The organism is Frigoribacterium sp. Leaf263 (assembly GCF_001422285.1).
GTDB lineage: Bacteria > Actinomycetota > Actinomycetes > Actinomycetales > Microbacteriaceae > Frigoribacterium.
In genome coordinates, this window is record NZ_LMMO01000003.1 from 802878 (window position 1) to 860548 (window position 57671).

The following is a 57671-nucleotide window of genomic DNA, read 5'->3' on the forward strand; positions in this document are numbered from 1 at the left end:
CCGAGCACGCCCGCCAGGTGATCCTCGACTTCCCGGTCATCGACAACGACGAGCTCGCGAAGATCCAGCACATCGATCCCAGCCCGGGTTCGCGCGTCACCTCGACGATCCGGGGGCTCTACCGGTCGGACAAGGGTCCGCGCGCCCTCGAGAAGCGCATCGCCGCGATGTGCAACGAGGTCGACGACGCCATCGAGGCGGGTGCGGAGTTCATCGTGCTCTCCGACCGCGACTCCAACCAGGACTTCGCCCCCGTGCCGTCGCTGCTGATGGTCGCAGCCGTCCACCATCACCTGATCCGCACCGAGAACCGCATGAAGGTCGGTCTGATCATCGAGGCAGGCGACGTCCGCGAGGTGCACCACGTCGCGACGCTGATCGGCTACGGCGCCTCGGCGGTGAACCCGTACCTCGCGATGGAGACCAGCGAGAACCTCGTCCGTTCGGGCATGATCACCGGCCTCTCGCCCGAAGACGCCGTGCACAACCTCATCAAGGCCCTCGGCAAGGGCGTGCTGAAGATCATGTCCAAGATGGGCATCTCCACGGTCTCCAGCTACGCCGCCGCCCAGGCCTTCGAGGCCGTCGGTCTCAGTCGCGAGTTCGTCGACACGTACTTCACCGGGACGTCGACGATGCTCGGCGGCATCGGCATCGACGTGATCGCGGCCGAGAACAAGGAGCGCCACCTCAGCGCCTACCCGGCCGACGGTTCGGTCGTCGCGCACGAACGGCTGGCGACCGGCGGCGAGTACCAGTGGCGCCGCGAGGGACCGAAGCACCTCTTCAACCCCGACACCGTCTTCCGGCTCCAGCACGCCACCCGCACGCGGCGCTACGACATCTTCCGCGAGTACACCAAGCTCGTCGACGACCAGTCGGAGGACCTGATGACGCTGCGCGGCATGTTCGCGTTCAAGCATGGCGTCCGGCCCTCGATCCCTCTCGACGAGGTCGAGCCGATCGAGGCCATCGTCAAGCGCTTCTCGACGGGCGCGATGAGCTACGGATCCATCTCGAAGGAGGCGCACGAGACCCTCGCGATCGCCATGAACCGTCTGGGCGGCAAGTCCAACACGGGTGAGGGCGGCGAGGACGTCGAGCGTCTCCTCGACCCGGAGCGCCGCAGCGCCGTGAAGCAGGTCGCGTCGGGACGCTTCGGGGTCACGAGCATGTACCTCACCCACGCCACGGACATCCAGCTCAAGATGGCTCAGGGCGCCAAGCCCGGCGAAGGCGGTCAGCTGCCTCCGACCAAGGTCTACCCGTGGGTGGCACGGACGCGTCACGCGACTCCCGGCGTCGGGCTCATCTCGCCCCCGCCTCACCACGACATCTACTCCATCGAGGACCTCAAGCAGCTCATCTTCGACGTCAAGCGTGCGAACCCCACGGCTCGTGTGCACGTCAAGCTGGTCAGCCAGTCCGGGATCGGCGCGGTGGCGGCCGGTGTGACCAAGGCGCTGGCCGATGTCGTGCTCGTGTCCGGTCACGACGGCGGCACCGGCGCCAGCCCCCTCAACTCGCTCAAGCACGCGGGGACCCCCTGGGAGATCGGGCTCGCCGAGACGCAGCAGACGTTGATGCTGAACGGCATGCGCGACCGCGTCGTCGTGCAGGTCGACGGCCAGATGAAGACCGGTCGGGACGTCATGATCGCCGCTCTCCTGGGCGGCGAGGAGTTCGGCTTCGCGACCGCGCCGCTGATCGTCGAGGGCTGCATCATGATGCGCGTCTGCCACCTCGACACCTGCCCTGTGGGCGTCGCGACGCAGAACCCCGAGCTGCGGGCCCGCTTCTCGGGCAAGCCGGAGTTCGTCGTCAACTTCTTCGAGTTCCTGGCCCAGGAGGTGCGGGAGTACCTCGCCGAGCTCGGTTTCCGCAGCCTCGACGAGGCGATCGGCCGCACCGACGTGCTCGATGTCGACCGCGCGGTGGACCACTGGAAGGCGTCGGGTCTCGACCTCGAGCCGGTCCTGGTCGGACCGGTCTTCGCCGACGACGAGCCGCGGCGCAACCGCCGTCCGCAGGAGCACGAGCTCGAGAAGCACTTCGACGTCGGTCTCATCGCCCGCAGCATGGACGTGCTCGAGAACGGCGGACGCATCGACATCAGCCTGCCGATCCGCAACACGGAGCGCGCGGTGGGCACGATGCTCGGTCACGAGGTGACCGTGCGCCACGGCGAGAACGGACTGCCCGAGGGCAGCATCGACGTGACGCTCAGTGGTTCCGCCGGTCAGTCCCTCGGGGCCTTCCTCCCCGCGGGCATCACCCTGCGACTCGAGGGCGACAGCAACGACTACGTCGGCAAGGGGCTCTCAGGCGGCAGCATCGTCGTCCGCCCCGACCGGGCGAGCACGTTCCCCGCGGAGGACAACGTCATCGCGGGCAACGTCATCGGTTACGGAGCGACACGCGGCAGCATGTTCATCCGAGGCATCGTCGGCGAGCGGTTCCTGGTCCGCAACTCCGGCGCCAGCGCCGTCGTCGAGGGCGTGGGCGACCACGCGCTCGAGTACATGACGGGCGGCCTGGCCGTCATCCTCGGCGACACCGGCCGCAACCTCGGTGCCGGCATGTCCGGGGGGACCGCGTACGTCCACGGTCTCCGGACGGAGCGGGTCAACTCCGACGCCCTGGCCTCGGGGGAGCTGCAGCTCCATCCCCTCGGCAGCGCCGACGTCGAGATCCTCACGGACCTCCTCTCCCGGCACCTCGCCGAGACCGGGTCCCCGGTGGCGGAGCGCATGCTCGACGACCTCGAGACCACCGTGTCCGAGTTCGTCAAGGTGCTGCCCCGCGATTACGCCGCCGTCCTCGCCACCCGGCAGACGGCCGTCGACGAGGGTCTCGACCCCGATGGCGACGAAGCATGGAAGCGAATCCTGGAGGTGACCGGTGGCTGATCCCAAGGGATTCCTGAAGACGCAGAAGCGCGAGCTCCCGAAGCGTCGACCCGTATCGGTGCGACTCATGGACTGGAAAGAGGTCTACGAGCAGCAGGAGTCCGGCGAGCTCCGGCGTCAGGCCGGGCGCTGCATGGACTGCGGCGTGCCGTTCTGCCACCAGGGGTGCCCGCTCGGGAACCTCATCCCGGAGTGGAACGACCTCATGTGGCGCGGCGAGGGGCGTCAGGCCATCGAGCGGCTGCACGCGACCAACAACTTCCCCGAGTTCACGGGTCGTCTCTGCCCCGCTCCCTGCGAGTCGTCCTGCGTGCTGGGCATCAACCAGCCGCCGGTGACGATCAAGCAGGTCGAGGTGTCGATCATCGATCAGGCGTTCCAGAACGGCTGGGTGACCCCCCACCCGCCCGAGCGACTGACGGGGAAGACCGTGGCCGTCGTGGGCTCCGGTCCCGCCGGTCTCGCGGCCGCCCAGCAGCTGACGCGGGCCGGTCACACGGTGGCCGTCTACGAGCGCGACGACCGCATCGGCGGTCTCCTCCGGTACGGGATCCCCGACTTCAAGATGGAGAAGAAGCAGATCGAGCTGCGTCTGGCGCAGATGCAGGCTGAGGGCACGCGCTTCCGCGCAGGTGTCGAGATCGGGCGCGACATCACGTGGGATGACCTCCGTGCGCGGTACGACGCCGTGGTCGTCGCGACGGGTGCCACGGTTCCCCGCGATCTCCCCATCCCCGGTCGCGACCTGTCCGGCATCCACTTCGCCATGGAGTACCTCGTCCAGCAGAACCGGGTCGGTGCCGGCGACACGGTGATCGACCAGATCACGGCCGAGGGAAAGCACGTCGTCGTCCTCGGCGGCGGCGACACCGGTGCCGACTGCATCGGGACGGCGCACCGTCAGGGTGCTCTCTCCGTGACCAATCTGGCCATCGGGCAGCAGCCTCCCGAGGAGCGCCCCGAGTCGCAGCCCTGGCCGATGTTCCCGACGGTCTTCGAGGTCTCGAGCGCTCACGAGGAGGGCGGAGAGCGCATGTTCCTCGCGTCGACGGTCGAGTTCCTCCGCAACGACGTCGGCGAGGTGCGCGCCATCCGCGTCGCGGAGACCGAGTACCTCGACGGTCGTCGCGTCCCCAAGGCCGGTACCGAGCGCGAGATCCCCGCCGACCTCGTCCTCCTCGCCCTCGGGTTCACGGGACCCGAGCGCGACGACCTCGAGGCTCAGCTGCGCCTCCCCGTCGACGAGCGCGGATCGCTGGTCCGTGACAAGACGTACGAGACCAGCGAGGCCGGCGTCTTCGTCACCGGCGACGCCGGTCGCGGGCAGTCGCTCATCGTCTGGGCCATCGCCGAGGGTCGCGCCGCGGCCTCCTCCGTCGACGCCTATCTGGAGGGGCAGACCACTCTGCCGTTCCCCGTCCGGCCCACGGATCGCTCCATCTCGGTCTGACGGTCCGCCTCGGCGGGAATAAGCTGGGAGGGCGGGACCGAGCCGTCCACACAACCCTTAGACGTTAGGAACACATGAGACGCGCAAAGATCGTCGCCACCCTCGGGCCGGCGACATCGAGCTACGACGACATCCGAGCGATCATCGACGCAGGAGTCGACGTGGCGCGGATGAACCTCAGCCACGGCAGCTACGACGTCCACGAGACCGTCTACGCGAACGTGCGGCGGGCTGCGGACGACGCCGGGCGACCCGTCGCAGTCCTCGTCGACCTGCAGGGGCCCAAGATCCGGCTCGGCAAGTTCTCGGACGGCCCCCACGACCTCGCCGTGGGCGACGTCTTCAAGATCACGACCGAGGACATCCTCGGCACCCGCGACATCTGCGGCACGACCTTCAAGGGTCTCCCCGCCGACGTGAGCGCCGGCGACCCGCTGCTCATCGACGACGGGCGCGTCAAGCTCCGGGTCCTCGAGACCGACGGCACCACGGTGACGACCGAGGTCGTCGTGGCGGGCACGGTCTCGAACAACAAGGGCATCAACCTCCCGGGCGTGGCGGTCAACGTCCCCGCGCTGTCCGAGAAGGACGAGGCCGATCTGCGCTGGGGACTCGCCTTGGGAGCCGACCTCATCGCGCTCTCGTTCGTCCGCGACGCGGACGACGTCGATCGCGTCCACGAGATCATGGCGGAGGAGGGCAAGAGGGTCCCGGTAATCGCGAAGATCGAGAAGCCCCAGGCCGTCGACAACCTCGAGGCGATCATCGACGCGTTCGACGGGATCATGGTCGCCCGAGGCGACCTCGGCGTCGAGCTGCCCCTCGAAGCGGTGCCGATCGTCCAGAAGCACGCCGTCGAGCTCTCCCGGCGCATGGCCAAGCCCGTCATCGTCGCCACGCAGATGCTCGAATCGATGATCTCCAGCCCCATCCCGACCCGCGCCGAGACGTCCGACGTCGCGAACGCCGTCCTCGACGGAACGGACGCCGTGATGCTGAGCGGTGAGACCAGCGTGGGGGAGTACCCCGTCATCACCGTGCAGACCATGGCCCGCATCGTGCAGTCCACCGAAGAGCACGGGCTCGAGCGGATCCCCCCTCTCGGCACGAAGCCGCGCACGCAGGGTGGTGCGATCACCCTCGCCGCCGCCGACGTCGCCGACTTCGTCCAGGCCAAGTTCCTCTGCGTCTTCACCGAGTCCGGTGACTCCGTCCGGAGGATGTCGCGTCTGCGTCACTCGATCCCGATCCTCGCCTTCACGCCGAACGAGGCGACGCGGCGACGCATGGCCTTGAGCTGGGGCGTCCAGTCGCACCTGGTCGAGAATGTGACGCACACCGACGCGATGTTCGCTCAGGTCGATGACATCCTCATCGGCAAGAACCTCGCCGACATCGGTGACAAGGTCATCGTCATCGCGGGGACCCCTCCGGGGATCGCGGGATCGACGAACGATCTGCGCGTGCACCGTGTGGGCGATGCGCATGGGGAAGCAGCACCGGCCTACGCGACCCTGGCCTGACCCTTTCCGCTAGCACACGCCGTGCACGACGCCGGGCTCCGCGAGGGGCCCGGCGTCGTCGCGTGGACCGGGCGTACCCTGTCCGCATGTCGGTCGACGCCTCCCACCCTTCGTGCTTCGTCCTGGATCGACGACTGTTCGCGATGCCCAGCGGGGCATCACGGAGCCTGAGCCAGACGAAGAGCGACCTGCGCGATCTCGACGCCCGATCCGAGACGGGGCGGACGCACCTCGACGTCTGGTCGATCGTCGGGGCGATCACCGGCGGGTTCTTCCTGGCGGTCGTCGCCGGGGGAGTCTGGGGAGTCACCTCGCTCCTGTCCCTGCTGCTCTGCTTCGGGATGGGCGCCACCGTCGGCGCTCTCCTCGCAGTCGGCACCCGAGCCCTCTTCATCGCACCGACGACGGCGAGGCGGGCGGACCCTCAGACATGCGAGGCGGTGGAGATCCCCTGGGACGTCGCCGACGCGGCGCCGGATGACGCCACCGGCGATGAGCTCATCCTCTGGGCGACGCTCGTCGTGCGATACCGACTGGCCGAGGAGGCGCGGGCCGGGCGAACGGGGCCCGAGGTCGCCTCAGCCACGGATCACGACTACGAGGCGGCCTTGAGAGACTACGAATCCGTGGCCAGCCTGCTGGGTCTGAGCGGGGATCCCCGCTGACGACGCGGGGCGCCGGGCGCCGGGTACGAGAAAGCCCCGACCCGCCGGAGCGGATCGGGGCTTTCCCGTAGATGTCAGATCGTGCCTGGCATCATCGGCGTCTCGAGGACGCCGCCGAGTCAGATGACGCGGATGTTCTCGGCCTGGAGGCCCTTGTTGCCCTGAGCGGTGTCGAATTCGACCTTCTGGTTCTCCTCCAGGTTGCGGTAGCCGTCGCCGGCGATCGCGGAGAAGTGCGCGAAGACGTCAGTGGATCCGTCGTCGGGGGTGATGAAGCCGAAGCCCTTTTCGGAGTTGAACCACTTAACGGTGCCTGTTGCCATTTTTCTTGTTCCTTATTTTTCAGAGTTGTCGTTCCCGATTTCGAGAACGCTCGTCGCGGTGCCTTTTTGTCCGCTCCCTCTGAGAACGACGCCACCGGGCGGATCCTCCGAGGAGGGCCACCTGGAACGTCGCGAGATACAAATGCGTAACACAACAACCAGTGATGCCAGCGTAGTGCACAAGATCGGCCCGCATGCGACTTTGTCGACCTGCATGTCGAAAAAAGTCGCTGGCCGCGACCGTGCCGGATGTGGGACTCGAACCCACACGCCCTCTCGGACAGAGCATTTTGAGTGCTCCGCGTCTGCCATTCCGCCAATCCGGCTCACGACGACCGGGGCAAGAATACCGTAGGCTCTGCATCGTGAGTGACCAGGAAGCAACATCAGCAGCACCCCGTCGTGTCGTCGTGGCCGAGGATGAGTCCCTCATCCGGCTCGACATCGTCGAGATCCTCCGCGACAACGGCTTCGAGGTCGTCGGCGAAGCAGGCGACGGCGAGACCGCCGTCGCCCTGGCGACCGAACTCCGCCCCGATCTCGTCATCATGGACGTCAAGATGCCGAAGCTGGACGGCATCAGCGCCGCGGAGACGCTGAGCAAGAACCACATCGCCCCGGTCGTCCTCCTGACCGCCTTCAGCCAGAAGGAGCTCGTCGAGCGGGCGAGCGAGGCCGGCGCCCTCGCCTACGTCGTCAAGCCCTTCACGCCCAACGACCTCCTCCCGGCCATCGAGATCGCCCTCTCGAGGTACACGCAGATCATCACCCTCGAGGCGGAGGTCGCCGACCTCGTCGAGCGCTTCGAGACGCGCAAGCTCGTCGATCGGGCCAAGGGTCTGCTGAACGAGAAGATGGGCCTCACCGAGCCCGAGGCCTTCCGCTGGATCCAGAAGGCGTCCATGGATCGACGCCTGACGATGCACGATGTGGCCCAGGCCATCATCGAGCAGCTCAGCGCCAAGAAGTAGCGCCGACGGCACCATGGAGCCCCGCATCCTCCCGGAGGATGCGGGGCTCCATCGTGCGGCGAGGTCGACGCGTCAGGCGCGCGCCTCCGTGATGATGTTCGTGATCCGGACGGTCGAGAGCAGCCGCCCCTGGTCGTCGGTCATGACGATCTGATGGGTCGCCAACGTCCGACCGAGGTGGACGGCCGTGCAGGTGCCGGTGACCCACCCCGTGGCGACCGACCTGCTGTGGCTGGCGTTCAGCTCGATGCCCATGGCGATGCGCCCCGGACCGGCATGGACCGACGACGCGATGGAGCCGAGCGTCTCGGCGAGGACGACGTGCGCGCCTCCGTGGAGTATGCCGACGGGCTGCGTGTTGCCCTCGACGGGCATCCTGGCCACGGCGCGTTCGGCGCTCATCTCGACGATCACGATCCCCATCCTCTCGGCGAGATCGCCGACGCCTCGGCGACCGAGGAGCCGCTCGGCGTCGTCGCTGAGGATCGCCGAGGGATCGAGGGGCGTCTCGGGCGTTGACATGTCGCTCCTGGGGGGGTTCCGCATGAGCGTGCGCGCCGACGGCGCTGTCGGGGGCGCCCGCTAGGCTGACGGGGTGTCGGAAGAAGCAAAGCCTACCCTCCTCGTCGTCGACGGTCACTCGCTGGCCTTCCGTGCGTTCTACGCTCTGCCGGTCGACAGTTTCGTCAACCGCGAGGGCCAGCACACGAACGCCATCCACGGCTTCATCTCGATGCTGCTCAGTCTGCTGAAAGCCGAGAAGCCCACCCATCTGGCGGTCGCCTTCGACATCTCGCGCTTCTCGTTCCGCACGCGCGAGTACCCCGAGTACAAGGGCACCCGGAACGAGACGCCGCCCGAGTTCGTCGGTCAGATCCCCCTCCTGCAGGAGGCTCTCCACGCCATGGGCATCACGACCATCACGAAAGAGGACTACGAGGCCGACGACATCCTGGCGACGCTCGCGGTCCGCGGTCGTGCCGACGGTTTCCGCGTCCTCGTCGTCTCCGGAGACCGAGACGCCATCCAGATGGTGAACGACGACGTCACCCTCCTCTACCCGTCCGCACGCGGTGTGAGCGAGCTCACCCGCTACGACCGCGACAAGGTCTTCGAGCGCTACGGCATCGAACCGCATCAGTACCCCGAGGTCGCCGCCCTCGTCGGTGAGACGAGCGACAATCTCATCGGGATCGACAAGGTCGGCGAGAAGACCGCGGTCAAATGGATCAACCTCTACGGCGGGCTCGATCAGATCATCGAGCGAGCCGACGAGATCAAAGGCGTCGTCGGTCAGAAGCTCCGCGAGCAGAAGGACAACGCGATCCGCAACCGGAGGCTCAACCGGCTCGTCACCGATGTCGAACTCCCCGTCGGACCCTCCGACCTCGAACGGCGCGCCATCGACGAGACAGCCGTGCGCGAGCTCTTCGACAAGCTCCAGTTCCGCACCCTGCTCGAACGGGTGCTCGTGCTGAGCGAATCGGCGAATCCCGCCGACGGTGGCGAGCCCGCGATCACCGCGACGCCGGTCGGCATGCCCGTGGTGCGCACGCTCATCGACGAGGAGCTCGCTTTCTGGCTCTCGAAGCACGCCTCCGACCCGTCGTCGCCCGTGGGGCTCGTCGTCGAGTACGGCACGGACGGGGTCGTCGGACTGGGTCTCTCGACTTCAACGGAGTCGGCCTACGTGCCCTGGGCGGCGGGACGCGGCGACTACGTCGCGCTCGAAGCGTGGCTCGATGGCCAGACCCCGAAGGTGGTCCACGACGCCAAGCGCGCCTACAAGGCCCTCTCCCGCGCGGGACTCGAGCTCACGGGGATCGTCGGCGACCCCCGGATCGCCGCATGGCTGCTCCGGCCCGGTCGCACCTCCTTCGCACTCTCCGACCTGGTCTACGAGCAGCTCGGCGAGACGCTCCCCGTCGGCGACCCGAATCAGCTCGTCTCCTCCGACGACGACTTCAGCGTCGCGTCCGAGGCCTGGTTCGTCCTCCGCCTGTCCGAATCCTTCGTCGAGGCCCTCGACGAAGGGTCCCGACGTGTCCTGACCGAGATCGAGCTTCCGCTCGTCCCGGTGCTCGGCGATATGGAGCTCACCGGCGTGGCCGCCGATCGCGAGACGCTCCAGGCCCTCTCCGTCCGCCTGGGCGAGTCCGCTGCGGAGCTCGCCGGGAAGGCCTTCGCGGAGATCGGGCGCGAGGTCAATCTCGGGTCCCCGAAGCAGCTTCAGGAGGTGCTCTTCGAGCAGCTGGAGATGCCGAAGACCCGCGCCACGAAGACCGGGTACTCGACTGACGCCGCGTCCCTGGCGGATCTCCAGGAGAAGCACCCTCACCCCTTCCTCGATCTGCTTCTGAAGCACCGCGATGCGACGAAGCTCCGACAGATCATCGAGACGCTCGAGAAGTCGATAGCCGACGACGCCCGCATCCACACGACCTACGACCAGACGGGCACGACCACCGGTCGGATCTCGTCCGTCGACCCGAATCTCCAGAACATCCCGGTCAAGGCGGCGGTCGGCCGCGAGATCCGTGCGGCGTTCGTCCACGGACCGGACTACGAGACGCTGCTCACGGCCGACTACTCCCAGATCGAGATGCGGATCATGGCGCACCTCTCCGGCGATGCGGGCCTCATCCAGGCTTTCAACGACGGCGAGGACCTCCACCGGTTCGTCGGAGCGCGCATCTTCGGCGTCGATCCCGCAGACGTCTCGCCCGCGATGCGCACGAAGGTCAAGGCCATGTCCTACGGGCTCGCCTACGGCCTGAGCGCCTTCGGGCTCTCGAAGCAGTTGCGCATCGAGAACTCCGAGGCCAAGCAGCTCATGACCGACTACTTCGCCCGGTTCGGTGCCGTGCGGGAGTACCTGCGGAACGTCGTCGAGAAAGCCCGGGAAGACGGCTACACGGAGACCATCTTCGGCCGCCGACGACCCTTCGCCGACCTGAAGTCGCCCAACCGCGTGCTCCGCGAGAACGCGGAGCGCGCCGCCCTCAACGCTCCGATCCAGGGCTCGGCGGCCGACATCATGAAGATCGCCATGCTCGGCGTCCGCTCCGAGATCGATTCGCGCGAACTCGGCTCTCGCGTCCTGCTCCAGGTCCACGACGAGATGATCGTCGAGGTCGCACCTGGTGAGGTCGAGACGGTCCGAGACATCGTCCAGCGCCGGATGAGCGGTGCCGCGGACCTCCGCGTTCCTCTCGACGTCAGCGTCGGTCTCGGCGAGAGCTGGGATGCCGCCGCCCACTGAGACCCGTTCGGGCACAGTCGGACCTCAGGGGACATCCCCGCATCAGAGGCCATCGCGGGCGTCCTCACGCGTGCAGACAGGCTGACACGGAGGCGCGACTTGACGAACAGGCACAAACGGGCTTATATAAACCCTGCTCGGTGAACATCGGGCATCAGTCCGATCTGAATTCCCTGAACGCCGAGTGACGCTTCCGCGTTCACCCCCGCACGACGACGAGGTCCCGCATGTACGCACCGGAGCGTCATCAGCAGATCCTCGACACGGCCCTGACACGCGGGCGCGTCGAGGTCGCCGGTCTGGCCCGAGAGCTGTCCGTCGCTCCGGAGACCGTCCGCCGTGATCTCACGGAGCTCGAGCGACGAGGCGTCCTCCGCCGGGTGCACGGCGGCGCCATCGCGGTGGAGCGCCTCGGCATCGAGCCCCCGGTCGTCGACCGAGAGGGGACCGCGGCGGCCGAGAAGGACCGGATCGCGCGCGCGGCCCTCGACGAGCTCCCCGACGAGGGTTCCATCATCATCGACGCGGGAACGACCGCCATCCGCTTCGCGGAGCTCCTCCCCGTCGACCGCGTGCTCACGGTCGTCACGCATTCGCTGGCCGTCGCGACCATCCTCATCAGCCGACCCAACGTGACGCTCCACCTCCTGGGCGGACTCATCCGCACCAGGACGTACTCGTCCGTGGGCGACTGGACGCGGAGCCAGCTCGCTGACGTCTTCGCCGACGTCTCCTTCATCGGGACGAACGGCGTCTCCGTCGAGCGTGGTCTCAGCACCCCCGATCTCGCCGAGGCGCGGGTCAAGCGCGCGCTCCTGGCCTCCTCCCGCCGGACCGTGGTCCTCGCGGATCACAGCAAGTTCGGACGAGAGGACTTCGCCAAGGTGTCGCCCCTCTCCGACGTCGACACCATCGTCACCGACTCCGGCGTCGATCTCGAGCTGGCCGACGACGTCGAACGCGCCGGCCCGAGGGTCGTGATCGTCTGATGCCGCCTCTCCCGCACAGCCGCACCCGAAGCACCACCATCTCACCGCACCTCCACCACCAGACTCGTCACTGAGTACGAAGGAGTACCTCTCCCATGTCCGAATTCACCCCCACGGTCACCGGAACGGGTGCGCGCGCTCGCGTGCAGCGTTTCGGCGGCTTCCTCGCCGGCATGATCATGCCGAACATCGGCGCGTTCATCGCCTGGGGTCTCATCACGGCCCTGTTCATCCAGACCGGATGGACCCCCGTCCCGCAGCTGGGCGGATTCGGCGAGATGAGCGACGGCACCCCGTGGCCCGGCCTCGTCGGACCGATCATCAAGTACCTCCTGCCGATCCTGATCGCCTACACGGGTGGTCGCATGATCCACGGCCAGCGCGGTGCGGTCATCGGCGCGGTCGGCGTCATGGGCGTCATCGTCGCCACGGACGCTCCGCAGTTCCTCGGCGCCATGATCGTCGGGCCCCTCGCCGCCTGGCTGCTCAAGAAGTTCGACGACGTCGTCGACGGGCGCATCAAGTCCGGCTTCGAGATGCTCGTCAACAACTTCTCGCTCGGGATCATCGGCGCGGCCGTGGCCGTGGGCGCCTTCTTCGGCCTCGCGCCCGTCACGAACTGGCTGACCAGCGTCTTCGGCAGCGGCGTGGACTTCCTCGTCGAGCGCGGTCTCCTCCCGCTGGCCTCGATCATCATCGAGCCCGCGAAGATCCTGTTCCTCAACAACGCCATCAACCAGGGCGTGCTGACCCCGCTGGGCGGCATCGAGTCGCAGGAGACCGGCAAGTCGATCCTCTTCATGCTCGAGTCGAACCCCGGCCCCGGCCTCGGCATCCTCCTCGCGTTCCTCTTCTTCGGTCCGCGTGCGATCCGCCCGTCGGCTCCCGCCGCCATCGTCGTGCACTTCTTCGGCGGCATCCACGAGATCTACTTCCCCTACGTGCTGATGAAGCCCGTCCTCCTGGTCGCCGCCATCCTCGGTGGCGCCACCGGCATCACGGTCTTCTCGCTCTTCGGCGTCGGCCTCGTCGGCCCCGCCTCGCCGGGCAGCATCATCGCGTACACGCTCGTAGCAGCCCGCGGAGACATCCTGCCGATCTACCTGGGCATCCTGCTCTCCGCCGCGGTGTCGTTCGTCGTCTCCGCGTTCCTGATGGGCTTCGGCCGCAAGGAGAACCGCGAGGCGGCCGCCGAGGACGCTGCCGCACAGCAGCAGGCACTCGCCGACGCCCAGGCCGCGACCGCGGCCAACAAGGCCACCAGCAAGGGCACCGCCGCTCCCACAGCGACCCAGTGATTGAATCGGGTGACGGCTCCGGCCGTCCCCCGTCCCCCCTCTACACAAGGAGACCACCATGGCAACACTCGACGGATCGTCCATCAAGAAGCTCATCGTCGCCTGCGACGCCGGCATGGGGAGCAGCGTCATGCTCGCCTCGACGCTGAAGAAGCAGCTCAAGAAGAGCGGCGTCACCGTCGAGCACTCGCCCGTCGCGGAGATCCCCGCCGACGCCGACGTCGTGGTGACGCAGAACAACCTCGCCGAGCGCGCGCGCGGTGTCGTCCCGAACGTCCCCGTGGTGCCCTTCCAGCTGTTCATGGGCGACCCCAACGTCGCCAAGATCGTCAAGGCGATCCAGGACGGCACGACGGTCGAGGTCTGACGATGTCGGAACAGGCCCCCGAGCTCACGGCCCTCCTCGCCGAGTCGTCGATCCGACTCGACCAGTCCGCAGCGTCACGAGACGAGGCCATCCGGGCCACCGGTCAGGCGCTCGTCGAGGCGGGCGCCATCGACGAGGGCTACATCGACGCGATGTTCGAGCGCGAGAACTCCGTCTCGACCTACGTCGGAGAAGGCGTCGCCATCCCGCACGGCACCCTCGCGGGGAAGGACTCCGTGAAGAGCGACGCGCTCGTCGTCCTCCGGTTCCCCACCCCGGTCGACTGGGATGGCAACGAGGTCTCGGTCACCGTCGGCATCGCCGCCAAGGGCAATGGTCACATCGCGATCCTCAGCCAGCTGGCGAGCATCCTGATGGACCCCGACAAGGCCGCGGCTCTCCGCGGGGCCACGACGAGCGCGGAGGTCTACGAGCTCCTCCAGTCCGACGAAGACGACGACTGACCGCCCCACCCCTCTCGTCGGCCCCGACCGATCAGATCCACCGCCGTCCGCAGTACGCGGCACCCGACCGCCCCGGTCACGACCAAGGAGTAGAAATGCCCGAACGCACCGTCACCATCGCCTCGAGCGTCGGTCTGCACGCCCGCCCCGCCTCGCTCTTCAGCCAGGCGGCCGGCAAGACCGGCGCGAAGGTCACCCTCACGACCTCCGCCGGCAAGAGCGTGAACGCGGCGAGCATCCTCGGGGTGCTCTCCCTCGGCATCAATCACGGCGACGAGGTCGTCATCGCGACGGACGGCGACAACGCCGACGCGGCCCTCGACGAGCTGGCCGCCCTTCTCGAGACGGACCTCGACAAGGACTGAGCGCCTCCTGCGCCTCGAAGGGCATCGGGCCGACCTGACGGTCGGCTCGGTGCCCTTCTCGGTACCGGGGCGTCCGCCTCGAGAGCACCCTCGCCGCGTCTAGGCTCGCTGCATGTCCGAGCAGACGTCCCCCTCGCCGCGTGTCCCCACCCCCATCGACGACATCGCCGAGCGGTGGGTCGACACGACGATCGACCTCGACCCGACGGTCGCGACCTGGATCGGGCGCCCGGGTCGCACCGGCGGATACGGCGACCTCTCGCCGGAGGGACACGAGCGGCGTGTCGAGGCGGTGCGATCGGTCGCGGCCGAGCTCGCGGCGGCTCCCGTGCTCGATGACGTCGACCGGGTGACCCAGCGCGATCTCGGTGGTGAGCTCGCACTCGATCTGGAGTCCCACGAAGCGGGGTTCCACCTCCGGGACCTGAACGTCATCGCCTCGCCGGTTCAGCAGGTGCGCGAGGTCTTCGATCTGATGCCGACCGTCTCCGTGACGGACTGGTCCGACATCGCCTCCCGCCTCTCGGCCGTGCCCTCCGCCCTGGAGGGCTACGTCGCCACCCTCCGAGCGGGAGTCGCAGCCGACGTCGTCCCGGCGAGGCGTCAGGTAGGGAGGGTCGCCGAACAGTGCCTTCGGATCGGCGCACGGGGCGGCTTCTTCGCCGAACTCGTCGACGGGGGTCGTCCGACCGACGGCACCGCGCCTCCCGCGGCTCTCGAGCGCGATCTCGCCCGCGGGGCCGTTCGAGCCGCCGAGGCCTATCTCGCGCTCGGGGCTCTCCTCACCGAGGAGATCCTCCCCGCGGCCGGTTCCGGCGACGCCGTCGGACGCGATTCGTACTCCCTCCATTCACGACGCTTCCTGGGTGCGACCGTCGATGCGGACGAGACGTACGAGTGGGGTCTCGAGGAGCTGGCGCGGATGACGGCCGAGCAGGAGGCCGTCGCGCAGCGGATCGAACCCGGTGCCAGCGTGCGCCGAGCCGTCGAGGTGCTCGACGCCGATCCCGCCCGGCGGCTGGAAGGGACGGAGGCGCTCCGACGGTGGATGCAGCGCCTCAGCGACCGGGCGGTCGACGAGCTCGGCCGGAGTCACTTCGACATCCCCGACGAGCTGCGGACGCTCGAATGCCGGATCGCGCCCACGAAGGACGGCGGCATCTACTACACGGGTCCCAGCGACGACTTCTCCCGGCCCGGCCGGATGTGGTGGTCGGTTCCGGAGGGCGTCACCAGGTTCGACACCTGGCGCGAGACCACGACGGTCTATCACGAGGGGGTCCCCGGGCACCACCTGCAGCTCGGGCAGGCGGTCCGCAATCGGTCGCAGCTGAACACGTGGCGTCGCCAGCTCGCGGGCACCTCCGGCCACGCCGAGGGGTGGGCGCTGTACGCGGAACGGCTGATGGACGAGCTGGGCTACCTCGACGACCCGGGGGACCGGCTGGGCATGCTCGACGGCCAGCGGATGCGCGCCGCACGCGTCGTCGTGGACATCGGCGTGCACCTCGAGAAGCCGTTCCCCGGCGGGGGGACCTGGAACGCGGAGAACGCCCTGGCGTTCATGCGCGAGAACGTCAACATGGACGACGCCTTCGTCGTGTTCGAGGTGGACCGGTACCTCGGCTGGCCGGGCCAGGCGCCGTCGTACAAGATCGGCCAGCGCATCTGGGAGGAGATCCGCGAGCGGCGTCGTGCGCTCGAGGGGGAGTCCTTCGACGTCCGGCGGTTCCATCGTGAGGCGCTCCGTCTCGGCGGCGTCGGTCTCGACACCCTCCGAAGCGAGATGCTCGGCTGACAGGGGACGCTCCGGACCGACACGAGCCCGGATCCGTTGCCGCCACCACGACAGGTGGCTATGATGTCTTTGCGCTATCTGCGTCACTCTGCCCGTACGCCGCGGTCGATCACCCCGAGACACCTCTCGGACGACAGCGGCCCGATTCATGCTTTCACTGGAGCACTAACTACATGACAACCGTAACGACCAAGGCACCCAAGCAGGTCGCCATCAACGACATCGGATCCGCTGATGACTTCCTGGCCGCGGTCGAAAAGACTCTGAAGTTCTTCAACGACGGCGACCTCATCGAAGGCACGGTCGTGAAGATCGACCGCGACGAGGTCCTCCTCGACGTCGGCTACAAGACGGAGGGTGTGATCCCCTCTCGCGAGCTCTCGATCAAGCACGACGTCGACCCCACCGAGGTCGTCGAGGTCGGCGACACGGTCGAGGCCCTCGTCCTCCAGAAGGAGGACAAGGAAGGCCGTCTGATCCTGTCCAAGAAGCGCGCTCAGTACGAGCGTGCCTGGGGCGATGTCGAGAAGATCAAGGACGCCGACGGCGTCGTCACCGGAACGGTCATCGAGGTCGTCAAGGGCGGTCTCATCGTCGACATCGGACTCCGTGGGTTCCTGCCGGCCTCGCTCATCGAGCTGCGCCGCGTCCGCGACCTCACGCCGTACCTCGGCCAGGAGATCGAGGCCAAGATCCTCGAACTCGACAAGAACCGCAACAACGTGGTCCTGTCGCGTCGTGCGCTCCTCGAGCAGACGCAGTCCGAGAGCCGCACCACCTTCCTCAACAACCTCCACAAGGGCCAGGTCCGCAAGGGCATCGTGTCGTCGATCGTCAACTTCGGTGCGTTCGTCGACCTGGGCGGCGTCGACGGTCTGGTCCACGTCTCCGAACTGAGCTGGAAGCACATCGAGCACGCCAGCGAGGTCGTCGAGGTGGGCCAGGAGGTCACCGTCGAGATCCTCGAGGTCGACCTCGACCGTGAGCGCGTCTCGCTCTCGCTCAAGGCCACGCAGGAGGACCCCTGGCAGGTCTTCGCTCGTACGCACGCCATCGGACAGGTCGCTCCCGGCAAGGTCACCAAGCTGGTGCCGTTCGGTGCGTTCGTCCGCGTCGCGGACGGCATCGAGGGCCTCGTGCACATCTCGGAGCTGTCGGCGAAGCACGTCGAGCTCGCCGAGCAGGTCGTCGCGGTCGGCGACGAGGTGTTCGTCAAGGTCATCGACATCGACCTCGACCGTCGTCGCATCTCGCTGAGCCTCAAGCAGGCCAACGAGGGAGTCGACCCCGAGGGGACCGAGTTCGACCCGGCCCTCTACGGCATGCTCACCGAGTACGACGACCAGGGGAACTACAAGTACCCCGAGGGCTTCGACCCGGAGACCAACGAATGGCGCGAGGGCTTCGACTCGCAGCGCGAGAAGTGGGAGCAGGACTACGCTGCCGCCCAGTCGCGCTGGGAGGCGCACAAGAAGCAGGTCGCCGCTTCGCTGGCCGAGGAGACCACCTTCGACGTTCCCACGGGATCCTCGTTCTCGAACGAGACCCCTTCGGGCGCCGGCACCCTCGCCGACGACGAGTCGCTCGCGGCTCTGCGCGAGAAGCTCTCCAGCAGCAACTGATCACGGCGCTCCGGCGCCCGATCGACCGACAGGCGGTTCCCTTCGGGGAGCCGCCTGTCGGCGTCTCAGACGCCGTCAGCGCGCAGACCCGCGTCAGGGGCAGGAGTAGCATCTGGGGATGTTCGTGTGTGGGCTCACCGGAGGCATCGCCGCGGGGAAGAGCACTGTGGCGGGACGACTCGCCGAGCGGGGTGCCGCTGTGATCGACGCCGATCGACTGGCGCGCGAGGTGGTCGAACCCGGCACGCCCGGCTTGCGGGCGGTGGCCGAACGATTCGGCAGGAGCGTCCTGACCGCTGCCGGTGATCTCGACCGCGCGGCCCTCGGGGGCATCGTCTTCGCCGATGCCTCCGCGCGAGCCGATCTGGAGGCCATCATCCATCCGGCGGTCCGCGCGCTGTCGACGCGTCGGATGAACGAGGCCGTGACCGATGATCCGGAACGCGTCATCGTCTACGACGTGCCCCTCCTCGTCGAGTCCCGTGGTGCCGGAGACTTCGACGTCGTCGCGGTGGTCGACACGCCACGGGAGACGAGGCTCCGGCGCCTCGTCGAACTCCGAGGCATGTCCGAGGCCGAGGCTGTGAGGCGGTTGGACGCGCAGGCGCCCGACGACGTCCGTCTGGCCGCCGCCGACCTCGTGGTCGACGCGAGCGGCACTCTCGACGACACCCGCCGTGGGAGCGACGAGCTCTACGACCGTCTCCGTTCGCTGTCAGCACGCAAGGCGTCCGGCTCATCGGCGAGCACTGTCGGTGGTCGCTCGTAAACTCGAGGGTATGCAACCGACCCGCAGTGTTCGTCCCTTCGAAGTCGTCAGCGAGTACGAACCGAGCGGCGATCAGCCCGCGGCGATCGCCGAGCTGGCTGGTCGGATCAACGCCGGCGAGACGGATGTAGTGCTGCTGGGCGCCACCGGCACGGGCAAGTCGGCCACGACGGCCTGGCTCGTCGAGCAGGTCCAACGCCCCACTCTGGTCCTCGCCCACAACAAGACCCTGGCGGCGCAGCTCGCGAACGAGTTCCGCGAGATGTTCCCCCACAATGCGGTCGAGTACTTCGTGTCGTACTACGACTACTACCAGCCCGAGGCCTACGTCCCCCAGACGGACACGTTCATCGAGAAGGACTCCTCGATCAACGCCGAGGTCGAGCGTCTGCGGCACTCCACGACGAACTCCCTTCTGAGCCGGCGCGACGTCATCGTCGTATCGACGGTCTCGTGCATCTACGGCCTCGGCACACCCGAGGGGTACCTGGAGGCCATGATCGCCCTGCAGGTGGGCCAGAAGATCGAACGCGAGACGCTCATCCGTCGATTCGTGTCGATGCAGTACCAGCGGAACGACATCGACTTCTCTCGGGGCAACTTCCGCGTTCGCGGCGACACCATCGAGATCATCCCGATGTACGAAGAGCTGGCCATCCGCATCGAGATGTTCGGTGACGAGGTCGAGGCCCTCTACGCGCTCCACCCCCTGACCGGTGACGTCGTGAAAACCCTCGATGCCGTCTCCGTCTTCCCGGGTTCCCACTACGTCGCGGGCACCGATGTCATGCACAGGGCCATCGGCACGATCAAAGACGAGCTCGCCGATCGGCTGGCCGAACTCGACAAGCAGGGCAAGCTCCTCGAGTCGCAGCGGCTTCGGATGCGGACGACCTTCGACCTCGAGATGATGGAGCAGATCGGCTTCTGCAACGGCATCGAGAACTACTCGTCCCACATCGACGGCCGGTCGCCAGGCGAAGCGCCGCATTGTCTGCTCGACTACTTCCCCGACGATCTGCTCGTCGTCATCGACGAGTCCCATGTCACGGTGCCGCAGATCGGCGCGATGTACGAGGGCGACGCATCCCGCAAGCGCACCCTGGTCGACCACGGCTTCCGGCTCCCGAGCGCCCTCGACAACAGGCCGCTGAAGTTCGAGGAGTTCCTCGATCGCGTCGGCCAGAAGGTCTACCTCTCGGCGACCCCCGGCAAGTACGAGCTCGGGATCACCGACAGCGTCGTCGAGCAGATCATCCGCCCGACGGGTCTCATCGACCCGGAGATCGTCATCAAACCCTCCGAGGGGCAGATCGACGATCTGCTCGAAGAGATCAAGCTCCGGAGCGAGCGCGACGAACGGGTGCTGGTCACGACCCTGACGAAGAAGATGGCGGAGGAGCTCACCGACTTCCTCACGGAGGCGGGCGTCCGGGTCCGATACCTGCATTCGGACGTCGACACCCTGCGACGCGTCGAGCTGCTGACGGAGCTCCGTCAGGGCGTCTACGACGTGCTCGTCGGAATCAACCTCCTCCGTGAAGGGCTCGACCTCCCGGAGGTGTCGCTCGTCGCGATCCTGGACGCCGACAAGGAGGGATTCCTGAGGTCGTCCACGTCTCTCATCCAGACCATCGGCCGCGCCGCTCGCAACGTGTCCGGGCAGGTCCACATGTACGCCGACAAGATGACCGATTCGATGAAGCAGGCTCTCGAAGAGACTGATCGTCGTCGCGACAAGCAGATCGCCTACAACCTCGAGCGGGGGATCGACCCCCAGCCTCTCCGGAAGAAGATCGCGGACATCACCGAGGCCCTGGCGAGGGAGGGCGTCGACACGGCCGCGCTCCTCGCCGGCCGAGACGGGAAGAAACGAGCCCCGACGCCGAACCTCAGACGCGAGGGTCTGGCGGCGGGTGCGGCCAACGGACTCGAATCGATCATCGCCGACCTCAACGAGCAGATGCTGCAGGCCGCGGCCGAACTGAAGTTCGAGCTCGCCGGGAGACTGCGCGATGAGGTCGCCGACCTGAAGAAGGACCTTCGGCAGATGGAGGCGGCGGGGCATGTCCGCTGATCGGAAGAGGATCGTCGTCACCGGTGCGACCGCAGGGCTCGGGTACTTCGCGGCTGAGCGCCTCGCCGCCCAGGGGCACAGGGTGGTCATCGCCGCCCGTGACGGGGTGCGCGCGAGCCGCGCCGTCGACGCCATCATCGACAGACTGCCCGCGGCCGATCTCGAGACGGTCGAGCTCGACCTGGCGGATCTCCGGTCCGTCCGCTCGGGCGCCGCCGCCATCGCCGCAGGCGGACCGGTGGACGTCCTGCTGGCGAACGCGGGAGTGGTCGGTTCGCGTCGTCGACAGAAGACGACCGACGGATTCGAGCTTCAGTTCGGCACGAACCACCTGGGGCATTTCGCTCTGGTCTCGCACCTCCTCCCCGCTCTCGAAGCCGCCCCGGCGGCCCGTGTGGTGCATCTCGGCAGCATCAGCCATCGGTGGGTCCGGCTCGACCTCGACGACCCGATGATGCTGTCGAGCTACTCCAACTACGTCGCGTACGCGAGATCCAAGCTGGCCGTCATGACCTTCGGCTTCGAACTCGACAGGAGGCTGCGTCGTGCTTCGTCCACCGTGTCGAGCGTGGTCGCGCATCCCGGCTTCTCCTGGGAATCGCTGAGCGAGCCTCGACCTCCCGTCGTCGTGCCCCACCGCCCACCGGCTGTCATCACGTCCGCCATGCACACGTTCTCGCAGGGCAAGGAGATCGGCGCCGAGCCGCTCGTGGAGGCGGCGGTGGCCGAAGGCGTGCGGGGAGGGGAATACTGGGGCCCGGCCGGCTGGTTCCAGTTGACCGGTGGACCCGCGCTCGTGAAGGCCTCAGCCCACGCCTACGATCTCGCAGCCGCAGACCGCCTCTGGACGGAGTCAGCCCGTCTCACCTCCACCCGCCCCTCCCTCGATTGAGCTGAACGCGCCGACCTCGCGATGTCGGTGGCCTTCATAGAATGGTAAGAGTGTCAATCTCTCCCGTAGACGGTGTCCCGAAACTCAGTGTTCGAGGGGCCCGTGTCCACAATCTCCACAACGTCGATCTCGAGATCCCACGGGACTCCCTCGTCGTGTTCACCGGGCTCTCCGGGTCCGGCAAGTCGTCGCTCGCCTTCGACACGATCTTCGCGGAGGGGCAGCGGCGCTACGTCGAGTCCCTCTCCGCGTACGCGAGGCAGTTCCTGGGGCAGGTCGATCGACCGGACGTCGACTTCATCGAGGGGCTCAGCCCGGCCGTGTCGATCGACCAGAAGTCGACGAACCGGAACCCTCGATCCACCGTCGGCACGATCACCGAGATCTACGACTACATGCGTCTGCTCTGGGCCCGGATCGGCATCCCGCACTGCGCCATCTGCGGAGAGAAGATCAGCCGTCAGACGGTGCAGCAGATCGCCGATCAGCTGATGACCCTCGACGAGGGCACCCGCTTCCAGGTCCTCAGCCCCGTCGTCTCGCAGAAGAAGGGCGAGTTCGTCGATCTCTTCGCCGAACTGGCGTCCTCCGGCTACTCGCGGGCCATCGTCGACGGCGAGCAGATCCAGCTCAGCGCCCCGCCGAAGCTCAAGAAGCAGGTCAAGCACGACATCTCCGTCGTCGTCGATCGGCTCGTGGCCTCGCCGTCCGGCCTCACCCGTCTGACGGACTCGCTCGAGACGGCGCTTCGTCTGACCGACGGGCTCGTGACGGTCGACTTCGTCGACACGGACGCCGACGCCGCCGGCAAGTACCGCACGTTCTCCGAGAAGCTCTCCTGCCCGAACAACCACCCGGTCCAGCTGACCGAGATCGAACCGAGGACGTTCTCCTTCAACGCCCCGTTCGGCGCCTGCCCCGAGTGCTCCGGGCTCGGCACCCGCATGTCCGTCGACACCGACCTCGTCCTCGGCGACCCGGAGCTCAGCCTCGTCGAGGGCGTCATCCTCCCGTGGACGAACTCGGGCAAGGGCCTCTACAACTACTTCCAGAAGCTGCTCGAGGGCCTGGCCGTCGATCTGGACTTCAGCCTGAAGACCCCGTGGGCGCAGCTGCCGACCCGCATCCAGCAGGCGGTCCTGCACGGGAACGACTTCGAGGTCACGGTCAAGTGGAAGAACCGCTTCGGCCGGGAGATGAAGTACTCGACCGGCTTCGAGGGCGTCATGCCGTACATCGAGCGGAAGTACGCCGAAGCCGAGAGCGACAGCCAACGCCAGCGGTACTCGGAGTACCTCCGCGAGATCCCGTGCTCGGTCTGCGACGGAAAGCGCCTGAAGCCCGAGGTCCTCGCGGTCACCGTGGCCGATCACAACATCGCCGACGTCTCGGAGCTGAGTCTCGCGGACGCCTTCACGTTCATGAACGGTCTCACCCTGACCGTCCGTGAGGCGCGGATCGCGGCGCAGGTCCTCCGAGAGATCCGGGTGCGACTCGAATTCCTTCTCGAGGTCGGTCTCACCTACCTGTCGCTGAGTCGCGCCGCGGGCTCGCTGTCCGGTGGTGAGGCCCAGCGCATCAGGCTCGCCACACAGATCGGCTCCGGGCTGACGGGCGTCCTCTACGTCCTCGACGAACCCAGCATCGGCCTTCATCAGCGCGACAACCGGCGCCTCATCGACACCCTGGTCAAACTGAAGAACCTGGGCAACACGCTCATCGTCGTCGAGCACGACGAAGACACGATCAAGACCGCCGACTGGATCGTCGACATCGGCCCCGGTGCCGGTGTCAACGGCGGCACGGTGGTGCACTCCGGCAACTACGAGGACCTCGTCGCCAACACCGACTCCTACACAGGCGACTACCTGTCAGGTCGTCGCTCGATCGAGACTCCGACCGAACGACGTCCCATCGACAAGAAGCGCATGCTGAGCGTGGTCGGAGCCAAGGCCAACAACCTGCGCGACGTCACGGTGGAGTTCCCGCTGGGAACCTTCGTCGCGGTCACGGGAGTGAGCGGTTCGGGCAAGTCGTCCCTCGTGAACGACATCCTGTACAAGGTCCTGGCCAACAAGCTGAACGGCGCGAGGCAGATCCCGGGCAAGCACCTCCGGGTGACCGGACTCGACAACCTCGACAAGGTCGTCCATGTGGACCAGGCGCCGATCGGCCGGACGCCTCGTTCGAACCCCGCCACGTACACCGGCGTCTTCGACCGGATCCGGAACCTGTTCGCCGAGACGACCGACGCCAAGGCGCGCGGTTACCTCCCCGGGCGCTTCAGCTTCAACGTCAAGGGCGGGCGCTGCGAGAACTGCGCCGGCGACGGCACCATCAAGATCGAGATGAACTTCCTGCCCGACGTCTACGTCGCGTGCGAGGTCTGCGGCGGTGCTCGCTACAACCGGGAGACCCTCGCGGTGCTCTACAAGGGCAAGAACATCTCCGAGGTGCTCGACATGCCCATCAGCGAGGCGGCCGAGTTCTTCGCGCCGATCTCCGCCATCTCCCGATTCATGTCCACTCTGGTCGACGTCGGCCTCGGCTACGTGCGTCTCGGGCAGAGCGCGACCACCCTGTCCGGCGGAGAGGCGCAGCGCGTCAAGCTCGCCACGGAGCTCCAGCGGCGGTCAAACGGGCGGAGCATCTACGTGCTCGACGAGCCCACGACCGGTCTCCACTTCGAGGACGTCCGCAAGCTGCTGCTCGTGCTGAACGGTCTCGTCGACAAGGGCAACACCGTGATCACCATCGAGCACAACCTCGACGTGATCAAGTCGGCCGACTGGCTCATCGACATGGGTCCGGAGGGCGGAGCAGGAGGAGGCTCGGTCATCGCCGCCGGTACGCCCGAGTTCCTCGCGAAGGTACCCGACAGCCACACGGGCAGGTTCCTGGCCGAGATCCTCGAGAGCGGGCACACGGCCGTCCCGTCGCGCGCCACCCAGAAGGCACCCGCACGACGCCGTCGGGAGGCGCTGGACGCACGATGAGCAACACGGTGTCCTGGCGACCCCCGGCAGGTGAGATCCCCACCGACCCCGGTGTCTATCGATGGCTCGACGAGCGAGGTCGAGTGCTGTACGTCGGCAAAGCGAAGAATCTCCGAGCCCGCCTGAGCAACTACTTCGCGCCGCTGCCCACGCTGCATGAACGCACCCGCCGGATGGTCCTGACGGCACGTTCGGTGACATGGACTGTCGTGGGAAGCGACATCGAGGCGCTGCAGCTCGAGTACACCTGGATCAAAGAGTTCGACCCGCCCTTCAACGTCAAATTCCGCGACGACAAGACCTACCCGTTCATGGCTGTGACGCTCGGCGACGAGGCGCCCCGGGTGATGGTCACGCGCAATCCCCGGATCAGAGGCGCGAAGTACTTCGGTCCGTACCCGAAGATCTGGGCCGTGCACGACACGATCGACCTGATGATCAAGGTGTTCCCGATCCGCACCTGCTCGGACAGCAGCTACAAGAAGGCCATGCAGACGGGGAAGCCCTGCTTCCCCGGCCAGATCGGTCGCTGCGGTGGTCCATGTTCGGGGAAGGTCACGATCGAGGAGCATCGTCGGATCGTCGACGACTTCGTGCGCTTCATGAAGAGCTACGACAAGAAGGTCATCGCCGGGCTGCAGAAGGAGATGAAGACGGCGGCCATCGACCAGCGGTACGAGGATGCGGCCAGGTACCGAGACCAGGTCCAGGCTCTCGAGGCGGTCCTCGACAAGTCCGCCGTGGTCCTCCGCGACTCCGTCGACCTCGACCTCTTCGCCCTCGCCGAGGACGAGCTGGCCGCTGCCGTGCAGCTCTTCACGGTCCGGGGCGGACGCATCCGCGGCTCGAGGGGCTGGGTCGTCGACAAGGAGATCGACGTCGGCACCGGAGAACTGGTCGAGCAGATCCTCCAGGACACCTACTCGGCCGGGGCCGAGCTCCCGCGAGAGGTCGTCGTCACGGCCGTGCCCGACGACAACGATGCGCTGGAGAGCGTCCTCGGCGGACTGCGAGGCAGGGGGAGGGTCCAGATCCATACGGCGCAGCGGGGCGACAAGGCCGCCCTCATGCAGACGGCCACGCTCAACGCGCAGCAGGCCCTGATGCTCTACAAGACGAGGCGGAGCGCGGACTTCGCGACCCGCTCGACGGCTCTCGCGGACATCCAGGAGGCCCTCGGCATGAGCGACGCGCCGCTCCGGATGGAGTGCTACGACGTCTCGCACCTCTCGGGCACGAACATCGTCGCCTCCATGGTCGTCTTCGAAGACGGTCTGCCTCGGAAAGACCAGTACCGCCGATTCAACATCCCCCGGTCGACCGACGACACCGAGTCCATCTATCAGACGTTGAGTCGTCGTCTCGCACGTCTGGACGACGAGCTCGCTCCGGTGGAGGAGGTCGGCGAACAACGAAAGCGATTCGCGTACCGTCCGAACCTGCTGATCGTCGACGGCGGTCAACCGCAGGTCGCGGCGGCTCGACGCGCCCTCGACGACGCCGGGGTCACGGACATCGCCCTCTGCGGGATCGCCAAGCGCCTGGAGGAGATCTGGCTGCCCGACGACGACTTCCCGGTGATCCTGCCTCGGAACTCCGACGCGCTGTTCCTCATCCAGCGCATCCGCGACGAAGCGCACCGCTTCGCCATCACGTTCCAGCGCCAGCGTCGACGTCGCGACATAGCCTCGCAGCTGGCGGAGATCCCCGGGCTCGGTCCGTCTCGCGTGGCGCGGCTCCTCAAGCACTTCGGGTCGGTCAAACGTCTGAAGGAGGCTGGAATCGACGAGATCGCCTCGATCAAGGGCATCGGACCGGCTCTCGCCACGGCTGTGGCGGAGAGACTCGGCGGCGACTCGGCGGCGGAGTCGGTGGAGGCCGAGGACGACCTCACGGCCTCCGGCGACGCCTCCGTACCCGTTTAGACTCGACCCACCGCCCGACCGCCCCGACCGAAGGTCACCGTCATGAGCGATTCAAGCGAACAGCAAGAGGTCCTGATCGTGACCGGGATGTCGGGCGCAGGCCGCTCCACCGTGGGCAACGCCCTGGAGGACCTCGGCTGGTACGTCGTCGACAACCTGCCCGCGCAGATGCTCCGCCCGTTGCTGGATCTCGCGGAACGCGCCGGCGACTCCCTCCCGAAGATCGCCGCGGTCGTCGACGTCCGGGGCGGACGACTGTTCTCCGAGGCGCAGGAGGCGGTCCGCACTCTCCGTGAGAGCATGCCGAGCAAGGTCAGGGTCCTGTTCCTCGACGCGACGGACGCCGTCCTGGTGCGACGATTCGAGCAGGTCAGACGACCCCATCCGCTCCAGGGCGACGGCACGCTGCTCGACGGCATCCTGGCCGAACGCGCCAGGATGGAGGAGCTGCGCGAGACGAGCGACGTCATCATCGACACGTCGGAGCTGAACATCCACCAGCTCGCGACGGCGATCACCGAGACCTTCGCCGAGTCGGAGGATCCCGGGGTCCAGGTGACCGTCCTCAGCTTCGGCTTCAAGTACGGCCTCCCCACCGATGCGGACATGGTGGGCGATGCGCGGTTCCTGCCGAATCCGTTCTGGGTTCCGGAACTCCGTCCGCAGAACGGTCTGGACGAGCCGGTGACGACGTACGTCATGGCTCAGCAGGGCGCGCGTCGATTCATCGACGCGTTCGGGGCCGCCCTCGAGCCCGTGCTCGAGGGCTATCAGCGTGAGAACAAGAGACACGCTACGATCGCCATTGGCTGCACCGGCGGCAAGCATCGATCGGTCACCCTCGTCGGTGAACTGGCAGCGCATCTGCGCGGGCTCCGTGGTGTGGCCGTCAGCGTGAAGCATCGCGACCTCGGCCGGGAGTGACCGAGACGGTCGGCGGATTCGTGCGCGCGCCGATCGACCCGAGAGAAGGAACCCAGGTTTGGCCCAGACTGCCGACGTCAAAGAAGAACTCGCTCAGATCGACGTGAGCCGGACGACCGTCCGAGCCGCGGAGGTCGCGACGATCCTGCGGTTCGCCGGCGGGTTGCACGTCATATCCGGGCGCATCGCCGTCGAAGCCGAACTCGACAGCCCGGGCATCGCCCGTCGCGTCCGGAAGGACCTCGCCGAGCTCTACGGCGCCCGGAGCGACGTCTCGGTGATCGCGGCCTCGGGCGTGAGGCGCACCAATCACTATCTCGTCCGAGTACACGAGGCCGGTGAGACGCTCGCGCGTCAGACGGGCCTCATGGACCAGCGCAGACGTCCGGTGCGAGGCCTGCCGAATCGGCTGACGACGGGATCGAGAGAAGACCTCGCCGCCATCTGGCGTGGTGCGTTCCTCGCGCAGGGCACTCTGACCGACCCCGGCCGATCCGCGTCGCTCGAGGTCGTCTGCCCGGGCAACGAAGCGGCCATGGCCCTGGTCGGCGCCGCCGGTCGTCTCGGCATCCCCGCGAAGGCCCGGGAGGTGCGAGGGGTTCACCGCGTCCTCATCCGCGACGGCGAGGCGATCAGCTCGATGCTCAAGACGATGGGCGCCCTGCGCTCCGTGGGCGAGTGGGAGGAGATGCGCCAACGCCGGGAGGTGCGGGCCACGGCGAACCGCCTGGTCAACTTCGACGACGCGAATCTCCGGCGCTCGGCGGAAGCCGCCGTGGCGGCCTGCGCCCGCGTCGAACGAGCGATGGAACTGCTCGGGGACGACATCCCCGACCACTTGAAGTACGCCGGCACGCTCCGCCTCGCCCACCGCGACGCGAGTCTCGACGAGCTCGGCCAGCACGCTGATCCGCCGATGACGAAAGACGCCGTCGCCGGTCGGATCCGGCGCCTCCTGGCCATGGCCGACAAGAAGGCCTCCGACCTCGGGCTGCCCGGCACGGACTCCGGTCTGCCGTCGGATCTCGACCTCAGCTGAGGCGGGCGGGACGCCGCTCCGAAGGGTGGTCGAGCCCGGGCGTCGCCCCGGGTAACACCGGTCCGTGCCTGGTAGTGTCGCGTACGGCTGCGCATCCTCTTCCTCACGGTGTCGGGTGCGTTCTCGGGTCTGGTCGCCCACCCCCTCCACGCGTCCCCACGACGCCTGAGCAACAGGAGTTTCATTGACCGTCAAGATCGGCATCAACGGCTTCGGTCGTATCGGCCGCAACTACTTCCGCGCCGCGCTCGCCAAGGGCACCGACATCGAGATCGTCGCCGTCAACGACCTCACCGACAACGCCGCGCTGGCGCACCTCCTCAAGTTCGACTCCATCACCGGTCGCCTCGACGCGACGGTGGAGCTCGACGGCGACTCGATCGTCGTCGACGGCAAGCCGATCAAGGTGCTCGCCGAGCGCGACCCCGCCAACCTGCCCTGGGGCGAGCTGGGCGTCGACATCGTCATCGAGTCGACCGGCTTCTTCACCAAGGCCGAGGACGCCCGGAAGCACATCACGGCGGGCGCCAAGAAGGTCCTGATCTCCGCACCGGCGACCGGCGACGACGCCACGATCGTCCTGGGCGTCAACGAGGGCATCTACGACCCCGCCAAGCACGACATCATCTCGAACGCGTCGTGCACGACGAACAGCCTCGCTCCGCTGATGAAGGTGTTCCTCGACAACTTCGGCGTCGAGCGCGGCCTCATGACCACCGTGCACGCCTACACGGCCGACCAGAACCTCCAGGACGGCCCCCACAAGGACCCGCGTCGCGCTCGCGCCGCCGCGGTCAACATCGTCCCGACCTCGACGGGAGCGGCCAAGGCCATCGGCCTCGTCATCCCCGAGCTCGCCGGAAAGCTCGACGGCTACGCCCTCCGGGTGCCGGTCCCCACCGGCTCGATCACTGACGTCACGCTCGAGACGAGCACCCCGGTGACGGTCGAGCAGATCAACGCCGCGTACAAGGCCGCCGCCGAGGGCGAGCTCAAGGGCATCCTCGCCTACTCCGAGGACCCGCTGGTCTCGTCGGACATCACCACCGACCCGCACTCGTCGATCTACGACTCGGGGCTGACCAAGGTCATCGGCAACATGGTGAAGATCACCTCGTGGTACGACAACGAGTGGGGCTACAGCAACCGCCTGGTCGACCTGACCAAGTACGTGGCGGACCGCCTGTAAGAGCGGCGGCATCCCGAGAACCGAACCACCGAAGGCGGCTGGGCCCCGTGCCCGGCCGCCTTCGTCGAACGAAGAGAAGGTCATGACCCTGAGAACACTCGAGTCCCTCGGCTCCCTGTCCGGTCGGCGAGTCATCGTCCGCTGCGACCTCAACGTCCCCCTGAAAGACGGTCGCATCACCGACGACGGTCGGGTCAGGGCCTCTCTCGCGACCCTCGACGCCCTGATCAACCAGGGCGCTCGCGTCATCGTCATCAGCCACCTGGGGCGCCCCGACGGCGAGGTCGCCGCCGAGTACAGCCTCCGTCCGGTGGCGCAGCGGCTCAGCGAGCTGCTCGGCAAGAGCGTCGGATTCGTCTCCGAGACCGTGGGGGAGGAGGCCGTCGCCGCCGTCGCCGCCCTCCAGGACGGCCAGATCACCGTCCTCGAGAACCTGCGCTTCGCCGCGGCCGAGACCTCCAAGGACCCGGACGAGCGTCTGGAATTCGCCGAGAAGCTCGCGGAGCTCGGCGACGTCTTCGTCTCCGACGGGTTCGGGGTCGTGCACCGCGAGCAGGCGAGCGTCTCCGACCTGCCGAAGCTCCTCCCCAGCGCTGCGGGCACGCTCATCTCCGCGGAGCTCGAGGTCCTCCAGAGGCTCACGGAGACGCCGGAGCGGCCCTACACGGTCGTCCTGGGCGGTTCGAAGGTGTCGGACAAGCTGGGGGTCATCGAGCATCTCCTGCCCCGGGTCGACAACCTGCTCGTGGGCGGCGGCATGCTCTTCACCTTCCTCGCCGCCCAGGGTCACCCCGTCGGCAAGAGCCTCCTCGAGGCCGATCAGATCGAGCGGGTCCGGGGCTACCTCGCGGAGGCCGAGAAGAGGGGCGTGACGATCGTCCTCCCCGTCGACGTCGAGGTGGCCTCGGCGTTCTCCGCCGATGCGGATCATGAGACCGTCTCCGTCGACGGCATCGAGGCGTCCGCCTTCGGTTCGGACGCGATCGGACTGGACATCGGGCCGGAGACGGCCGCTCGTTTCGCCGAGATCGTCCTCGGGTCCAAGACGGTCTTCTGGAACGGCCCCATGGGCGTGTTCGAATTCGACGCGTTCGCGCAGGGGACGAAGACGGTGGCCCAGGCGCTCACCGACGTCCGCGGGCTCGCCGTCGTGGGCGGCGGGGACTCCGCTGCCGCCGTGCGGGCGCTCGGCTTCTCGGACGACCAGTTCGGCCACATCTCCACCGGCGGTGGAGCCAGCCTCGAGTTCCTCGAGGGCAAACGACTCCCCGGACTGGAGGTCCTCGGATGGTGACCACGCGCACGCCCCTCATCGCCGGCAACTGGAAGATGAACCTGGATCATCTCCAGTCGATCGCCTTCGTCCAGAAGCTCGCTTGGAGTCTCAAGGACGCCAAGCACGAACACTCGGCCGTCGAGGCCGTCGTGTTCCCTCCCTTCACCGATCTCCGTTCCGTGCAGACGCTGCTCGACGCCGACAAGCTCCCGCTCGGGCTCGGCGCACAGGATCTGTCCGCGCACGACTCCGGAGCGCACACGGGCGAGATCTCGGGCGCCTTCCTCGCGAAACTCGACATCCGCTACGTCATCGTGGGTCATTCGGAGCGTCGGACGATGCACGGCGAGACCGATGCCGTCGTGGCGAGCAAGGTCGTCGCCGCTCACCGCAACGGACTCGTCCCGGTCCTCTGCGTCGGCGAGACGGCGGACGATCTCGAGAAGCACGGACCGAGCGCGGTTCCGGTCGCGCAGCTCCGAGCCGCCCTCGCGGATCTCCCCGGCGACGCCGAGATCGTCGTGGCCTACGAGCCCGTCTGGGCCATCGGCTCGGGCAAGGCCGCCACGGCGGAGCAGGCCGAGCAGGTCTGCGCCGCCCTGCGGGAGGCCCTGTCCCGAGAACGTGGCGCCGACTCGGCCGCCGCCACGCGCATCCTGTACGGCGGATCCGTCAAGTCGACGAACATCGCCTCGTTCATGCGCGAACCCAACGTGGACGGAGCCCTCGTCGGAGGAGCCAGCCTGGACATCGAGGAGTTCTCGAGCATCGTCAGGTTCCCGTCGCACGTCGGCGTCTAGTCGACCACCCAACCGCTGCGAGTCGGACATCTCGCTCCACCCGCGGGTGAGGCCGCTGACGACCGGGCCGACGGTTATACTCGTTAGCGGTCTCACCGCATCGAAAGGTCCCACGTGGAAATTCTCCAGGTCATCCTGCAGGTGTTGCTCGGCATCACGAGCCTCCTGCTGACCCTTCTCATCCTGCTCCATCGAGGTCGAGGGGGCGGTCTGTCCGACATGTTCGGCGGCGGCGTCACGAGCAACCTCGGTGCGTCCGGGGTCGCCGAGCGGAACCTGAATCGCATCACCGTGTTCCTCGGTCTCGTGTGGATCACGTGCATCGTCGTGCTGGGTCTCATCACCAAGTTCTCGGCGGTGGCCTGATGGCGTCGGGCGGTAGCGCCATCCGCGGGTCGCGCGTCGGAGCCGGCCCCATGGGCGAGCAGGATCGCGGTTATCACGCCGAGCGGATCACGATCTCCTACTGGGACGCCCTCGGGAACGAGGTGGTGCGTCATTTCGCAGCCAACGTCCCCGAAGACGAGATCCCCGAGACGGTCGACTCACCGTCCAGTGGTCTGCCTGCAGGCCGCGACAAGGCGAACCCCCCGAGCGTCGCCAAGCTCGAGCCCTACAAGACGCATCTGGCCTATGTGAAAGAGCGTCGCTCCGAAGAGGAAGCAGCACAGCTTCTGGAAGAGGCGCTGCAGCAGCTGCGTGTCCGCCGAGGCAAGGCCTGATCCATCCCTCGTGAGGGGGTCCGATCCGATTCCAGGACGACCTCGTCACAGAACGACGAAGCCCCGCAGCATCGCTGCGGGGCTTCGTCGTTCTGTGAGAATCAGTAGGTCGAGGCGATGAGCTTCTCGGGAACCTCGGCGGCCGCGTCTCCGTCCACGAAGAAGACCGTGCGTCGACGCCCCTTGACGCCGGCGACCGGTACCTGATCCGCCCCGGCTCCGGCCAAGGCGAGACCCAGCGACGAGGCCTTCTCGGCACCGGCGAGGATCATCCAGACCCGCTGCGAGTTGTTGATGGCCGGCAGACTGAGAGTGAGGCGGATGGGCGGAGGCTTGGGGGAGTCATCGATCGTGAGGACCGTCGAGTCCGTCGCCCGGATCTGTTCTCTGTCGGGGAACAGCGAGGCGATGTGGCCGTCGGGGCCGACGCCCAGGAGGGTGATGTCGAAACGAGGCGAGAGGTCGTCTCCCTGCGCGTGGGCGAGAAGCTCCTCACGGTAGGCGGCGGCGGCGGCCTCGACGTCCTCGAAATCGCCGACCGCACCGAAGCGGTGCACGTTGGCGGGATCGACGCCGATGTGATCGAGCAGGTCGATCCCCGCCTGCACGTCGTTGCGGTCGGCGTGGTCGGCCTCGACCCACCGCTCATCAGCCCACCAGAACGACACCTTCGACCAGTTCACGCTGTCACGTGCCGGCGACTCGTTGATGGCGGCGAGAACGAGCGTGCTCACCGACCCGCCGCTCACGACCACCGAGGCGTAGTCCTGCTCCTCGATGACGTCGATGATCTTGGTGATGAATCGGGCGGCGACGGACGCCCCCAGCGATTCCTTGTTGGAGTGCACGAGCACTCGGCGTTCGTTCGTCACGGTCATCGTCTGCCCTAGTTGTCCTGGACGGGTTCGCTCAGTTGGCGAACCCCGTTTCTGACGACGTCTCCGAAGAGGTCGTCGGGGTCGAGTCTACGGAGTTCCTCCGCGAGGCAGTCGCGGAGCGAGCGGCGCGGCAGAGAGAGGTCGTGGGTCGGCTGGCCGGGCTGTCGCAGAGTCGCGATGTTCTCCTGCTCCCTCTCCAGCTCGATGGCACCGGAGGCGCGCAGCAGTCGGACCCCCTGGATGCCGCTCGACCCCGTGGCGCGTGTCGTCAGCTCGTTCTCCACGGTCACCTGCAGCTGCAGGCGCAGCCATGCGGCGAGCAGGAGCGTGCTGGGGGAGTCGGGGGCGCCGCTGACGTCGACGGCGGTCACCGGCTCGTAAGGCGGCTGGTCGAGGACCGCGGCGAGCTGAGTCCGCCACAGCGTGAGGCGCGTCCACGCGAAGTCCGTGTCTCCCGGCGCGTAGGTCTCAGCGAGGTCGACGATCGTCTGACGCGGATTCTCCTGGCTGGCCGCGTCCGTGATGCGCCGCTGTGCGATGCGCCCCAGGGGCGACTCGGAGACGATCGCCGGCGCTCGGCCCGGCCACCAGACGACGACGGGCGCGTCGGGGAGCAGCAGTCCCGTGACGAGACCCTCCTCGTCGCTCGCCGTGTCGCCGTAGGCGCGGAGCACGATCACCTCGCTGGCCCCCGCATCCCCGCCGACGCGGATCTGCGCATCGAGACGCGCGTCCGCGGCAGCCGAGGTCTCCCGTGCCGTGGAGATCACGATGACCCGCATGGGGTGCTCCCGTGAGGCGTCGTTGGCGGCCTCGATGGCCTCCTCCTCCTCGCCGAGGGAGGTCGAGATGATCAGGGTGAGCACACGACCGAGGGCCACGACGCCTCCCTCCTCGCGGATGGAGACGAGCGACTTCTGCACTCGGGAGATGGTGCTGTCGGGCAGGTCGACGATCACGGACGCCTCCAGGTTCGGCCGTCACGGGCCATGAGTTCATCAGCTGACGCCGGGCCCCAGGTACCCGGTCGGTACTGCTCGGGTTGCCCCTGGGTCGCCCAGAACTCCTCGATCGGATCGAGGATCTTCCACGAGAGCTCGACCTCCTCGTGGCGGGGGAACAACGGGGGATCACCGAGGAGGACGTCGAGGATGAGACGCTCGTAGGCCTCGGGGCTCGCCTCGGTGAAGGCGTGCCCGTAACCGAAGTCCATGGTGACGTCGCGGACCTGCGTCCCGATGCCCGGCACCTTCGAGCCGAAGCGGAGCGTCACACCCTCGTCGGGCTGGACCCGGACCACGAGCGCGTTCTGCCCGAGCGACGTCTGCGATCCGAAGATGTTCTCCGGGACCTGCTTGAACACGATGGCGATCTCGGTCACCCGACGCCCCAGACGCTTGCCTGCCCTGAGGTAGAACGGGACACCCGCCCACCGACGTGTGGCGATCTCGAGCTTGATCGCGGCGAACGTCTCGGTGAGGCTCTCGGGGTTCATCCCCTCCTCGTCGAGGAATCCGAGAACCTTCTCACCGCCCTGCCATCCGCCGGCGTACTGACCACGCGCCGTTCCCTCCGCGAGGTCCTCGGGGAGACGCACGGCCGACAGGACCTTCTCCTTCTCCGCCCGCAGGTCCTTGGCGGTGAAGGAGACCGGCTCCTCCATGGCCGTGAGGGCGAGGAGCTGGAGCAGGTGGTTCTGGATCACGTCACGTGCGGCGCCGATGCCGTCGTAGTAACCGGCGCGGCCGCCGACCCCGATGTCCTCGGCCATGGTGATCTGGACGTGATCCACGTAGTTCGAGTTCCAGAGCGGCTCGTACATCTGGTTCGCGAACCGGAGAGTCAGGAGATTCTGGACGGTCTCCTTGCCGAGGTAGTGGTCGATGCGGAAGACCGAATCGGGTTCGAAGACCGTCTCGACGACCGCGTTCAGCTCTCGAGCGGTCGCGAGATCGCTGCCGAACGGCTTCTCGATGACCACCCGACGCCAGGCGCCGTCCTTCTCCTCCGCGAGACCCGAGTTGCGGAGCTGCTCCGTCACGATGGGGAAGGCCTTGGGCGGGATGGACAGGTAGAACGCGTGGTTGCCCATCGTGCCGCGTTCCCGGTCGAGCTCCTCGATCGTCTCCTTCAGGCGGGCGAACGCGTCAGCGTCGTCGAAGACGCCCTGAACGAAGCGGAAGCCCAGCTTGAGCTGACGCCAGACGTCCTCGTCGAAGGGTGTGCGCGCGTACTGCTTGACGGCCTCGTAGACGACCTGCTCGAAATCCTGGCCCTCCCACTCGCGACGAGCGAAGCCCACGAGAGCGAATCCCGGCGGGAGCAGACCGCGGTTGGCCAGGTCGTACACGGCCGGCATGAGTTTCTTGCGGGACAGATCGCCTGTCACGCCGAAGATGATGAGACCGCTCGGTCCGGCGATGCGATTGAGTCTGCGGTCGGAGGGCAACCTCAGAGGGTTGGACTCCGGGGTGATCTCCACCGGTGACATCTGTATGGGGTTCCTTCGGGGGTCTTGACGGCCCGGCGGGGACACGGACACCCGACCGGGAGGCGGGCCGGCGTCGCGAGGACGCCGGCCCGCGTGATCAACGGACGGAGGCCAGCAGCGCGGGCAGCGCTGCGGTGACGTCCGTGACCGTGAGGGTGAGCACCGGTCGACCGTGCTCGGCGAGCACCTTGGCGTCGCCCGCGGCCTGAGCTTGGACGAGCTGACCGAAGGTGAAGGGGCTCTCCGGGATCTCGAGGTCGCGCTCCGGCACCTGCGTGATCTGCAGGAACACGCCGTTCGCCGGCCCGCCCTTGTGGTACTGACCTGTGGAGTGCAGGAACCGCGGACCCCAGCCGAAGGTGACGGGACGAGAGGTCCGCGCCGCCAGGGCGTCCCGGAGCTTCTCGAGCTCGGGGTTGGCAACCCGGTCGATGTACGCCTGGATCGACACGTAGCCGTCGTCGTCGAGCTGCGCGAGAAGCGCCTCCACGGCGCTCTCCAGCGACTCGCCGAGCTCGATGCCGCCGACCTCGCGGACCTCGATGCCCTCGGCGGTGAACGCCGGGGGAGTCGGCGCGGGCCGGTCGTCGAGCAGAGCGCGCGTCGCGATCTTCGCCGACTCGACGTCGGGCTGATCGAACGGGTTGATGTCGAGGAGGCGCCCTGCGACGGCGACCGCGTACTCCCAGACCATGATCTGCCCGCCGAGCGAACCCGAGATCTCGACCTCGCCGGGAGCGACCTCACGCGTCTCGGCGGCGTTGGCCACCAGCCGGATGACCTGCACGTCGTGCAGGCCGAGCGACACCTCGGGGGCGTCAGACCCGAGCACGACCGGCAGGAGACCACGGCCCTGCTTGCCCGTCGACTCCGCGATCAGCTGCTCCGCCCAGTCGGGGAAGCCGATGATGTGCGTGCCGTCGGCGACGATGGCGATCTTGTCTCGGAGCGGCTGAGTGCCCGCTAGGACGGCGCCGAGCACGAGACCCGGGTTGTCGACGGAGTCCTGAGCGAGCTCCACCGTGACGGCGTCCGCTTCGCTGAGGAGCTCGCGGATGTCCGCGCCGGCGAGACCGGACGGCACCAGACCGAACGCGGAGAGCGCCGAGTAGCGGCCGCCGATGTTCGGGTCCGCGTTGAAGACGCGATAGCCGGCCTCGCGCGCGGACGCGTCCAGGGGCGATCCCGGATCCGTCACGACGACGATCCGGTCGACGGGGTCGATGCCCGCGTCGTGGAAGGCCTTCTCGAACGTCTTCCGCTGACTCGCGGTCTCGACCGTCGAGCCCGACTTCGACGAGACGACCAGGACGGTGCGCTCGAGTCGGTCGGCAAGGGCGGTCAGGACCTGTCCTGGCTCGGTGGCATCCAGCACGGTCAGCTCCACGCCGTACGTGCGCGTGATGACCTCGGGTGCCAGAGACGAACCGCCCATTCCGGCCAGGACGACGTGATCGACGCCCTTGCCCGCGAGCTCCTCGCGGAGCTCGGCGATCTGGTCGATGAGCGGCGTCGAGACGACTACCGCTTCGGTCCAGCCGAGGCGCTTGGCCGACTCGTCTTCCGCGTCGGCCCCCCACAGCGTGGGGTTCTGAGCCGTGATGCCGGAGGCGACCAGGTCGTCCACCAGAGTGGGTACGACCTTCTCGACAGCCTCCGCAGCGGCGCCGCTGGCGGCGATCGTGATCGTCACTTGGCCTCCTCGGCGGGCTTGGAGGCCTCGAGGGCGGCGGTGACGGTGTCGAGCAGCTCGTTCCAGGAGACGATGAACTTCTCGACGCCCTCCTTCTCGAGGACCTCGGTCACGTCGTCGTACGAGACGCCCTGGGCGGCGATGGCGTCCATGACCTCGTTCGCGGCGGCGTAGGAGGCGCTGATCGAGTCCCCGCGGATCTCGCCGTGGTCGAAGGTCGCCTCGAGCGTCTTCTCCGGCATCGTGTTGACGACGTCGGCCGCGACGAGCTCGACCACGTAGGTGGTGTCGAGGACGTTGGGGTCCTTGACGCCGGTCGACGCCCAGAGAGGGCGCTGCTTGTTCGCGCCGGCCGCGAGCAGGCCCTTGGCGCGCTCGGTGTCGAAGGCCTGGGTGTAGACCTCGTAGGCGAGCTGGGCGTTGGCGACGCCGGCCTTGCCCTTGAGCGCCTTCGCCTCGTCCGTGCCGACGGCGTCGAGGCGCTTGTCGATCTCGGTGTCGACGCGCGACACGAAGAAGGACGCGACCGAGTGGATCGACGTGATGTCGATGCCGGCGGCCTTGGCCTGCTCGAGACCGGTGAGGTAGGCGTTGATGACGGCGCGGTACCGCTCGAGGCTGAAGATCAACGTGACGTTGACGCTGATGCCCTGGGCGATGACGGCGGTGATCGCCTCGAGGCCCTCGATCGTGGCGGGGATCTTGATGAGCGCGTTGGGGCGGCCGACCTTGGCGGCGAGCTTGATCGCCTGGTCGATGGTGCCCTGGGCGTCGTGGGCGAGACCGGGCTCGACCTCGATGGACACGCGTCCGTCGAAGCCGTTCGTGTTGTCGTAGATCTCACGGAAGATGTCGCTGGCGCGCGTGACGTCGTCGGTGGTGATCTCGAAGACAGCGTCGGTGACGCTGACCCCGCTCTTGGCGAGGAGCGCGACCTGGTCGTCGTAGGCCTCGCCCTTGGCCAGGGCGGAGGCGAAGATCGTCGGGTTGGTCGTGACCCCGACGACGTTGCGCTCGGCGATGAGCTTCTCGAGACCGCCGGCGTTGATGCGCTCACGGGACAGGTCGTCGAGCCAGATGCTGACCCCTGCTGCGGAGAGCTGAGCTGTGTTGGATTCAGTCATGTGTCTTCTTCTCTTCTCTTCGTCGGCGCTCAGAGAGCGGCCAGCGAGTCCTTGACGGCGGCGACGGTGGCTTCGGTGGTGATCCCGAACTCCCGGTACAGCGTCTTGTAGTCGGCGGAGGCACCGAAGTGCTCGATCGAGATGCTGCGTCCGGCGTCGCCCACGATGCCACGCCACGGGAGCGAGACACCGGCTTCGATCGAGACCCGGGCCTTGACGGCGGCGGGCAGGACGGACTCCTTGTACTCGGCGCTCTGCTCGTCGAACCATTCGAGGCTCGGGGCGGAGACGACACGGGCGTTGACGCCCTCGCCGCGGAGAACCTCGCGGGCCTCGACGGCGATCTGCACCTCGGAGCCGGTGGCGATCAGGATGACGTCAGGCGTGCCTCCCGGAGCCTCGGCGAGCACGTACGCGCCCTTGGCGACGTTCTTGGCGGAGGCGAACTCCTCACCGGAGGCATCGCCCTCGCCGCGCTCGAAGACCGGCAGGTTCTGACGGCTGAGGGCGAGACCGGCGGGTCCGCTGTGGCGCTCGAGGATCGTCTTCCAGGCCCACGCCGTCTCGTTCGCGTCGGCCGGACGGACGACGTCGAAGTCGGGGATGGCACGGAGGGCGGCGAGCTGCTCTACCGGCTGGTGGGTCGGTCCGTCTTCGCCGAGGGCCACGGAGTCGTGGGTCCAGACGTAGGTGACGGGGGACTTCATCAGCGCGGCGAGACGCACCGCAGGGCGCATGTAGTCGCTGAAGATCAGGAACGTGCCGCCGAAGACGCGGGTGTTCCCGTGCAGGGCGATTCCGTTCATGATCGCGCCCATGGCGTGCTCGCGGATCCCGAAGTGCAGCACGCGACCGTAGGGGTTGCCCTGCCACTCGTGCGTCGACCACTCGCTCGGGACGAACGAGCCGCCGCCGGCGATCGTCGTGAGGTTCGACTCGGCGAGGTCGGCGGACCCGCCCCAGAACTCGGGGACGACTCCGGCGATGGCGTTGATGACCTTGCCGGACGCGGCACGGGTCGACACCTCTTTGTCGGTCGGGAAGACGGGCAGCGCCTCGTCGAGACCCTCGGGGAGATCCCCAGCCAGGACGCGGTCGAGGAGCACCTTCTTGTCGGGGTTGGCCTCGGCCCACCGGTCGAACGACTCGGTCCACTCGGCGTGCTGCGCCTGGCCGCGCTCGACGGCCTTGCGGGTGTGAGCGAGGACCTCGGGGTCGACGTCGAAGCTCTTCTCGGGATCGAAGCCGAGGACCTCCTTGAGGCCCGCGAGCTCCTCGGCGCCGAGCGCCGAGCCGTGGATCTTGCCGCTGTTCTGCTTCTTGGGCGAAGGCCATCCGATGATGGTCTTCAGGATGATGAGGGAGGGCTTGCCGGTCTCGGCCTTGGCCGCCTCGACGGCGTCGTTCAGCGCCTGCACGTCTTCGACGTACTCGCCCGTCTTCTTCCAGTCGACGACCTGCACGTGCCAGTCGTACGACTCGTAGCGCTTGTGGACGTCCTCCGTGAAGGCGATGTTCGTGTCGTCCTCGATGGAGATCTGGTTGGAGTCGTAGATGACGACGAGGTTGCCGAGCTGCTGGTGACCGGCGAGCGACGACGCCTCGCTGGTCACGCCCTCCTGCAGGTCGCCGTCGCCGGCGATGACGTAGACGTGGTGGTCGAACGGCGAGGTGCCGACGGCCGCCTCGGGGTCGAACAGGCCGCGCTCGAAGCGCGCCGCGTAGGCCATGCCGACGGCTGAGGCGAGGCCCTGGCCGAGCGGGCCGGTCGTGATCTCGACGCCATCGGTGTGGCCGTACTCGGGGTGACCGGGGGTCTTGGATCCCCAGGTGCGGAGCGCCTTCAGATCGTCGAGCTCGAGTCCGTAGCCGCCGAGGTAGAACTGGACGTACTGCGTCAGCGAGCTGTGGCCGACGGAGAGGATGAAGCGGTCGCGACCGATCCATTCGCTGTCGCTCGGGTCGCGACGCATGACCTTCTGGAACAGGAGGTAGGCGGCGGGCGCGAGGCTCATCGCCGTTCCCGGGTGGCCGTTACCGACCTTCTCGACCGAATCGGCCGCGAGGACGCGGACGGTGTCGACGGCCTTGTTGTCAATGGATTCCCATTGCAGATCTGCCACGTGGAGTTGACCCTTCTTGATGCGGATTGCGCGGGGTCGATTCGCTCCCGCGCTGACATGCGCCTGCCGAGACGTCGTCGGCTTCGGTCGAACGCACACCGCAGGGTGGGATCAGGACGGGAAGTGGGTTCCGGTGTCGGAGATTCCAGCGCCGAACGGGCGTGCGACTGGCAAGCACCTGTCAGTATAGGGACGAACGTGCCGGTCCCGCCCGCATGTGACTCCCAGAGAGCCGTCACCGTCGACGATCATCGCCTAGACTTTTCGAGCAAACCGCTCATCTCGTTAGAGGACTCATGACCGCAGCCGTTGACACCCGCCCCGACACCGAACCCCGGGGCATCCGTCGCAAGGCTCGGGCGTACGTGGCCCTCACGAAACCCCGGGTCATGGAGCTCCTGCTCGTCACGACCGCCCCGACCATGTTCCTGGCCCAGGGCGGCGTCCCCAACCTGTGGCTGGTCGCCGCGACGCTGATCGGCGGTGCGCTGAGCGCCGGCTCCGCCTCGGCCTTCAACTGCTACATCGACCGCGACATCGACCGCATCATGAAGCGGACGCAGGGTCGCCCGCTGGTGACGGGCGAGGTGACCGACCGCGAGGCTCTGATCTTCTCCTACGTCGTCGGCGTCGCATCCATCGCCTGGCTGGCCCTGACGGTCAATCTCCTGTCGGCCGCTCTGTCGCTCGGCGCCATCCTGTTCTACGTCGTCGTGTACACGCTCTGGCTCAAGCGCCGCACCCCGCAGAACATCGTCTGGGGCGGCATCGCGGGGTGCATGCCCGTCCTGATCGGCTGGGCCGCCGTGACCGGCAGCCTCACCTGGACGCCCGTCATCCTCTTCATGGTGATCTTCCTGTGGACGCCTCCGCATTACTGGCCGCTCTCGATGAAGTACCGGGACGATTACGCGGCGGCCGACGTCCCCATGCTCGCCGTCGTCCGTGGCCGGTCGATCGTCGGGCTGCAGGTCATCCTGTACGCCTGGGCGACCGTCGTCTGCTCCCTCCTGCTCGTCCCGGTCGCCGGCATGGGCGTGCTCTACACCGTCGTCGCCGCGTCCAGCGGCCTCTGGTTCATCTGGGAGGCGCACCGTCTCTACAGTCGGGCCATCCAGCACGTCGCCGAGGTCCGCCCCATGCGCGTGTTCCACAGCTCCATCACGTATCTGACCCTGCTCTTCATCGCCGTCGGGATCGACCCGCTGCTCCCGTTCTAGGTCTGCGACCTCGCCGTCACGCGGCGACTCGGAGAGCGGAAGACGAATGCCCCGGGCTCGCGCCCGGGGCATTCGTGCGTCCGTCCGACGACCGTCGTTAGCACGTCGTGTACCTAAGACGCGCCTCGAGCGCCGGCCCGGTGGGTCGTCAGGGAGAGGGCGATCAGACCCGAGCGTCCTCCACGGCCACCGGCGCATCGATCTCATCCGGGGCCTGCTCGTTCCGCAGCGACAGCACGACCGCCGTCATTGCGCCGACGAGGAGCGCCGAGAGGACCATGTGCGAGCCGACCAGGATCGGGGGGAGGCCGGTGCGCGCCTGCGTGATCCCCACGGCGATCTGGACGAGCTCCACCCCGAGCAGCAGCAGGGGGAATCGACGGGGGAGTCCCGCCCGCAAGGTCCAGGCGACGATGGCGAGCGTGAGCACGAGTGTCGCGTAGGCGGGCCAGCTGTGCACGTGGTCCATCACGGCGGGGTCCAGGCCGTTGCGGGGAGTCGCGGCGTCGCCTGCGTGCGGGCCGGAACCCGTCGTGAGGATCCCGACGACGACGGTGACGCCCACCACGCCGGCGGCGGCGTGCACCAGGCGTGCGTAGCCGCGGGGTGTCGCGGCGTGCGACCCGCGGGGTCCTCGGTGCACACGCCAGAGGAGGACGGTGGTCAACGCCACGAGGAAGATCGACACCACGAAGTGGGCGCCGACGATGTAGGGATTCAGACCGGTGAGCACGGTGATGCCCCCGAGGGCGGCCTGGAACGGGATGCCGAGCCCCTGGACGAGCGTCAGGAGGAACAGGTCGCGACGCACCGCCCGCATGCGGATCACCGCGAGGAAGGCGAGGATCACCACGATCGTCAGGACGAACGTCAGCAGACGGTTGCCGAACTCGATGACGCCGTGGATGCCCATCTCCGGCGTGCTCACGAACGAGTCGGCCGTGCACCGCGGCCATGTCGGGCAGCCGAGCCCGGATCCGGTGAGCCGCACCGCGCCTCCTGTGCCGATGAGCAGCACCTGGCAGGCGAAGGACGCCCAGGCGATGATGCGGACACGACGGTCGACGGTCGTGGGCAGCCACGACCGCACTCGGGACAGTGCTCCGGCGGGACCCACCTGTGTGTTGCTCACGAACTGTTGCCTTTCGTCGCTTTCGGCGCTTCGACCTGTAGAATCAACGGGTTCAGGAACACAACCCGGCACGGTGTCGACGACGACGCCGATGGTCTGCTCAGACCGCTGTGCGAGCGGGTGGCATGGCCACTCCGCGCGGCTCAAGTCTAGGCAACGCACACCTGTCATCCGGCCGTGAATAAGGTCGTCTGGAGCGTGGATCACGCCCGACGGTGTGTTCACCTCGTATCGCGAGTGTCTGGGCCACCAAGAGAGCGCGTCTCGACGAGGCGCGTCCGCAGGAAAGCACGGGAATGGTCATCCGACTCCCCGTGTTCGGTCCAGCAGAAGGAAGAGGTAAGAGATGTCAGACGTGTTGATCGACCGACCCGAGCTCGAGAGCCTGGGACAGTACGAGTTCGGCTGGGCCGACTCCGACGCCGCGGGCGCCTCGGCGCGCCGGGGAGTGTCTCCCGAGGTCGTCTCCGACATCTCCGCCCTGAAGGGCGAGCCGGAGTGGATGCTCAAGAACCGCCTCAAGGGCCTCGCGCTCTTCGAGAAGAAGCCCATGCCGACCTGGGGCGCCGACCTCTCCGGCATCGACTTCGACAACATCAAGTACTTCGTCCGCTCCACCGAGAAGCAGGCGACGACGTGGGACGACCTCCCCGACGACATCAAGAACACCTACGAGAAGCTCGGCATCCCCGAGGCGGAGCGCAATCGACTCGTCGCCGGCGTCGCCGCCCAGTACGAGTCCGAGGTCGTCTACCACCAGATCCGCGAGGACCTGGAGGAGCAGGGCGTCATCTTCATGGACACCGACACGGCGCTGCGTGAGCACCCCGAGCTGTTCCAGGAGTACTTCGGCACCGTCATCCCCGCCGGAGACAACAAGTTCGCCGCGCTCAACACCTCCGTGTGGTCGGGCGGCTCGTTCGTCTACGTGCCGAAGGGCGTGCACGTGGAGATCCCGCTGCAGGCGTACTTCCGCATCAACACCGAGAACATGGGCCAGTTCGAGCGGACGCTGATCATCGCCGACGAGGACAGCTACGTCCACTACATCGAGGGCTGCACGGCGCCGATCTACAAGTCGGACTCGCTGCACTCGGCCGTCGTCGAGATCATCGTGAAGAAGAACGCCCGCGTGCGGTACACGACCATCCAGAACTGGTCCAACAACGTCTACAACCTCGTCACCAAGCGCGCCATCGCCCACGAGGGCGCGACCATGGAGTGGATCGACGGCAACATCGGCTCCAAGGTGACGATGAAGTACCCGTCCATCTACCTGGTCGGCGAGCACGCGAAGGGCGAGACGCTCTCGGTGGCCTTCGCCGGTCCCGGCCAGCACCAGGACGCCGGCGCGAAGATGGTCCACATGGCTCCGTACACGACCTCGTCGATCGTCTCGAAGTCGATCGCCCGAGGGGGCGGACGCGCCGGGTACCGCGGCGAGATCCGCGTCGACCCGTCGGCTCACCACTCCGCGAACACCGTGCGGTGCGACGCGCTGCTCGTCGACACGATCTCCCGCTCCGACACGTATCCGGCGATCGACATCCGCGTCGACGACGTGCAGCTGGGTCACGAGGCGACCGTCTCGCGGGTCAGCGAGGAGCAGCTCTTCTATCTCATGTCGCGCGGCATGGCCGAAGACGAGGCCATGGCGATGATCGTCCGTGGATTCATCGAGCCCATCGCCCGCGAGCTCCCGATGGAGTACGCGCTCGAACTCAACAAGCTCATCGAGATGAGCATGGAAGGATCAGTCGGCTAGATGTCCGCCGCAGCACCCACCACCACAGACAGCAGCACCTCCGAGCGCACGCAGCACGGCGCCGGAGCCCACACCGACGGCGGCTGGAGCCTCGTCCCCGTCCAGACGAGGTCGGCCCGCTTCTCATCGACCGATCCCGCGGCGTTCGCTGAGGTGACCGGTCGCGAGGTGGACTGGAAGCTCAGCCCGGTGACGCGCCTCCGGCCCCTCATCGACGGCGTCCTCGACGGGTCCCCTTACGCGTACCTGGCCCGGGAGACCGGAGGGGCGACGGTCGACTGGATCGACCCCACCGACCCGCGGGTGGGCCGCGCCGGCACCCCGGAGGACAAGGCCTCCGCCAATGCGTGGTCCAGCACCGAGAAGGTGCTGCTCGTCTCGCTGACCGGCGAGGAGCCCTCGACCATCACGATCGGCCGATCGGGACTCGACCGCGAACCCCGGGCCGGGCACACGCTGATCCACGCCGCGGCTCACACGACCTCGCTCGTCGTCCTCCGGAACACCGGGGCAGCGCAGCTCGTCGAGAACGTCGAGATCGTGGTCGAGGACGGCGCGCACCTCACCGTCGTCACCCTCCAGGAGTGGGACGACGATGCCGTTCACCTGGCGAGCCACTTCGCCACGATCGGTCGTGACGCGCAGCTCAAGCACTTCGTCGTCAGCCTCGGCGGTTCGATCGTCCGCGTGAACCCGTCGGCCCACCTGGCCGGCCAGGGCTCCGACACGGAGCTCTACGGCGTCTACTTCGCCGATGCCGGACAGCACCTCGAGCAGCAGGTGTACGTCAATCACGACGCCCCCAACTCGCGCAGCCGTGTCAACTACAAGGGCGCCCTCCAGGGCGAGGGTGCCCGCACCGTCTGGATCGGCGACGTCCTCATCGGACGCACGGCTCCGGGCACCGACAGCTACGAGCAGAACCGCAACCTCGTGCTCAGCGAGGGGACCCGCGCCGACTCGATCCCGAACCTCGAGATCGAGACCGGCGACATCCAGGGTGCCGGTCACGCCAGTGCGACCGGTCGCTTCGACGACGAGCACCTGTTCTACCTCCAGTCGCGCGGGATCTCCGAAGACGAGGCCCGCAGGCTGGTCGTCCTCGGGTTCCTCAGCGAGGTCGTGCAGAAGATCGGCGAGCCCGGGCTCCAGGATCGACTCATCGCCGCGCTCGAGGTCGAACTGACCCAGGCACCCGGCACCGGGGCGGTCCGCCGATGACCGTCAAGGTCTGCGCCGCCGACGACGTCACCCCGTCGCAGGCTCTCCGCGTCGTCGTCGACGGTGTCGCCATCGCCGTCGTCAAGGACAGCGCGGGCGTCATCCATGCGATCGGCGACACGTGCACCCACGGCGACATCTCGCTCGCCGAGGGGTTCGTCGAAGACGACACGCTCGAGTGCTGGGCTCACGGGTCCAAGTTCGAGCTCACCACCGGCAAGCCGTTGACCCTCCCCGCCTACGAACCCGTCCCGGTCTTCGCCGTCTCCGTCGTCGACGGCGACGTGTACGTCGACACCAGTGCCACGCCTTCGCCGGCGGGCGTCGCGCAGTAAGGAATAAGCATCATGTCCACTCTCGAGATCCGCGACCTCAAGGTCAGCATCGACACCGACCAGGGCGTCAAGCCCATCCTCAAGGGCGTCGACCTCACCATCAACGAGGGCGAGATCCACGCCGTCATGGGCCCGAACGGCTCCGGCAAGTCCACGCTCGCCTACACGATCGCCGGACACCCGCGGTACAACGTCGACGGCGGCTCCATCCTGCTCGACGGCCGCGAGGTCCTCGACATGACCGTCGACGAGCGGGCCAAGGCCGGGCTCTTCCTCGCCATGCAGTATCCGGTCGAGATCCCCGGCGTGACCGTCGCGAACTTCCTCCGCACCGCCAAGACGGCGCTCGACGGCGAGGCTCCGGCGATCCGCAGCTGGGTCAAGGACCTGCGGACGCACATGTCGGACCTCAAGATGGACCCCTCCTTCGCCGAGCGGAACGTCAACGAGGGCTTCTCGGGAGGCGAGAAGAAGCGCCACGAGATCATGCAGCTCGAACTGCTGAAGCCCAAGTTCGCCGTCCTCGACGAGACCGACTCCGGCCTCGACGTCGATGCGCTGAAGATCGTCTCCGAGGGCGTCAACCGCGCGAAGGCCAAAACCGGCCTCGGGCTGCTGATGATCACGCACTACACGCGCATCCTGCGGTACATCAAGCCGGACTTCGTCCACGTCTTCGTCGACGGTCATGTCGCCGAGCAGGGCGGGCCCGAACTGGCCGATCGCCTCGAGGACGAGGGCTACGACCGCTACGTCACCGCGGCTGCCGCCGAAGCCGCCGCGGCGGTGAGCTGAGCATGGCCGTCGCCCTCGCACCCGAGAAGTTCGACGAGGTCGCCGAGGCGCTGAAGGAGGTCGTCGACCCCGAACTCGGTGTCAACATCGTCGACCTCGGTCTCATCTACGACCTGGCGATGGACGAAGAGCACGAGAACGCGCTCATCATCAGCATGACGCTCACCTCGGCCGGCTGTCCTCTTACGGACGTCATCGAGGCTGATACGGCCAACGCTCTGGACGGGGTCGTCGACGCGTTCCGCATCAACTGGGTCTGGATGCCGCCGTGGGGTCCCGACCGGATCACAGACGACGGGCGCGACATGATGCGCTCCATCGGCTTCTCGATCTGAGACCGCCAGCGAGAAGAACCCCCGACCACGTGCTGGTCGGGGGTTCTTCTGCTCTCGGAAGAGAATGCCGAGGAGGCGCGGAGACCGGCTCGAGACCGGCCGCCTCAGCGTGAACGTCGGTCGAGCATCCTCCACGCGAGGGGGAGCGCAGCGGCGGCGATGAGCCACTTGGCCACACCGCCCACGATGAACGGGTAGAGACCGGCGGCCAGGACGCTCGCCGGGTCGTGCGGGTAGCCGAGCTGTGCGAGGACCACGGCGAGGTAGGGGAGTCCGACGGCGAAGGGGACGAGACTCGCGGCGAAGAAGGCCGCGGCCGAGCGGAACCAGTGCTTGTCCCAGTCGCGCTCGGAGAGCCAGCCGATGAGGGCCGCGGTGAAGACGAAGCCGATGACGAATCCGAAGCTCGGCTTGAGAACGCTGAGCGGCCCGCCCGTGAACTCCGCGAAGATCGGGAGTCCGGCGACGCCGAGCACGAGGTAGGTGAGGAGCGAGAGCGCTCCTCGTCGGGCGCCGAGGCTCGCGCCGACCAGCATGACGCCGAGCGTCTGACCGGTGACGGGGACGGGCCACAGAGGGACCTGGACCTGCGCGAGCACCGAGACGACGGCGACGCCGCCGAGCACGAGGGCCACGTCGGTGGCGCGGCTCGAGGTGACGAACCGGTCGGCGAGCACCGGCCGGGAGGTCGTTGCGGTGGCGTTCGTCATGCAGTCTCCTAGAATGGGTAGGTTGATCGGCCTGAGGGCGGGTCGACTCCCATGCGCACGGCCCCTCACGACACGATGTGATCATTTTAGGGGCGACCCAACGGCGGGCGGCGTTGTGGACACCTCCCCAATCGATTGGACTTCTGCTGTGCTTTCCGTGCACGACCTCGAGATCCGCGTCGGCGCGCGCCTGCTGATGGAAGACGTGACGTTCCGCGTCGACAAGGGCGACAAGATCGGCCTCGTCGGCCGGAACGGCGCCGGCAAGACCACGATGACCAAGACGCTCGCCGGTGAGACGCTGCCCACCGGCGGCACCATCGAGAAGACGGGCGAGATCGGCTACCTCCCGCAGGACCCTCGCAGCGGCAACCCCGAGGATCTCGCCCGCACGCGCATCCTCGACGCCCGCGGGCTCGGTCAGATCCTCCTGGGCATCCAGGAGGCCTCGATCGAGATGGGCAGCGACGACCCCGCCGTCGCGGCGCGTGCGATGAAGCGCTACGGCGACCTCGACGATCGCTTCAACGCCCTCGGCGGATACGCCGCCGAGGCCGAGGCGGCCTCGATCGCCAGCAACCTCAGCCTCCCCGACCGCATCCTCGAACAGCCCCTGTCGACCCTGTCGGGTGGTCAGCGACGTCGCATCGAGTTGGCGCGCATCCTGTTCTCGGCCGCCGACACCATGATCCTCGACGAGCCGACCAACCACCTCGACGCCGATTCGGTCGTCTGGCTCCGCGAGTACCTCAAGACCTACCAGGGCGGGGTCATCGTGATCAGTCACGACATCGAGCTCGTGGAGGAGGTCGTGAACCGCGTCTTCTACCTCGATGCGAACCGCCAGGCCATCGACATCTACAACATGGGATGGCGGAACTACCAGCGTCAACGCGCCGCCGACGAGGAGCGCCGCAAGAAGGAGCGCTCGAACGCCGAGAAGCAGGCGTCGGCTCTGCAGAAGCAGGCCGCCCGCTTCGGAGCGAAGGCGTCCAAGGCGGCGGCCGCCCACCAGATGGTCGCCCGGGCCGAGAAGCTCCTCGCCGGGTTGGACGAGGTGCGTGCCGTCGATCGCGTCGCGAAGCTCAGGTTCCCGACCCCGGTCGCGTGCGGCAAGACGCCCCTCATGGCCTCCAACCTGTCGAAGAGCTACGGCTCGCTCGAGATCTTCACGGCTGTCGACCTGGCGATCGACCGCGGGTCCAAGGTGGTCATCCTCGGGCTCAACGGTGCCGGCAAGACGACCCTGCTGCGCATCCTCGCCGGCGTGGACGAGCCCGACACCGGCCAGCTCGAGCCGGGGCACGGGCTCCGGGTGGGCTACTACGCGCAAGAGCACGAGACGATCGACGTCAAGCGCAGCGTGCTCGAGAACATGGTGTCCTCCTCGCCGAACATCACCGAGATGGAGGCGCGCCGGGTGCTCGGCTCGTTCCTGTTCACGGGGGACGACTCCGCCAAGCCCGCCGGCGTCCTGTCCGGTGGTGAGAAGACGCGCCTCGCTCTCGCGATGATCGTCGTGTCCGGGGCCAACGTCCTGCTGCTCGACGAGCCCACGAACAACCTCGACCCCGCCAGCCGCCTCGAGATCCTGGACGCCCTCGCCAACTACGAAGGCGCCGTGGTCCTGGTCAGCCACGACGAGGGTGCCGTCGAGGCTCTGAACCCGGAGCGCGTCCTCATCATGCCCGAGGGCACGGAGGACCACTGGACCCCGGACTACAGCGAGCTCATCAACCTCGCCTGAGGGCCGAGGCTCTCGGCCTCACCGCGAGACGGCGTCGAGGATCTCATCCTCGACGTCGTCGTCATGTCGGGCGCGCGTCCGCGGTCGCGCGCCTCGACGGGGCCGTTCGTCGAGGCGCGCGTCGCTCTCTCGCTCCGCCTCGGCCGCCTCGTCGGCATCGGCCCGGCTGTTGCGCTGCTCCTGTCGGATGACGTAGAAGAGGAACAGGAACGCGCCGGCCGCGAACATGATCCACTGCACGAAGTACGAGAGGTTGAGCCCCGTGTCGATCTCCGGCTCGGCGTACTTGACCGGGGTCGTCGCCGGGGTCGGGTCCTCGGAGAGGAGCTGTCCGTAGGCAGCCGAGTAGATCTCCCGATCGACCCGCTTCTGGACCTCGCTCAACTGGATGGTCGCGATCTGGTTCGTCCCGGCGACGGCCGTGCGGTCGCCCACGGCGGGCTCTCCCGGCTTGATCCGCGCCACGACGGTGACCTGCCCCGTCGGGGGCGCCGGAACGACGTCGGGAGCGTCCTGATCGTTGCCTGTGGGCACCCATCCGCGGTCGACGACGAAGACCCGCCCGCCGTCGACCTGGAACGGGACGAGCACGGCGAAACCGGGCTGCCCGTTGTAGGGGCGATTGCGCACCAGGAGCGTCTCGTCGACGAGGTACCGTCCGCGCATCTCGACCGGCTGCCACTCGGCGCCCGGATCGTAGGACGACGCCCCGGGCAGAGCCGCCTCGACCGGGACCGGCGGAGCGTCGTAACGCTGCTCCAGCTGATGCACGACCGCCATCTTCTCTTCGTGACGGTTCCATTGCCAGTTCGCGAGCATGGCGCAGATCAGCGCGAAGGCCACGACGACCCCGAGGTATCCGAGCCACTTCTTCGACAGCAGCAACCGGAACCCGGTCATGTGGCCGCCCCGACCGACTCCACCTCGACGCCGACGGCCGTGACCACGACGGGGAAGTCCCGCGCGAGCAGGAACTCCTGGAGGAAGTCGACGTGCTCGTCGCACGCCGACCAGACCTTGACCCGGTCGATGCCGTGGATCTTCGGGTTGCGCCAGTTCACCGCACGGGTCGCGACGGCTGCGCACCCGGCGCGGGAGCACTGCACGTCGTCCGGGCCGACGGCTCCGAGACCGAGCATCAGACGTCGCCCTTCGGGGCACGCCGATCGGAGCCGTCGTCGCTGCTCGGCTCGTGCCAGCTCGGCGTCGCCGTCGGGGGCGCCCAGGGCTGCGCGGGCTGCCGGTAGGTCTCGATCGCGCCCGGTCGCTCGACGCTCTGGCCGGGGTCGTGTCCGACGTTGACCAGCACGACGGCGAAGTAGGGGATGAGCACGGCTCCCGCCACGGGGAGCAGCGTCCACCAGCTGAGCGGGATCACGAAGCACAGGGCGATGCAGACGATCCGGATGCCCATGGCCACGAGGTAGCGGATCATCCGGGCATGACGATCGTCCGCCGGCGACGGCGGAAGCGAGGTGATCGGTTGCGATGTCTTCAATTCACTCACGAACTCTGGGTGCGTCTCGGTCGGGCGCCTGGACAGATCGTACGGCGTCGAGCCGACAGTAGGCTGGAGGATGGCCCGTCGACCGGGCCGCATCAGATCGCATCGAGGAGACACCCATGAACACCCCCCGAACAGTCCTCATCACCGGAGGCAACCGAGGGATCGGCTACACGATCGCCGAGGAGTTCGTGGCAGCAGGCCACCGAGTCGCCGTCACCGCGCGGAGCGGCAGCGGACCGGAGGGTTCGCTCACGGTCATCGCCGACGTGACCGACCCGGCGTCCGTCGACACCGCGTTCACCACGGTGGAGGCCGCGCTCGGCCCCGTCGAGGTCGTGGTCGCCAACGCCGGCATCACCAAGGACGTCCTCCTCATGCGCATGACGGAGGAGGACTTCTCGTCGGTGGTCGACACCAACCTCGGGGGAGCGTTCCGCGTGGTCAAGCGGGCGTCGAAGAACATGATCCGAGCCCGCTTCGGCCGGATCCTCCTGGTCTCCAGCGTGGTCGGTCTCTACGGCGGCGCCGGTCAGACCAACTACGCCGCCTCGAAGAGCGCTCTCATCGGCTTCGCCCGCTCGCTCACCCGTGAGCTCGGCGGCCGGGGGATCACCGCGAACGTGATCGCTCCGGGCTTCATCGAGACGGACATGACCGCCGCGTTGCCCGACGACGTCCAGGACGACTACAAGAAGGTCATCCCTGCCGGTCGGTACGGCAGCGCGGCCGAGGTCGCGAAGACGATCACCTGGCTGGCCGGCGACGACTCCGCCTACATCTCAGGTGCCGTGATCCCCGTCGACGGCGGCCTCGGCATGGGCCACTGACGCGACGGACGAGGACGAAGGCGCGGGTCCGCTCGGACGAGCCGCGCCTCCTGGGCTCGTCACCGCGATGAGAGTCCCATGACGGCGAGCACCTGCGAGAGTTCACGGTCGGCCACGACCAGATCGGCCTGAGCGCGCACCACGGGCTTCGCGTTGAAGGCGATCGAGAGACCCGCGACGCGCATCATCTCGAGGTCGTTCGCGCCGTCGCCGATCGCGATGGTCCGGTCCAGGGGGATGCCGAACTCCTCGGCCCACGTCCTCAGGGACTCGGCCTTGGCCGCCGCATCGATGATCGGACCGGTGGTCTCGCCCGTCAGACGGCCGGAGACGACGCCGAGCCGGTTGGCGCGCCAGCGATCGAGACCGAGGCGACCGGCCAGGGGGTCGAGGGTCTCGTGGAAACCGCCGGAGACGACCCCGACCACGCCTCCGTGAGACCGGACGACCTCGACGAGTCGATCAGCACCGCCAGTGGGACGGAGGCGCTCCGATACCTCGGCGAAGACGGAGACGGGCAGCCCGGCGAGCGTCGCGACACGGGCGGCGAGGCTCTCGGCGAAATCGAGCTCACCGGCCATCGCCCTGTCCGTGATGCCCGCCACCTCGTCGCGCACCCCGGCAGCCTCGGCCAGGAGCTCGATGACCTCGTCCCGGATGAGGGTGGAGTCGACATCGAGGACTGTCAGGAAGCGCGGCACCCGCTCAGCCTAGAGGTGCCCGTGGAAACGGATGACTACTGGTCGACCCGGACGCCCTTGCCCACCACCGTGATGCCCGACGGCGTCACCGTGAAGCCCCTGGCCCGGTCGGCCTCGTGATCGACGCCGACCGAGGCTCCCTCGGCGATGACGACGTCCTTGTCGAGGATCGCCCGGTTGACGGTCGCGTTCGGCCCGATGTGCGCCCGCTCGAACACCACGGAGTCGACGACACGGGATCCCGAGTCGAGGGTGCTCCACGGCCCCAGCACGCTGCGCTCGACGTGAGCGCCCGAGAGCAGGGAGCCGAGCGAGACGATCGAGTCGATGGTCGTCCCGAGGTTCCCGTGCCCGTCTCGCACGAACTTCGCCGGGGGCGAGTTGAGCTGCTGACTGAAGATCGGCCAGTCGGTGTTGTACAGGTTGAAGATCGGCAGGGCGGAGATGAGGTCGCGGTGCGCGTCGTAGAACGAGTCGATCGTGCCGACGTCGCGCCAGTAGTACCGGTCGCGCTCCGTCGAGCCGGGGACCTCGTTGCGGTTCAGGTCGTAGACCGCGGCGTCCTTGCGGGAGACGAAGTCCGGGACGATGTCGCCCCCCATGTCGTGATCCGACTCGGGGTTCTCGCCGTCGCGCAGGACCGCGTCGATGAGGACGTCCGCGTCGAAGACGTAGTTGCCCATCGAGGCGAGGATCTCGTCGGGGGAGTCCGGCAGACCCGTGGCGTCCTTCGGCTTCTCCAGGAACCGCCCGATGCGCGTGGGGTCGTCGGAGTCGACCTCGATCACGCCGAACTGGTCGGCGAGGGAGATGGGCTGGCGGATGGCCGCGACCGTGACACCGGCCCCCGAGGCGATGTGCGCCTCGATCATCTGCGAGAAGTCCATCCGGTAGACGTGGTCCGCGCCGACGACGACGACGATGTCCGGCTTCTCGTCACGCAGCAGGTTGAGACTCTGGAGGATCGCGTCGGCACTGCCGGCGAACCAGCGCTTGCCCAGTCGCTGCTGGGCCGGGACCGACGCGACGTAGGCGCCGAGGAGCCCCTCGATCGACCAGGTCTGCGAGACGTGGCGGTCGAGACTGTGCGACTTGTACTGGGTCAGCACGACGATCTGACGCAGTCCGGAGTTGATGAGGTTCGACAGCGCGAAGTCGATCAGTCGGTAGTTGCCGCCGAACGGGACGGCCGGTTTGGCCCGGTCGGCCGTGAGGGGCATGAGTCGCTTGCCCTCTCCACCGGCGAGGACGATGCCGAAGATCTTCTTTGATGCCATGGGGTCAGAATGGCACGTTTCGTCGCCGCGCGACTACGGTGACTCTCGTGCGAGTCGATGTCATCACCAAGGAATATCCGCCGAACGTCTACGGAGGCGCCGGCGTCCACGTCGTCGAGCTCGTCAAGGCCCTCCGGGAGTCCATCGACGTCCGGGTGAGAGCCCTCGGCGACGTCGACGACGAGCCCGGCACCACGGGCTACCCGGAGCTGCCGGCGCTGGCCTCCGCCAACCCCACCCTCCGGACCCTCGGCAGCGATCTCCTCGCCGCGCAGGACGTCGCCGGAGCCGATGTCGTGCACAGCCACACCTGGTACGCGAACGCGGCCGGGCAGCTGGCGCAGATGCTGCACGATGTGCCTCACGTCCTGACGGCGCACAGTCTCGAGCCCCTCCGGCCGTGGAAGGCCGAGCAGCTCGGCGGCGGCTACCGCGTGTCGAGCTGGATCGAGAGACAGGCCTACGAGACCGCCGACGCCGTCATCGCCGTGAGCGAGGGCATGCGCCGCGACATCCTCCGGTCGTACCCGACGATCGACGAGGGCAAGGTCAGCGTCGTCTACAACGGCATCGACCTCGACGCGTGGCGTCCCGTCAGCGACGAGGGGGTCCTCCGCGACCTCGGGATCGATCCCGACCGACCGTCCGTCGTCTTCGTCGGGCGCATCACGCGTCAGAAGGGTCTGCCCTACCTGCTGCGGGCGGCCCGGCTCCTGCCGCCCGACGTCCAGCTGGTTCTCTGCGCGGGCGCCCCGGACACTCCCGAGATCATGGCCGAGGTGACCGGGCTCGTCCACGAGCTGCAGGAGGCGCGCACGGGTGTGGTCTGGATCGATCGCGTCCTGCCCCGCCACGAGCTGAGCGCGGTCCTGACCTCCGCGACGACCTTCGTCTGCCCGTCGATCTACGAGCCTCTCGGCATCGTCAACCTCGAGGCCATGGCCTGCGGCGTGCCCGTCGTGGGCTCCGGCACCGGCGGGATCCCCGAGGTGGTCGCCGACGGTCTCACCGGTCGGGTGGTGCCCCTCGATCAGGTCCAGGACGGCACCGGGACCCCCACCGACCCCGATCGCTTCGTGCGCGATCTGGCGGGGATCCTCACCGACGTGGTCTCCGACCCGGGGCTCGCGAAGCTCATGGGGCGCGCCGGGCGCATGCGGGCCGAAGCCGAGTTCTCGTGGTCGCGGATCGCCGAGCGGACCCTCGAGGTCTACTCGGGTCTGCGTCGATAGGCTGATCGCATGCCTACCGTCCTTCAGCTGTCCGATGTCTCGATCGTCCGGGGCGGCACCGCCGTCGTCGACTCCGTCAACTGGACGGTCGAGTCCGACGAGCGCTGGGTCGTGCTCGGCCCGAACGGCGCCGGCAAGAGCTCGCTGCTCCAGGTCGCCGCGGCCCAGTCGCACCCCTCGTCCGGCACCGCCGAGGTGCTCGGCGGCGACCTCGGGACGGTCGACCTCTTCGATCTGCGACCGCGCATCGGCTTCGCCTCGACGACGATCGCCCGCCGCATCCCCGCCAAGGAGAAGGTCGTGGACGTCGTCCTGACGGCCGCCTACTCCGTCACCGGGCGCTGGAACGAGGAGTACGAGAACGTCGACGTGCGCCGCGCGCATCGCGTGCTCGACGAGTGGAATCTCGACCACCTCGCCGAGAGGACCTTCGGCGAGCTGAGCGACGGCGAGCAGAAGCGCGTCCAGATCGCCCGTGCGGTGATGACCGACCCCGAGCTCCTCCTGCTCGACGAGCCGGCCGCCAGCCTCGACCTCGGCGCGCGTGAGGAGCTTCTCCAGATGCTCTCGGGCTACGCGCAGTCCCACGACGCCCCGGCGATCGTCATGGTGACCCACCACGTCGAGGAGGTGCCCCGCGGTTTCACCCACGCGCTCCTCCTCGACCGCGGGTCCGTCGTCGCCGCGGGCCCCCTCGCGGACGTCCTCACCGCGGAGACGCTCGGCTCGACCTTCGGCGTGACGCTCGAGGTCGAGGTGCGCGACGGCCGGTACTCGGCGCGCGCGGCCGGCTGACCCGCGCCTCCTGCGTTCCGGGCCGCACGTCTGGTATCGTTCATAGCTGGTCACGGACTCACGTCCCGGTGCCACGACGGCAACGTCCCCCCGACATCAACTCCATCACTCGTTCGCTAGACCTAGGACAATCATGAAGACCGACATCCACCCCGAGTACAAGCAGATCGTCTTCCGCGACCTCGCATCGGGCGCCACGTTCCTGACGCGCTCCACGACGACCAGCGACAAGACCATCGAGCTCGACGGTGAGACCTACCCGGTCATCGACGTCGAGATCTCGTCCGAGTCGCACCCGTTCTACACGGGCAAGCAGCGCATCCTCGACTCGGCCGGTCGCGTCGAGAAGTTCAACTCGCGCTACAAGAACTTCGGCAAGTAGGCTCCGGCCTCAGACGTCGAACGGGGCGGTCCACTTCGGTGGGCCGCCCCGTTCCGTCTGTGCAGCCAGCGCGATCCGGAGTCGCCGGACGGTGATGCCGGCTCGGGGGATCAGGACGCGCGAGACCCGGGTCAGAGTCCTGCGGACCGTTGGGGCCACTCGCCCGAGGCCGTGAACGTGGGATCCTTGCTGCGTCGCATGTACTGCTGGAAGCTCTCGGCCTGCGTCGCGCACCAGCCCATCTGCTGGTCGTGCAAATCGGTCGACGGCACCGCGAGCTGATCCGGGAACTTCCGGGCCATGGCCTGGGCCACCCGGCCCGCCGCGATCGCATCCGCCCCCGCGTCGTGGGCGTCGTCGAGGCTGACCCCGTAGACCTCGGCCGCCGCCTCGAGAGTCCGCTTGCCCTTCCGGTACCGGTCGACGGCCTTGTCGATGACGAGCGGGTCGACGACGCAGCCGATGGCGCTCACGTCGCCCAGGGGCTCGATGCCGTGTCGCCGCGCCTCACGGTCGAGGAGGGTCAGGTCGTACGGCGCGTTGTACACGACGAGAGGCACGCCACGGGCGAAGACGGCCCTGACGGCCGCCACGACCTCGGCGACGACCTCGGCCGCCGGACGCCCCTCGGCCCGAGCCTGCTCGGTCGAGATGCCGTGCACGGCGCTCGCCTGCTCGGGGATCTCGATGCCGGGATCGGCTAGCCAGGCGCCATGCGCGATGCTCGTGCCGTCGGCGTCGATCAGACCGACGTGCGCGGTGACGA

The 57671-nt window shown here is 67.9% G+C and carries 52 protein-coding genes and 1 tRNA gene (2 of these 53 cut by a window edge); 36 read left to right on the forward strand and 17 right to left on the reverse strand.

Translation table 11 applies throughout. The annotated features are described in order from the left end of the window. From gltB to ASF17_RS07745, 4 genes are all read left to right on the forward strand, one after another. Positions 1-2909, forward strand: partial view of a glutamate synthase large subunit gene (gltB, locus tag ASF17_RS07730; protein ID WP_055797420.1) — the 3' portion only. The gene continues 1669 nt to the left of window position 1, outside the view; 2909 of the gene's 4578 nt are visible here — the last part of the coding sequence; its start codon lies beyond the left edge, outside the window; it ends in the stop codon at positions 2907-2909. Continuing rightward, positions 2902-4359, forward strand: a complete 1458-nt coding sequence (locus ASF17_RS07735; protein ID WP_055797421.1) for a glutamate synthase subunit beta — start codon at positions 2902-2904, stop codon at positions 4357-4359. The genes gltB and ASF17_RS07735 overlap by 8 nt, the downstream gene beginning before the upstream one ends. Before the next feature lie 74 nt (positions 4360-4433). Beyond that, complete coding sequence (pyk, locus tag ASF17_RS07740; protein ID WP_055797423.1) at positions 4434-5882, forward strand: pyruvate kinase; 1449 nt, start codon at positions 4434-4436, stop codon at positions 5880-5882. Positions 5883-5968: 86 nt separating this feature from the next. After that, complete coding sequence (locus ASF17_RS07745) at positions 5969-6547, forward strand: hypothetical protein (RefSeq protein ID WP_055797425.1); 579 nt, start codon at positions 5969-5971, stop codon at positions 6545-6547. 119 nt (positions 6548-6666) lie between these two features. Here ASF17_RS07745 and ASF17_RS07750 read toward each other — a convergent pair whose 3' ends face one another. Both ASF17_RS07750 and ASF17_RS07755 read right to left on the reverse strand, forming a co-directional pair. After that, positions 6667-6870 (reverse strand): cold-shock protein, encoded by a 204-nt coding sequence (locus ASF17_RS07750; protein ID WP_055797427.1) that lies wholly within the window; start codon positions 6868-6870, stop codon positions 6667-6669. Between the two features lie 243 nt (positions 6871-7113). Beyond that, a tRNA-Leu gene (locus ASF17_RS07755) sits at positions 7114-7196 on the reverse strand. Between the two features lie 39 nt (positions 7197-7235). On the opposite strand from ASF17_RS07755, the gene ASF17_RS07760 reads away from it, so the two are divergent. Further along, on the forward strand, positions 7236-7841 hold the full coding sequence (locus ASF17_RS07760; protein WP_055797432.1) for an ANTAR domain-containing response regulator: 606 nt from the start codon (positions 7236-7238) through the stop codon (positions 7839-7841). A 72-nt stretch (positions 7842-7913) separates the two neighbouring features. Here the strand turns inward: ASF17_RS07760 and ASF17_RS07765 are convergent, their stop codons facing one another. Continuing rightward, positions 7914-8264: a PaaI family thioesterase gene (locus ASF17_RS07765; protein ID WP_235476495.1), complete on the reverse strand. Its 351-nt coding sequence runs from the start codon at positions 8262-8264 to the stop codon at positions 7914-7916. A 172-nt stretch (positions 8265-8436) separates the two neighbouring features. Here ASF17_RS07765 and polA point away from each other — a divergent pair, with 172 nt between their 5' ends. The 20 genes from polA (at position 8437) to ASF17_RS07865 (ending at position 32615) form a co-directional block, all read left to right on the forward strand. Next, complete coding sequence (gene polA, locus ASF17_RS07770; RefSeq protein WP_055797435.1) at positions 8437-11103, forward strand: DNA polymerase I; 2667 nt, start codon at positions 8437-8439, stop codon at positions 11101-11103. 227 nt (positions 11104-11330) lie between these two features. Then, positions 11331-12092 (forward strand): DeoR/GlpR family DNA-binding transcription regulator, encoded by a 762-nt coding sequence (locus tag ASF17_RS07775; protein ID WP_055797439.1) that lies wholly within the window; start codon positions 11331-11333, stop codon positions 12090-12092. A 95-nt stretch (positions 12093-12187) separates the two neighbouring features. Next, positions 12188-13390 (forward strand): PTS mannitol transporter subunit IICB, encoded by a 1203-nt coding sequence (locus ASF17_RS07780; protein WP_055797441.1) that lies wholly within the window; start codon positions 12188-12190, stop codon positions 13388-13390. 58 nt (positions 13391-13448) lie between these two features. Next, positions 13449-13757: a PTS lactose transporter subunit IIB gene (locus ASF17_RS07785; RefSeq protein WP_055797448.1), complete on the forward strand. Its 309-nt coding sequence runs from the start codon at positions 13449-13451 to the stop codon at positions 13755-13757. 2 nt (positions 13758-13759) lie between these two features. Continuing rightward, the gene (locus ASF17_RS07790; protein WP_055797450.1) at positions 13760-14221 is read left to right on the forward strand and encodes a PTS sugar transporter subunit IIA; all 462 of its coding nucleotides are present in this window, start codon (positions 13760-13762) and stop codon (positions 14219-14221) included. Positions 14222-14316: 95 nt separating this feature from the next. Beyond that, positions 14317-14586: an HPr family phosphocarrier protein gene (locus tag ASF17_RS07795; RefSeq protein WP_055797453.1), complete on the forward strand. Its 270-nt coding sequence runs from the start codon at positions 14317-14319 to the stop codon at positions 14584-14586. Positions 14587-14698: 112 nt separating this feature from the next. Next, positions 14699-16384 carry a DUF885 domain-containing protein gene (locus ASF17_RS07800; RefSeq protein WP_055797454.1) on the forward strand — a complete coding sequence of 562 codons (1686 nt, stop codon included), beginning with the start codon at positions 14699-14701 and terminating at the stop codon, positions 16382-16384. Positions 16385-16557: 173 nt separating this feature from the next. Beyond that, positions 16558-18006, forward strand: a complete 1449-nt coding sequence (rpsA, locus tag ASF17_RS07805) for a 30S ribosomal protein S1 (RefSeq protein ID WP_055797456.1) — start codon at positions 16558-16560, stop codon at positions 18004-18006. 118 nt (positions 18007-18124) lie between these two features. After that, positions 18125-18775, forward strand: coding sequence for a dephospho-CoA kinase (coaE, locus tag ASF17_RS07810; RefSeq protein ID WP_055797458.1), 651 nt, complete (start codon positions 18125-18127; stop codon positions 18773-18775). Positions 18776-18785: 10 nt separating this feature from the next. Next, complete coding sequence (gene uvrB, locus ASF17_RS07815) at positions 18786-20852, forward strand: excinuclease ABC subunit UvrB (protein ID WP_055797460.1); 2067 nt, start codon at positions 18786-18788, stop codon at positions 20850-20852. Further along, positions 20842-21744: an SDR family NAD(P)-dependent oxidoreductase gene (locus tag ASF17_RS07820; protein ID WP_055797463.1), complete on the forward strand. Its 903-nt coding sequence runs from the start codon at positions 20842-20844 to the stop codon at positions 21742-21744. The genes uvrB and ASF17_RS07820 overlap by 11 nt, the downstream gene beginning before the upstream one ends. Positions 21745-21785: 41 nt before the next feature. Further along, a complete protein-coding gene (gene uvrA, locus ASF17_RS07825) occupies positions 21786-24740 on the forward strand; it encodes an excinuclease ABC subunit UvrA (protein WP_055797466.1) in 2955 nt (984 codons plus the stop codon). Beyond that, on the forward strand, positions 24737-26665 hold the full coding sequence (gene uvrC / locus ASF17_RS07830; RefSeq protein WP_055797469.1) for an excinuclease ABC subunit UvrC: 1929 nt from the start codon (positions 24737-24739) through the stop codon (positions 26663-26665). Before uvrA ends, uvrC begins: the two co-directional genes overlap by 4 nt. 42 nt (positions 26666-26707) lie before the next feature. Further along, the gene (rapZ, locus tag ASF17_RS07835) at positions 26708-27589 is read left to right on the forward strand and encodes an RNase adapter RapZ (RefSeq protein ID WP_055797472.1); all 882 of its coding nucleotides are present in this window, start codon (positions 26708-26710) and stop codon (positions 27587-27589) included. Positions 27590-27647: 58 nt separating this feature from the next. Beyond that, entirely contained in the window at positions 27648-28628 is a 981-nt protein-coding gene (gene whiA, locus ASF17_RS07840) for a DNA-binding protein WhiA (protein ID WP_055797475.1), read from the forward strand. A 184-nt stretch (positions 28629-28812) separates the two neighbouring features. Beyond that, positions 28813-29817, forward strand: coding sequence for a type I glyceraldehyde-3-phosphate dehydrogenase (gene gap / locus ASF17_RS07845; RefSeq protein ID WP_055797479.1), 1005 nt, complete (start codon positions 28813-28815; stop codon positions 29815-29817). 82 nt (positions 29818-29899) lie between these two features. Then, a complete protein-coding gene (locus tag ASF17_RS07850) occupies positions 29900-31111 on the forward strand; it encodes a phosphoglycerate kinase (RefSeq protein WP_055797482.1) in 1212 nt (403 codons plus the stop codon). Then, a complete protein-coding gene (tpiA, locus tag ASF17_RS07855) occupies positions 31105-31893 on the forward strand; it encodes a triose-phosphate isomerase (RefSeq protein ID WP_055797485.1) in 789 nt (262 codons plus the stop codon). The genes ASF17_RS07850 and tpiA overlap by 7 nt, the downstream gene beginning before the upstream one ends. A gap of 114 nt (positions 31894-32007) precedes the next feature. Further along, positions 32008-32259 carry a preprotein translocase subunit SecG gene (gene secG, locus ASF17_RS07860; protein WP_055797488.1) on the forward strand — a complete coding sequence of 84 codons (252 nt, stop codon included), beginning with the start codon at positions 32008-32010 and terminating at the stop codon, positions 32257-32259. Beyond that, a complete protein-coding gene (locus ASF17_RS07865; protein WP_055797491.1) occupies positions 32259-32615 on the forward strand; it encodes an RNA polymerase-binding protein RbpA in 357 nt (118 codons plus the stop codon). Before secG ends, ASF17_RS07865 begins: the two co-directional genes overlap by 1 nt. Positions 32616-32716: 101 nt before the next feature. Here ASF17_RS07865 and pgl read toward each other — a convergent pair whose 3' ends face one another. The 6 genes from pgl to tkt all read right to left on the reverse strand — a co-directional run bounded on the left by pgl (position 32717) and on the right by tkt (position 40924). Next, positions 32717-33493: a 6-phosphogluconolactonase gene (gene pgl / locus ASF17_RS07870; protein ID WP_326934176.1), complete on the reverse strand. Its 777-nt coding sequence runs from the start codon at positions 33491-33493 to the stop codon at positions 32717-32719. Positions 33494-33501: 8 nt separating this feature from the next. Continuing rightward, positions 33502-34452, reverse strand: a complete 951-nt coding sequence (locus ASF17_RS07875; protein WP_055797494.1) for a glucose-6-phosphate dehydrogenase assembly protein OpcA — start codon at positions 34450-34452, stop codon at positions 33502-33504. Next, complete coding sequence (gene zwf / locus ASF17_RS07880; RefSeq protein WP_055797497.1) at positions 34449-35984, reverse strand: glucose-6-phosphate dehydrogenase; 1536 nt, start codon at positions 35982-35984, stop codon at positions 34449-34451. Before zwf ends, ASF17_RS07875 begins: the two co-directional genes overlap by 4 nt. Positions 35985-36081: 97 nt before the next feature. After that, entirely contained in the window at positions 36082-37677 is a 1596-nt protein-coding gene (locus ASF17_RS07885) for a hypothetical protein (protein ID WP_055797501.1), read from the reverse strand. Further along, the gene (gene tal / locus ASF17_RS07890) at positions 37674-38801 is read right to left on the reverse strand and encodes a transaldolase (protein ID WP_055797503.1); all 1128 of its coding nucleotides are present in this window, start codon (positions 38799-38801) and stop codon (positions 37674-37676) included. The genes ASF17_RS07885 and tal overlap by 4 nt, the downstream gene beginning before the upstream one ends. 29 nt (positions 38802-38830) lie before the next feature. Further along, a complete protein-coding gene (gene tkt / locus ASF17_RS07895) occupies positions 38831-40924 on the reverse strand; it encodes a transketolase (protein ID WP_055797507.1) in 2094 nt (697 codons plus the stop codon). A 296-nt stretch (positions 40925-41220) separates the two neighbouring features. On the opposite strand from tkt, the gene ASF17_RS07900 reads away from it, so the two are divergent. After that, positions 41221-42144, forward strand: a complete 924-nt coding sequence (locus ASF17_RS07900; RefSeq protein ID WP_055797510.1) for a heme o synthase — start codon at positions 41221-41223, stop codon at positions 42142-42144. A gap of 163 nt (positions 42145-42307) precedes the next feature. Here the strand turns inward: ASF17_RS07900 and ASF17_RS07905 are convergent, their stop codons facing one another. Continuing rightward, complete coding sequence (locus tag ASF17_RS07905) at positions 42308-43276, reverse strand: COX15/CtaA family protein (RefSeq protein ID WP_235476430.1); 969 nt, start codon at positions 43274-43276, stop codon at positions 42308-42310. A 346-nt stretch (positions 43277-43622) separates the two neighbouring features. Here ASF17_RS07905 and sufB point away from each other — a divergent pair, with 346 nt between their 5' ends. From sufB to ASF17_RS07930, 5 genes are read left to right on the forward strand one after another with little or no spacing between them, the layout of a single operon-like run. Continuing rightward, positions 43623-45041, forward strand: coding sequence for a Fe-S cluster assembly protein SufB (gene sufB, locus ASF17_RS07910; protein ID WP_055797516.1), 1419 nt, complete (start codon positions 43623-43625; stop codon positions 45039-45041). After that, positions 45042-46262 carry a Fe-S cluster assembly protein SufD gene (gene sufD / locus ASF17_RS07915; RefSeq protein ID WP_055797521.1) on the forward strand — a complete coding sequence of 407 codons (1221 nt, stop codon included), beginning with the start codon at positions 45042-45044 and terminating at the stop codon, positions 46260-46262. It abuts the gene before it with no gap. Further along, the gene (locus tag ASF17_RS07920; RefSeq protein ID WP_055797524.1) at positions 46259-46597 is read left to right on the forward strand and encodes a non-heme iron oxygenase ferredoxin subunit; all 339 of its coding nucleotides are present in this window, start codon (positions 46259-46261) and stop codon (positions 46595-46597) included. Before sufD ends, ASF17_RS07920 begins: the two co-directional genes overlap by 4 nt. Positions 46598-46609: 12 nt before the next feature. Beyond that, positions 46610-47392: a Fe-S cluster assembly ATPase SufC gene (gene sufC / locus ASF17_RS07925; protein ID WP_055797527.1), complete on the forward strand. Its 783-nt coding sequence runs from the start codon at positions 46610-46612 to the stop codon at positions 47390-47392. 2 nt (positions 47393-47394) lie between these two features. Further along, positions 47395-47727 (forward strand): metal-sulfur cluster assembly factor, encoded by a 333-nt coding sequence (locus ASF17_RS07930; protein ID WP_055797530.1) that lies wholly within the window; start codon positions 47395-47397, stop codon positions 47725-47727. Positions 47728-47831: 104 nt separating this feature from the next. Here ASF17_RS07930 and ASF17_RS07935 read toward each other — a convergent pair whose 3' ends face one another. Next, positions 47832-48437 carry a biotin transporter BioY gene (locus ASF17_RS07935; protein WP_055797532.1) on the reverse strand — a complete coding sequence of 202 codons (606 nt, stop codon included), beginning with the start codon at positions 48435-48437 and terminating at the stop codon, positions 47832-47834. Between the two features lie 148 nt (positions 48438-48585). Here ASF17_RS07935 and ASF17_RS07940 point away from each other — a divergent pair, with 148 nt between their 5' ends. Beyond that, positions 48586-50184 (forward strand): ABC-F family ATP-binding cassette domain-containing protein, encoded by a 1599-nt coding sequence (locus tag ASF17_RS07940; protein ID WP_055797536.1) that lies wholly within the window; start codon positions 48586-48588, stop codon positions 50182-50184. 18 nt (positions 50185-50202) lie between these two features. Here the strand turns inward: ASF17_RS07940 and ASF17_RS07945 are convergent, their stop codons facing one another. The 3 genes from ASF17_RS07945 to ASF17_RS07955 are packed head-to-tail and all read right to left on the reverse strand — an operon-like array spanning position 50203 to position 51691. Then, positions 50203-51084 carry an SURF1 family cytochrome oxidase biogenesis protein gene (locus ASF17_RS07945; RefSeq protein WP_055797539.1) on the reverse strand — a complete coding sequence of 294 codons (882 nt, stop codon included), beginning with the start codon at positions 51082-51084 and terminating at the stop codon, positions 50203-50205. Next, positions 51081-51323 carry a hypothetical protein gene (locus ASF17_RS07950; protein WP_055797541.1) on the reverse strand — a complete coding sequence of 81 codons (243 nt, stop codon included), beginning with the start codon at positions 51321-51323 and terminating at the stop codon, positions 51081-51083. The genes ASF17_RS07945 and ASF17_RS07950 overlap by 4 nt, the downstream gene beginning before the upstream one ends. Then, positions 51323-51691, reverse strand: coding sequence for a DUF3099 domain-containing protein (locus ASF17_RS07955; RefSeq protein WP_268761064.1), 369 nt, complete (start codon positions 51689-51691; stop codon positions 51323-51325). The genes ASF17_RS07950 and ASF17_RS07955 overlap by 1 nt, the downstream gene beginning before the upstream one ends. Before the next feature lie 116 nt (positions 51692-51807). On the opposite strand from ASF17_RS07955, the gene fabG reads away from it, so the two are divergent. Beyond that, positions 51808-52518 (forward strand): 3-oxoacyl-ACP reductase FabG, encoded by a 711-nt coding sequence (fabG, locus tag ASF17_RS07960; RefSeq protein ID WP_055797545.1) that lies wholly within the window; start codon positions 51808-51810, stop codon positions 52516-52518. Positions 52519-52577: 59 nt separating this feature from the next. On the opposite strand, the gene serB is transcribed toward fabG, so the two are convergent. After that, positions 52578-53219 carry a phosphoserine phosphatase SerB gene (serB, locus tag ASF17_RS07965; protein WP_055797547.1) on the reverse strand — a complete coding sequence of 214 codons (642 nt, stop codon included), beginning with the start codon at positions 53217-53219 and terminating at the stop codon, positions 52578-52580. A 35-nt stretch (positions 53220-53254) separates the two neighbouring features. Continuing rightward, positions 53255-54496, reverse strand: a complete 1242-nt coding sequence (gene glgC, locus ASF17_RS07970; protein WP_055797550.1) for a glucose-1-phosphate adenylyltransferase — start codon at positions 54494-54496, stop codon at positions 53255-53257. Between the two features lie 47 nt (positions 54497-54543). Here glgC and glgA point away from each other — a divergent pair, with 47 nt between their 5' ends. From glgA to ASF17_RS07985, 3 genes are all read left to right on the forward strand, one after another. Further along, complete coding sequence (gene glgA / locus ASF17_RS07975; RefSeq protein WP_055798491.1) at positions 54544-55728, forward strand: glycogen synthase; 1185 nt, start codon at positions 54544-54546, stop codon at positions 55726-55728. Positions 55729-55737: 9 nt separating this feature from the next. After that, positions 55738-56523 (forward strand): ABC transporter ATP-binding protein, encoded by a 786-nt coding sequence (locus ASF17_RS07980; protein WP_055797554.1) that lies wholly within the window; start codon positions 55738-55740, stop codon positions 56521-56523. 133 nt (positions 56524-56656) lie between these two features. Further along, entirely contained in the window at positions 56657-56905 is a 249-nt protein-coding gene (locus ASF17_RS07985) for a type B 50S ribosomal protein L31 (RefSeq protein ID WP_043594989.1), read from the forward strand. Positions 56906-57036: 131 nt separating this feature from the next. On the opposite strand, the gene ASF17_RS07990 is transcribed toward ASF17_RS07985, so the two are convergent. Further along, positions 57037-57671, reverse strand: the 3' portion of a protein-coding gene (locus ASF17_RS07990) for an exonuclease domain-containing protein (protein ID WP_055798496.1). 76 nt of this gene lie beyond the right edge of the window; only the last 635 of its 711 coding nucleotides appear in the window; its start codon lies beyond the right edge, outside the window; its stop codon occupies positions 57037-57039.

Bases quoted from the DNA above. Each gene is read 5' to 3' on its own strand.
- pyk (WP_055797423.1), top strand. From the start codon at position 4,434: ATGAGACGCGCAAAGATCGTCGCCACCCTCGGGCCGGCGACATCGAGC.
- ASF17_RS07745 (WP_055797425.1), top strand. From the start codon at position 5,969: ATGTCGGTCGACGCCTCCCACCCTTCGTGCTTCGTCCTGGATCGACGA.
- ASF17_RS07750 (WP_055797427.1), bottom strand. From the start codon at position 6,870: ATGGCAACAGGCACCGTTAAGTGGTTCAACTCCGAAAAGGGCTTCGGC.
- ASF17_RS07765 (WP_235476495.1), bottom strand. From the start codon at position 8,264: ATGGGGATCGTGATCGTCGAGATGAGCGCCGAACGCGCCGTGGCCAGG.
- ASF17_RS07775 (WP_055797439.1), top strand. From the start codon at position 11,331: ATGTACGCACCGGAGCGTCATCAGCAGATCCTCGACACGGCCCTGACA.
- ASF17_RS07780 (WP_055797441.1), top strand. From the start codon at position 12,188: ATGTCCGAATTCACCCCCACGGTCACCGGAACGGGTGCGCGCGCTCGC.
- ASF17_RS07785 (WP_055797448.1), top strand. From the start codon at position 13,449: ATGGCAACACTCGACGGATCGTCCATCAAGAAGCTCATCGTCGCCTGC.
- ASF17_RS07790 (WP_055797450.1), top strand. From the start codon at position 13,760: ATGTCGGAACAGGCCCCCGAGCTCACGGCCCTCCTCGCCGAGTCGTCG.
- ASF17_RS07795 (WP_055797453.1), top strand. From the start codon at position 14,317: ATGCCCGAACGCACCGTCACCATCGCCTCGAGCGTCGGTCTGCACGCC.
- ASF17_RS07800 (WP_055797454.1), top strand. From the start codon at position 14,699: ATGTCCGAGCAGACGTCCCCCTCGCCGCGTGTCCCCACCCCCATCGAC.
- rpsA (WP_055797456.1), top strand. From the start codon at position 16,558: ATGACAACCGTAACGACCAAGGCACCCAAGCAGGTCGCCATCAACGAC.
- coaE (WP_055797458.1), top strand. From the start codon at position 18,125: ATGTTCGTGTGTGGGCTCACCGGAGGCATCGCCGCGGGGAAGAGCACT.
- uvrB (WP_055797460.1), top strand. From the start codon at position 18,786: ATGCAACCGACCCGCAGTGTTCGTCCCTTCGAAGTCGTCAGCGAGTAC.
- ASF17_RS07820 (WP_055797463.1), top strand. From the start codon at position 20,842: ATGTCCGCTGATCGGAAGAGGATCGTCGTCACCGGTGCGACCGCAGGG.
- uvrA (WP_055797466.1), top strand. From the start codon at position 21,786: ATGGTAAGAGTGTCAATCTCTCCCGTAGACGGTGTCCCGAAACTCAGT.
- uvrC (WP_055797469.1), top strand. From the start codon at position 24,737: ATGAGCAACACGGTGTCCTGGCGACCCCCGGCAGGTGAGATCCCCACC.
- rapZ (WP_055797472.1), top strand. From the start codon at position 26,708: ATGAGCGATTCAAGCGAACAGCAAGAGGTCCTGATCGTGACCGGGATG.
- ASF17_RS07850 (WP_055797482.1), top strand. From the start codon at position 29,900: ATGACCCTGAGAACACTCGAGTCCCTCGGCTCCCTGTCCGGTCGGCGA.
- tpiA (WP_055797485.1), top strand. From the start codon at position 31,105: ATGGTGACCACGCGCACGCCCCTCATCGCCGGCAACTGGAAGATGAAC.
- ASF17_RS07865 (WP_055797491.1), top strand. From the start codon at position 32,259: ATGGCGTCGGGCGGTAGCGCCATCCGCGGGTCGCGCGTCGGAGCCGGC.
- pgl (WP_326934176.1), bottom strand. From the start codon at position 33,493: ATGACCGTGACGAACGAACGCCGAGTGCTCGTGCACTCCAACAAGGAA.
- zwf (WP_055797497.1), bottom strand. From the start codon at position 35,984: ATGTCACCGGTGGAGATCACCCCGGAGTCCAACCCTCTGAGGTTGCCC.
- tal (WP_055797503.1), bottom strand. From the start codon at position 38,801: ATGACTGAATCCAACACAGCTCAGCTCTCCGCAGCAGGGGTCAGCATC.
- ASF17_RS07900 (WP_055797510.1), top strand. From the start codon at position 41,221: ATGACCGCAGCCGTTGACACCCGCCCCGACACCGAACCCCGGGGCATC.
- sufB (WP_055797516.1), top strand. From the start codon at position 43,623: ATGTCAGACGTGTTGATCGACCGACCCGAGCTCGAGAGCCTGGGACAG.
- sufD (WP_055797521.1), top strand. From the start codon at position 45,042: ATGTCCGCCGCAGCACCCACCACCACAGACAGCAGCACCTCCGAGCGC.
- ASF17_RS07920 (WP_055797524.1), top strand. From the start codon at position 46,259: ATGACCGTCAAGGTCTGCGCCGCCGACGACGTCACCCCGTCGCAGGCT.
- sufC (WP_055797527.1), top strand. From the start codon at position 46,610: ATGTCCACTCTCGAGATCCGCGACCTCAAGGTCAGCATCGACACCGAC.
- ASF17_RS07930 (WP_055797530.1), top strand. From the start codon at position 47,395: ATGGCCGTCGCCCTCGCACCCGAGAAGTTCGACGAGGTCGCCGAGGCG.
- ASF17_RS07935 (WP_055797532.1), bottom strand. From the start codon at position 48,437: ATGACGAACGCCACCGCAACGACCTCCCGGCCGGTGCTCGCCGACCGG.
- ASF17_RS07945 (WP_055797539.1), bottom strand. From the start codon at position 51,084: ATGACCGGGTTCCGGTTGCTGCTGTCGAAGAAGTGGCTCGGATACCTC.
- ASF17_RS07950 (WP_055797541.1), bottom strand. From the start codon at position 51,323: ATGCTCGGTCTCGGAGCCGTCGGCCCGGACGACGTGCAGTGCTCCCGC.
- fabG (WP_055797545.1), top strand. From the start codon at position 51,808: ATGAACACCCCCCGAACAGTCCTCATCACCGGAGGCAACCGAGGGATC.
- glgC (WP_055797550.1), bottom strand. From the start codon at position 54,496: ATGGCATCAAAGAAGATCTTCGGCATCGTCCTCGCCGGTGGAGAGGGC.
- ASF17_RS07980 (WP_055797554.1), top strand. From the start codon at position 55,738: ATGCCTACCGTCCTTCAGCTGTCCGATGTCTCGATCGTCCGGGGCGGC.
- ASF17_RS07985 (WP_043594989.1), top strand. From the start codon at position 56,657: ATGAAGACCGACATCCACCCCGAGTACAAGCAGATCGTCTTCCGCGAC.